Source organism: Nocardioides sp. JS614, from assembly GCF_000015265.1.
Taxonomy (GTDB): Bacteria; Actinomycetota; Actinomycetes; order Propionibacteriales; family Nocardioidaceae; genus Nocardioides.
Genome location: NC_008699.1, coordinates 3,841,279 through 3,897,386 on the forward strand (window position 1 = coordinate 3,841,279; position 56,108 = coordinate 3,897,386).

Sequence of the window (56,108 nt, forward strand, 5' to 3'; positions counted from 1 at the left end):
TACGGCGTGTACCCGTAGCCACGCAGCAGCGAGACCAGCTCGTCCTCGGGGATCCGGGCCAGCACGGTCGGGTTGGCGATCTTGTAGCCATTGAGGTGCAGGATCGGCAGCACCGCGCCGTCACGACGCGGGTCCAGGAACTTGTTGGAGTGCCAGCTGGTCGCGAGCGGGCCGGTCTCGGCCTCGCCGTCCCCGACGACGGCGGCCACCACGAGGTCGGGGTTGTCGAACGCGGCGCCGTACGCGTGCGAGAGCGCGTAGCCGAGCTCGCCGCCCTCGTGGATCGAGCCCGGTGTCTCCGGGGCCACGTGGCTGGGGATGCCACCCGGGAACGAGAACTGCTTGAACAGCCGCTGCATCCCGGCCGCATCCTGGGTGATGTCGGTGTAGACCTCGGAGTAGGTCCCCTCGAGGTAGGACGACGCGACCAGGCCCGGACCACCGTGGCCGGGACCGGTGATGAAGATCATCTGCTGCTGACGGGCCATGATCGCCCGGTTGAGGTGCGCGTACACGAAGTTCAGCCCGGGCGTGGTGCCCCAGTGGCCCAGCAGGCGCGGCTTGACGTGCTCGGCGACCAGGGGCTCGCGCAGCAGCGGGTTGTCCATCAGGTAGATCTGGCCGACGGACAGGTAGTTGGCGGCGCGCCACCAGCGATCGAGGGTGTCCAGGCTTGCGTCCATGTCCTCACCGTTCCCGGGGCGGTCGGCCCGGCGCAAGGGCAATCGGCCCTGTTTCGGCGTGGGTTAGCGTGAGGTTCGACCAAGGAGGACCCATGAGCACTCACAGCGAAGGCGAGTCGGAGATCTACGGCGACTACAGCGTCGACGACGAGGACCAGCCCGGGAACATCGACGACCTCGGTGACGGCGATGTCGAGGACGAGCTCGATCGGGGCTACTCCCCGCCCGAGCGCTACTCCGCCGGCCAGGGCTACGGCAACACGCCCTGGGAGGAGGAGCACCGGGAGACGATCGACCAGCGCGTCGATCAGGAGATCCCCGACGAGGACCCGTACGCCGACGCCGGCGACGACGAGCTCCTGGACGACGGCGAGGTCGGGCGAGCCCGCGCCGGGCGACTGGTCGACCCCGACGAGGGGCTCGGCGAGGACACCGAGAAGGACCTGGTCGGCGAGGACGTCGGCATCGACGGCGCGGCCGCGTCGGCCGAGGAGGCCGCAGTCCACATCGTCGAGGACTTCCCCGAGGAGTAAGGGCCCGCACCGCAGGGTACGAGACGGTCTCACCGAGAGGGAGGAACACTCATGGCATTCCTGCTGTGGATCCTGGCCGTCATCCTCGTGATCGCCGGCATTTTCCAGCTCTTCAAGGGCCAGCTGCTCTGGGGCATCGTGCTGATCATCGTGGGCCTGCTCGTCGGGCCCGGCGGCGTCAGCATCTTCACCTAGCCGGGACGCGCCAGCGGACCGGCTGATGGTGGTCGAGCGAGACGCGCGACCGAGCCTGCGAGGTCGCGACCGGCGTGTCGAGACCCATCCAGCTCAGTGGTCCATCAGCCGCTGCGCCACGACCCGCAGGTCGGCGACGAGACCCTCGTACGCCGACCTGCGGTCGTCGGCCCGCAGCACGGCGGACGGGTGCGTGGTCGCGAGCACCCAGGCGGGCGGCCGCGCCACGGGGAACGAGGCCGGCCAGTCGTGGATCCGGCCCCGTGACTCGCCCACTCGGAAGCCCGCGCCGTACACCGCCTTGCCGGCGGTGCCGCCCAGCAGCACCACGCCCGTGGGCCGTACCAGCCGCAGCTCCGCCTCGAGCCAGGGCCCGCAGGCCGCGACGTGCGCCCGGCTCGGCGACTTGTGGATGCGCTGCTTGCCCCGGGTCCCCGACCAGCGGAAGTGCTTGACCACGTTGGTCGTGTAGACGTCCGCCGGCGCGATGCCGACCTCCGCGAGTGCCTCGTCGAGCACCTTCCCCGCCGGCCCGACGAACGGCTCTCCCACCCGGTCCTCGCGGTCGCCGGGTTGCTCCCCGAGCAGCATCAGGTCGGCGTCGCGCCGCCCGTCGCCCATCACGGCCTGGGTGGCGTCGCGGTAGAGCTCGCAGCCGCGGCACGCCTGCGCGGCCGCGCGCAGGGCCCGCAGGCTGAGGCTCTCGGGGATCCACGCGCCGGCGCCGGGCCGCTCCTCGGGCATGGTCCGCCGGTACCCGGGAACCGGGCCGGCATGACCGACACCCCCCTGCGCGCCCTCGTCCTCGTCTGCACGCTCAAGCCCTCCCCGGCCGAGTCCAGCTCCCAGCTGCTCGGCGCGCAGGTGCTGCGCGAGCTCGAGGAGCACGGCGTGACCGGCGAGGTCGTCCGGGTCGTCGACCACGACGTCCGGTTCGGCGTGAGCGCCGACGAGGGCGACGGCGACGCGTGGCCGGAGATCCGGGCCAAGATGCTGGTCAGTGACATCCTGGTGGTCGCGACCCCGATCTGGATGGGCCAGCCGGCCTCGGTCTGCAAGATGGTCCTCGAGCGGCTCGATGCCGAGCTCAGCGAGACCGACGACGAGGGCCGGATGCTCACCGAGGGCAAGGTCGGCGTCGTGGCGGTGGTCGGCAACGAGGACGGCGCCCACCACGTCGTGGCCGAGGTGCTCCAGGCACTCAACGACACCGGATTCACGATCGCGGCGAGCGCCGGGACCTACTGGGTGGGCGAGGCCATGCAGAGCACCGACTACAACGAGCTCGACCCGACGCCGGAGAAGACGGCCGCGACCACCGAGGCGGCCGCGCGGCACGCCGCCCACCTGGCCCGGCTGCTCAAGGACGCGCCGTACCCGGGCCCGCAGTAGACGAGAACACGTTCTATTTCCTGGCTAGGCTGTGCACGTGCGCTTCTCGTCGGGTCGCTGGCGGCGATCACCACCCGGCTCCGGTTCCCCACGTCCGTCTACGTGCCGGCCATCCGGAGCCCGTACCAGGTCGCCAAGAGTGTCGGGACCGCCGCGGTGCTCTCCGGCAACCGGGTCAGCCTCGGCGTCGGGATCGGCTGGTGCCGCGAGGAGTTCGAGCTGCTCGGCCAGGACTTCACCACCCGGGGCCGGCGTACCGATGAGGCGCTCGCGCTGCTGGCCGCGCTGTGGACGCCGGGCTGGACCGAGTTCGAAGGCGAGTCCTACACCGCGCCGCGGCTGACCATGGAGCCGACGCCGACCGAGCGGATCCCGATCCTGGTCGGGGGCCTGTCCGAGGTCGCGTTCCGGCGCGCGGCCCGCCACGACGGCTGGGTCGGTGACATCTACCCGGTCGACGAGGCGATCGCCCTGGCCGGGCGGCTCGCAGAGGTCCGCCGGGAGGCCGGTGCGGACGACGACTTCACCGTGGTCGCCGCGCTCAGTGACGCGTTCCTGCCCGAGCACTTCGCCCGGGCGGCGGCCGGCGGGATCACGGACTGCTGGACGATGCCGTGGGCCTACTACCACGGACCGGACGCGACCCTGGAGCAGAAGGTCGACGCCCTGGAGCGGTTCGCACGCGAGGTGGTCGTCCCCGTCAACGGCTGAGTCGACGACTGATCTCGCATGGGCCCGCCGAGGGCGGGTACCTCCTCGGGGTCCGATCCATCGGCGATCTCAGGAGGACACCGTGCCCAGCAAGTCGGCGAACGTGAAGAACGAGAAGCAGTACGAGGCCCTCAAGGACAAGGGCATGTCGAAGGAGCGGGCCGCCAAGATCGCCAACGCCAAGGACTCCTCCAAGCACGGCGGCGAGCAGTCCGGCAAGGGCGGCGACAGCTCGCAGGGCGGCACCACCGCCCAGAAGAAGGAGGCCGGGCGCAAGGGCGGCAAGGCGACGGCGAGGAAGAGCTGAGGTGAGGATCGGCTACTTCCTCTCCTGTGAGGAGCACCCGCCCGAGGAGCTGGTCCGCCAGGCGAGGCTGGCCGCGGACGCCGGGTTCGAGGGGCTCTGGATCTCCGACCACTACCACCCGTGGAACCACGAGCAGGGCCAGAGCCCGTTCGTGTGGAGCGTGATCGGGGCGGTCAGCCAGGTCTGCGACCTGCCGATCACCACCGCGGTCACCTGCCCGACGGTGCGGATCCACCCGGCGATCATCGCCCAGGCGGCGGCCACCACCGCCCGGATGTGCCGAGGTGGGTTCCGCCTCGGGGTCGGCTCCGGCGAGGCGCTCAACGAGCACGTCACCGGCAGCCGCTGGCCCACCGCGGACGTCCGGCTCGAGATGCTCGAGGAGGCGGTCGACGTGATCCGCCGGCTGCTCACCGGCGAGCGGGTCACCCAGCACGGCCGGCACTACACGGTCGAGGACGCGCGGATCTTCACCCTGCCCGACCGGCCGGTCGAGATCCCGGTCTCCGGGTTCGGGCCGGAGGCGGTCTCGCTCGCCGCCCGGATCGGCGACGGGTTCGTGACCACGCAGCCGGACGCGGAGTCGCTGGCGTCGTACCGGGAACAGGGCGGCAAGGGCCCGGCGATGGCCGGCGCCAAGGCCTGCTGGGGTCCGGACCGCGAGCAGGCCCAGGCGCTCGCCCACCGGCTCTGGGCGAACGCCGGCGTTCCCGGCGAGCTCGCGCAGGTGCTGCCGAGCCCGGCGCACTTCGAGCAGGCCTCGTCGTTGGTGACCCCGGAGATGGTCGGCGAGACCATGCCCTGCGGGCCGGACGTCGAGGAGCACGTCACCAAGCTGGCGAAGTACGCCGAGGCCGGGTTCGACGAGCTGTACGTCGCGCAGGTGGGCCCGGACCAGGACGACTTCTTCCGCGCCTACGAGGCGGAGGTCCTCCCGGCGCTGCGGCGCTCGGCGATGTAGGCGAGCCGCCGCAGGCTCTCGGAGTTGCGCCACGTCAGCTGCAGGTCGCGAACCGGCTTCGGGATCAGGAGCGCAGGGCCGCTGACGGCGTCCTCCTCGATGCTGACGTCGGTCTCGACGCCGACCGCCTCCAGCCGGATCGTCACCCGGGCGGCACCGGTCGGCCAGGCCCGGGCGTGCAGCACCAGCGTCGAGCCCGGGGTCGACTCCACCACCTCGGTGCTGTCGTCCAGGAGCGCCGGCCAGGTGCCGACCGAGTGGTGCAGCTGCGAGCCGACCACGGGCCAGGCGTCGTCGACCTCGCGCATCCGGGAGGCGCCGACCACCCAGAGCGGGTAGAGCCAGCCGTCGGCCAGCACATCCCAGACCTGCTCGGGAGTGGCCTTCATCCTGCGGGTGTTGATCGCCATGGCAGCGCTGTACCCACTGGCCGGGATCCATTCGAGGAAATGGAAGAACCGCCGGGGTCTCGGGTCCCCGGCGGTTCGTTGAAAACTCTACCCAACCTGAACGGCCGGTGTCAGGAGGGCGAACGACCGAGTCGGTGAGACGTCCGTCACGCCGAGAGCGCCCGACAGGTGGACGCGGTCGGCGGGCCGGTCCGGGCCTGCCTACGCTCACACCGCGCATGTCGAGCGCAACCGCCCCAGGAGGAGAGATGACGTACCGACCCGAGACTCTTGCTGTCCACGCAGGCCAGGAGGAGCACGACCCGGCCACGAACAGCCGGGCCGTGCCGATCTACCAGACCACGTCGTACGTCTTCAACGACACCGAGCACGCGGCGAACCTCTTCAGCCTCGCCGAGCCGGGCAACATCTACACCCGGATCATGAACCCGACCCAGGACGTCTTCGAGCAGCGGATGACCCAGCTCGAGGGTGGCGTCGGGGCACTCGCCGTGGCCAGCGGCTCGACGGCGACGACCTACGCGGTGCTCAACCTGACCTACGCCGGCGACAACATCGTGGCGCTGTCCACGCTGTACGGCGGCACCTACGCGCTCTTCGCCCACACGCTGCCGCAGTTCGGCATCGAGGTGCGCTTCGTCGATCCCGACCGGCCCGAGGACCTCGCGAAGGTCGTCGACGACAAGACTCGCCTGGTCTTCGGCGAGACCGTCGGCAACCCCAGGATCAACGTCGTCGACATCCCGGCCTGGGCCGAGGCCGCCCACGCGCTCGGGCTGCCCCTGATCATCGACAACACCGCGCCCACGCCGTACCTGGTGCGGGCCTTCGACCAGGGCGCCGACGTCGTGGTGCACGCGGCGACGAAGTACATCGGCGGCCACGGCACCTCGATCGGCGGCGTGATCGTCGACTCCGGGAAGTTCGACTGGGCGGCCCACGCCGACCGGTTCCCCGGCCTGACGAAGCCCGACCCGGCCTACCACGGTGCGGTGTGGACCGAAGCGGCCGGCCCGGCGGCGTACATCATCCGGGCCCGCACCGTGCTGCTGCGCAACACCGGCGGGGCGACCACCCCGATGAACTCCTGGCTGTTCCTCCAGGGCCTCGAGACGCTGCACCTGCGCATGGAGCGGCACAGCGAGAACGCGTTGCAGGTCGCGGAGTTCCTGAACGGGCACGAGGGCGTCTCGTGGGTCAACTACCCGGGCCTGGCCGACAGCCCCCACAAGGAGACCTTCGACCGGATCGGCACCGGCAAGGGATACGGCGGCCTGCTGAGCTTCGGCCTGAAGTCCGGACGCGAGGGCGGCAAGCGGTTCATCGAGGCGTTGGGGCTCTTCAGCCACCTCGCCAACATCGGCGACGCGAAGTCCCTGGCGATCCACAACGCCACCACCACGCACAGCCAGCTCACGCCCGACGAGCTCGAGGCGGCGGGCGTCCCCGAGGACATGGTGCGGCTCTCGATCGGCATCGAGAACGTCGAGGACATCATCGCCGACCTGGACCAGGCGCTCGCAGCCAGCAAGTGACCCCATGACCGGCTCGCTCGGCTACGTCGAGACGCAGCGGGTCGTCCTGGCCGGCCCGGACGACCCGCTGCACCTGCGAGGCGGCGGCCGCCTCGATCACGTCGAGGTCGCCTACGAGACCTACGGGTCGCTCTCGCCGGCACGCGACAACGCCGTCTTCATCTGCCACGCCCTCACCGGCGACGCCCACGCCGCCGGGCTGCACGTGGGCTCGAAGAAGCGCGGGTGGTGGGACAACCTGATCGGCCCGGGCAAGCCCGTGGACACCGACCGCTTCTTCGTCATCTCCGCCAACCTGCTGGGCGGCTGCTCGGGCAGCACCGGCCCGCTGTCGACCGACCCGGCCACCGGCGCGCCGTACTGCCTCGACTTCCCGATGCTGCACATGAGCGACCTGGTCGCCGCACACCGGCGACTGGTCGCGCACCTCGGGATCGAGCGGCTGCACGCCGCAGTCGGCGGATCGCTCGGCGGCATGCAGGTCCTGCAATGGGTGATCGACGAACCCGACGCGCTCGAACGAGCGGTCCTCGTGGCCGCGTCCTCCCGGCTGTCACCGGAGAACATCGCGTTCTCCGCGATCGGCCGCGAGGCGATCATGTCCGACCCCGACTTCTGCAACGGACGGTACGTCGAGCAGGGCGTCTTCCCCTGGCGCGGCCAGAAGGTCGCCCGGATGATGGCGCACATCACCTACGTCTCGGCCCAGTCCCTCGAGACGAAGTTCGGCCACCGCCGCAGGTCTCGCGGCGACGCCTGGACGCTCGGCCCGGACTACGAGGTGGAGCACTACCTGCAGCACCAGGGACAGGTGTTCCTGGGCCGGTTCGACGCCCTGTCCTACCTCTACCTGACCCGCCTGCTCGACTACTTCGACCCGTTCGCCGACCCGGGGACGGCCGCTGCGCTGCGCAGCACCGCGACCCGGTTCCAGCTGACCTCGTTCGACTCCGACTGGCGCTTCGACTCCACCCAGTCCGCGCGGATGACCGCGGAGCTGAAGGCCTTGGGGGTGGCGGTGGACTGGGCCGAGCTGGCCTCACCGTTCGGCCACGACTCGTTCCTCCTGCAGCCTCCGGGGTACCACGAGCGGATCGCCGAGTTCCTCGGCTGACCTCGACCGGGCGGTCACTCCCACTCGATGGTGCCCGGGGGCTTGGAGGTGATGTCGACCGTCACCCGGTTGATCTCCCGCACCTCGTTGGTGATCCGGGTCGAGATCCGCTCGAGCACGTCGTACGGCAGCCGCGCCCAGTCGGCGGTCATCGCGTCCTCGGAGGTGACCGGACGGAGCACGACGGGGTGTCCGTAGGTGCGGTGGTCACCCTGGACGCCGACCGAGCGGACGTCGGCGAGGAGCACGACGGGGAACTGCCAGATGTCGCGGTCCAGGCCGGCGCGGGTGAGCTCCTCCCGGGCGATGGCGTCGGCCTCGCGGAGGATGTCGAGCCGCTCGCGGGTGACCTCGCCGATGATCCGGATGCCGAGCCCGGGGCCCGGGAACGGCTGGCGCCACACGATCTCGGCCGGCAGGCCGAGCTGCTCGCCGACCAGCCGGACCTCGTCCTTGAACAGGGTGCGCAGCGGCTCGACCAGCTCGAACTCGAGGTCGTCGGGCAGGCCGCCGACGTTGTGGTGTGACTTGATGTTGGAGGTCCCCGCTCCCCCGCCGGACTCGACCACGTCGGGGTAGAGCGTGCCCTGGACGAGGAACGCGACCTTGCTCCCCCCATCGTCCGGCAGACTCCCGCCGAGGATGTCCGCCTCCGCGGCCTCGAAGACCCGGATGAACTCGCGGCCGATGATCTTGCGCTTCTCCTCGGGGTCGGTGACGCCCGCGAGTGCGTCGAGGAACTGCTTCTCGGCGTCGACGACCTTGAGGTCGACGCCGGTCGCGGCCACGAAGTCGCGCTCGACCTGCTCGGTCTCGCCCTGGCGCATCAGCCCGTGGTCGACGTACACACAGGTGAGCCGGTCGCCGATCGCCCGCTGCACGATCGCGGCCGCGACCGCGGAGTCGACGCCGCCGGACAGCCCGCAGATCGCCTGGCCGCGATCGCCGATCTGCGCGCGGATGGCCTCGATCTGCTCCTCGACGATGTTGACCATGGTCCAGGTCTGGCGGCAGTGGGCGATCTGGACCAGGAAGTGCTCGAGCACCTTCTGGCCGTGCTCGGTGTGCAGCACCTCGGGGTGCCACTGGACGCCGGCCAGGCCGCGGTCGACGTCCTCGAACGCCGCCACCGGCGTCGTGGCCGTCGAGGCCAGCACGTCGAAGCCGGACGGGGCGGCCGCCACCGAGTCGCCGTGCGACATCCACACGGTGTGGTGCGCGGGGATGTCCGCCAGCAGCGTCCCGGGTCGGGCCACGGCGACCGCCGTACGCCCGTACTCCCGGGCGCCGGTGTGGGCCACCTCGCCCCCGAGGCCCTGGGCCATCAGCTGGAAGCCGTAGCACATCCCGAACACCGGGGTGCCGGAGGTGAAGATCGCGGGGTCGATGCTCGGGGCGTCGGGCTCGTAGACCGAGGACGGGCCGCCGGAGAGGATGATCGCCTTCGGCTCGCGGGCCAGGATCTCGGCCACCGGGGTCGTGTGCGGCACGATCTCGGAGTAGACCCGCGCCTCGCGGACCCGCCGGGCGATCAGCTGGGCGTACTGCGCCCCGAAGTCGACCACCAGGACCAGATCGTGCTCCGCGGGCTGCGTCATGCGGCACAGCCTATCGAGGCGAGCAGCCGACCCACCGCCTCGCTTCGGTGGGAGAGATCCAGGCTCGGTGCACGGCTGTCTTCTCAGGCAATCCGGGAACTTCTGGCCCGAAGTTTCGGCCGAACGGTTCCGGTTTCCCCGGTTAGCCGGGGAAACCGCCGGCGGCGTCCGGAAACGCATCAGGGCCCGGCCGGGGAGGGAGGGATGGCCGGGCCCTGACCGTCCACGCGTCTGCTGGACAGAGCCTGGACATGGGACCCGGCGGTGGGAGGGAGCGTATTTGCCGGGTCCGCTGGCTCAACGACCCGTGCTGACCCGGGTCACGGGCCATTCTCAGGAAATTTCTGCAGATTCCCGTCCGGTTCGGATCCACGCTCAGCTGACGCCGACGATCGGCAGCCGCAGCGCCCCGGGCGCGTCGTCGGGGACCACCGGGGCGGCGGGGCGGACCGGCTGGATCCGCTGGTACGCCGCGCCCAGGTCGGGCCGCGGGTCGGCCTCGCCCTTGTTGGGCCAGAACGACATGGCGCGCTCCGCCTGCGCGGTGATCGTCAGCGACGGGTTCACGCCGAGGTTCGCCGAGATCGCCGAGCCGTCGGCGATGTGCAGCCCGGGGTACCCGTAGACCCGCTGGTAGGGGTCCACCACCCCGGTCTCCCGGGAGTCGCCGATCGGGCAGCCGCCCAGGAAGTGGGCGGTCAGCGGCATGTTGAAGGCGTCGCCGACCGCACTGCCGGGGAAGCCGCCGGTGATCCGGGCCATCGCCCGGATCGCCTCGTTGCCGGCCGGGATCCAGGTCGGGTTCGGCTCGCCGTGGCCCTGCTTGGAGGTCAGGTAGCGCTTGCGGGTGCCGGGGATCCGCTTGGTGTAGGTGGTGATCGAGTTGTCCACGCTCTGCATCACCAACGCGATGATCGTGCGCTCGGACCAGTGCTTCATGTCGTAGAGGTTCGGCACCTGCTTGCGCTGGCGCCACACCTCGCGCAGCCAGGTCCGCCAGCGCGGCTCGTCGCCGTCACCGTCGGTGAGCACCGACTGGAGCAACGACATCAGGTTGCTGCCCGGTCCGTAGCGGACCGGCTCGATGTGGGTGTTCGCGTCCGGGTGGAAGCTGCTGGTGATCGCGATGCCCTGGCTGTAGTCGACCGACAGGTCCGGCGCGACCACGCCGCCGATCGACTCGGAGTTGGTCCGGGCCAGCTCACCGAGGCGGTCGGAGAGGCGGGGCAGGTGCCCCTCGTCCTTCATCTTGTGCAGCAGCCGCTGGGTGCCGAGCGCGGACGCGGCGAACACGACCTGCTCGGCGCTCAGCACCCGCCGCACCGAGCGCCGGTCGATCTTCGCCTTCGTGTAGCGGACGTGCACGTCGTACCCGCCGCCCTCGCGCGGGCGGACCCGGGTCACCGTGGTCAGCGGCATCACCTTCGCGCCGTTGCGCTCGGCGAGGTAGAGGTAGTTCTTGACCAGGGTGTTCTTGGCGTTGTGCCGGCAGCCGGTCATGCACGAGCCGCAGGCGATGCAGGTACGCCGGTCCGGCCCGGCGCCGCCGAAGAACGGATCGTCCACGGCCTGGCCCATGCCCGCCCCGGGACCGCCGAAGAACACCCCGACCGGCGTGGGGTGGAAGGTGTCGGCGACGCCCATCTCGGTCGCCACCTTCTCCATGATCTCGTCGGAGGGCGTGCGGAGCGGGTTCTCGACGACGCCCAGCATCCGCTTGGCCTGGTCGTAGTACGGCGCCAGCTCGGCGCGCCAGTCGGTGATGTGGCTCCACTGGGCGTCGGCGTAGAACGCCGGCAGCGGCTCGTAGAGGGTGTTCGCGTAGACCAGCGACCCCCCGCCCACGCCCGCCCCGGAGACGATCAGGCAGTCCTTGAGCGCGTCGATGCGCTGGATGCCGTAGCAGCCGATCTCGGGCCGGAAGAGGTACTTCGAGACCTCGAAGGAGGTCTCGGGCAGGTCCTGGTCCTCGAACCGGGCGCCCGCCTCGATCACGCCGACCCGGTAGCCCTTCTCGGTCAGGCGCAGCGCCGTCACGGACCCGCCGAAGCCGGACCCCACCACCAGCACGTCGTAGTCGAACCTCATGCGCGTCCCACCTTCTTCATCAGGCGCAGGTTGGCGTTCATGACCTTGGCGTACATCTGGTCGGACATGCCGTACTGCGGGGCGAACCGGATCAGCCGCTGGGTCGCGACGGCCTGGGTCTCGGTGAACCGCCGGACGCCCATCGCGCCCTGGCGGCGGCCGGCGCCGGACTCGCGCATGCCGCCCATCGGGGCGTCGATGCTCGCGAAGGTCGCGGCGAAGGCCTCGTTGACGTTGACGGTCCCGCAGCGCAGGTGCCGGGCGATCAGCCGCGCCCGGGCGCCGTCGCGGCTGTAGACCGAGGCGTTCAGGCCGTACTCGCCGTCGTTGGCCCGGGCGACGGCGTCGACCTCGTCGTGGAACCGGTAGAGCGACACGACCGGCCCGAAGGTCTCCTTGCCGAAGCAGGTCATGTCGGGGCTGACCCCCTCGAGGATGGTCGGCTCGAAGAAGTACGGGCCGAGGTCGGGGCGGGCCTTGCCGCCGGCGAGCACCCGGGCGCCCTTGGCGACCGCGTCGTCGACGTGGGCGGTGACCGTGTCGAGCTGGGCCTGGGAGATCAGCGGGCCCATGTCGTTGCCCCAGTCCAGGGTCGCGCCGAGGGTCAGCGCCTCGGTGCGGGCCACGAACCGGTCCACGAACCGGTCGTAGAGCTGGTCGGCGACGAAGATCCGCTCCATCGAGACGCACAACTGGCCGGCGTTGGAGAACGAGGCGCGTACGGCGCCCTCCGCGGCCTTCTCGAGGTCGGCGTCGCGGAGCACGAGGAGCGGGTTCTTGCCGCCGAGCTCGAGCGAGCAGCCGATCAGCCGGTCCGCGCAGCCCTTCGCGATCGACCGGCCGGTGGCGGTCGAGCCGGTGAAGCAGACGTAGTCGGCCCGCTCGACGATCGCGCCGCCGATCTCCGCGCCCGGGCCGGCGACGACCTGCCACAGGTCGCGCGGCAGGCCGGCCTGATCGAGCAGCCGGGCACCGAGCAGCGCGGAGAGCATCGTCTGCGAGTCCGGCTTGGCGACGACCGCGTTGCCGGCCATCAGCGCGGCGATGCCGTCGATCAGCGCCAGGTTGAAGGGGTAGTTCCAGGGCGAGATGATCCCGACGACGCCGACCGGGTTGTGGTTGACCTCGACCCGGGTCAGGCCGGGCACGACCCCGATCTTGCGCTCGGTGCCGAGGTGCCGCTTGGCGGTGCGCGCGTAGTAGCGGGCGGTCAGCGCGACGTGCAGCGGCTCGTCGAAGGCGTGCTTGCGGGCCTTGCCGCTCTCCCAGACGATCAGGTCGATGATCTCGTCCTGGTGGTCGAGCACCAGGTCGTGCAGCCGCAGCAGGATCGCCGAGCGCTCCGCGAGCGGGGTGCGGGCCCAGGCGACCTGCGCCCTTCGGGCCCGCTCGAATGCCGTCGCGACGTCCTCGACGGTGGACTGCGGGACGTGCCCGAGCGGGGCGTCGTTGAGCGGGGACCGGACCTGGACCGAGCGGCCGGCGGTGGCGACCAGGCGCCGGGTGAGCGCGTCGGCGTACTCCGGCTCGAGGGCGTAGGCCGCCGTCGGGTCGTGCTCGGGGTCGAACGGGCCTTCGACGACCGGGCCGCCGGCGGGAGTCGGGCTCTGGGCGCTCATACCGGCGAGGGTATGTGACGCGCGTCTCGGAAACTACCCTTCGGTAGCCTCGTGTGGGTTTTTACACATGGCGTCCGAATGTCAAGACGGTCGGCGGTCGGGTTCAGGGCGTGTAGATCGCCTTCAGCTCGGTGTACTGGGCCAGGCCCTCCGGGCCGAACTCGCGGCCGATCCCGGAGGACTTGTAGCCGCCGAACGGCGCCGCGAAGTCCATCGTGTAGGTGTTCACGCCGTAGGTGCCGGTGCGCACCCGCCGGGCCACGTCGAGGCCGGCCTCGACGTCACCGGTCCACACCGTGCCGGCGAGGCCGTAGTCGGAGTCGTTGGCGATCCGGACCGCGTCGTCCACGTCGTCGAAGGGGATCACCGAGAGCACCGGGCCGAAGATCTCCTCCCGGGCGATCCGCATCCGGTTGTCGACGTCGGCGAACACCGTGGGGCGGACGTACCAGCCCGCGTCCAGCCCGTCAGGGCGGCCGTTGCCGCCGACGACCACGCGCGCGCCCTCCTCCTGACCGAGGGCGATGTACTTCTCGACCCGCTCCTGCTGGCGCTGGGCCACCAGTGGGCCGATCTCGGTGGCCGGGTCCATCGGGTCGCCCACCTGCATCCCGGACACGGTCGCGGCCAGCGCGTCCACCACCTCGTCGTACCGGCTCCGGGAGGCGAGGATCCGGGTCTGCGCGACGCAGGCCTGCCCGGAGTTCATCAGCGCGGTGAACTTCAGGCCCTCCATCGTGGCGGCCAGGTCGGCGTCGTCGAGCACGATCGCCGCGGACTTGCCGCCGAGCTCGAGCGAGACCCGCTTGAGCTGCTCGCCACAGACGGCCGCGATCTTGCGGCCCGCCGCAGTGGAGCCGGTGAAGGCGACCTTGTCGACGCCCGGGTGGGCGACCAGGTGCTCGCCGACCTCGCGGCCCGCGGCCACGATGTTGACGACGCCGGCCGGTACGCCGGCCTCCGCGAGCAGCTCGGCCATCAGGTAGGTGTCCAGCGGGGTCTCGGGCGCCGGCTTGACCACCACCGTGCAGCCGGCGAGCAGCGCCGGGACGACCTTGGACATCGTCGTGAACTGCGGGACGTTCCACGGCGGGATCGCCGCGACCACGCCGACCGGCTCGCGCCGCACGATCACGTCGGCGCCGAGCGCGCCGGGCCGCGCCTCCTCCCACGGGAACGCCCGCGCGACCGCGAGGAACGACTCGATCTGCATCCACGGCGCCGGGGACTGGGCGAGGTTGGCGAACGACGTCGGCGAGCCCATCTCGATCGTGATCAGCTCGGCCATCTCGGCGAGCTTGCCGGCGTAGAGGTTCGAGAACGCCTGGACGACCTCGATCCGCTCCTGTGGGCTCATCCGCGGCCAGGGGCCGTCGTCGAACGCCCGACGCGCCGCCGCGACCGCGGCGTCGATGTCGGCGGCGCTGCCCTCGGGCACGGTCGCGACCACCTGCTCGGTGTGCGGCGAGACGACTTGGAGCGTGGCCGAGGTCGCCGGCGCCGCCCAGCCGCCGTCGATGAAGAACGCGGAGCGGTCGAGGGTCATGGGATCGGTTTCCTCTCGGGTGCGGTCACGGGGCGAGGGCGAAGAAGTCGGCGAAGCCCGACGGGTCGTGCCGGCCGATGCAGAAGTGCTCGAAGAGCCCGAAGCCCTCCTGGCCGTCGGCCCCTCCTTGGCTGCACAGCGCCCGCCCGACGTGGTCCACGCAACCGAACATGAACCGGCCCTGCACGGCCGGGTCGTCCAGCGCGTACGTGACCCGCTCGGCGAAGCCCGCGCCCTTCCAGGTGCCGTGGATCCAGTCCGGGTCGCCGCCGTAGCCGCCGCCGACGTGGAGGGGTACGGCGAGCCGGGACTCGACCTCGAGCACGAGCGGCTTGCCCTCGGGCGTCGTGCAGCGGATCGTCGCGCCGGTCGGCGTACGCGTGCCGGAGGCGTAGTGGACGTCGACCAGCGGCCAGCCGAGCTGCTCGACCCGGCCGTCCTTCCAGACCCGCGTGCAGTCGTTGAGGGTGCGGAACCCGTCGGGGTCCTCCTGGAGGATCAGCACGATCGCGAAGTCCTCGAACTGCAGCGGCACGTAGAGCCACCACATCCCCTCGAACGGCGGGTCGGACGGCGCGCCCGGCGGCTCGGCCTCCCCGACCGGGCGGATCCCCCAGGAGCGGTCCCGGCTGCCGACCCAGGTCGCCGGGTCGACGGTGATCTCCTCGCCGTCGATCGCGATCGTGCCGCGCCAGGTGCCGAGCTGGGCGAACCGCTGGGCGTCGAGGGTGACCCGGCTGCCGGAGCGCAGCACGTGCGGCTGCTCCTGGACCACCGGGCAGGTGCCCTCCCAGGTGAGGTCGAGCGCGATGCCCTCGGTCTCCTCGAGCACGACCCGGACGGTCTGCAGCGGCTCGGGGACCTCGACGCGGTAGCGGCCGACGTGCGGGTTGAGCCGGTCCTGGTCGATCAGGTCGGAGAGGTGCACGGCGGTCTGCTTGCCGTCGCGGGCGACCAGGACGAACGCGTCCTTGGTGCCGAGGTTGGGGTAGTAGCCGAGACCGGTGACCACCATGAGGTCGCCGGTGCGGTCGTGGGCGTTGAAGTACCAGCGGTCGTAGAAGTTGCGGTCGCTGCTGTTGGCCCAGGCCAGGGGCAGCGGCGCCTGGTGGAGCGGGAACTCGTCGAGCGGTCCGATGCCGGTCATGCTCCTGCTTCCTCGAGGAGGCGCTCCATCAGCGGCTTGTGGTGGAACAGCGTCTCGAGGTCGTCCGGGCGCTCGATCTCGCCGAAGTGGATCTGCCGGGCGCCGGTGCGCATGAACACGATGCACCACTGCACCGCGTTGTAGACGTGATACCAGTGCAGGTCGCCGACCTGGACGCCGGTGCGCTCGGCGTACGTCGCCCTGACGTCCTCCTCGCGCAGGAAGTGCGGCATGCCGGGAAGCTCGAGCATCCCGGTGATCGTCTCGAAGACCTGGTGGGCGAAGACCACCCACGACAGGTCGAGCTCGCGCGGGCCGAGCGCGGCCATCTCCCAGTCGAGGACGCCGACCGGCTCGAAGTCGCGGTAGAGCACGTTGCCGATGCGGGAGTCGCCCCAGCACAGCACGGCCTCGTCGGTGTCGGGCAGGTGCGCCTCGAGCCACGCCAGGCCGCGCTCGACCAGCGGGGAGCGGCCGATGTCGGCGACCGCGAACTCGTACCAGGCGCGGGTCCGCGCGAGGTTGCGGGCCAGCGGGGTCTCGCCGGGGTGTGCCGGGTCGAGGAACCCGAACCTCGTGGCGGCGTCGGGGATCGCGTGCAGCCGGGCGATCACGTCGACCGTGGCGTCCTGGAGCCGGCGCTGGTCCGCGTGGGTGGCGTCGTGGAGCCAGTTGTCGCCGAAGTTGTAGGGCAGCACGTCCTGCGGCACCAGCCCGTCGATGCGGTCCATGAGGAAGAACGGGGTGCCGAGCACCTCGCCGGTCGGCTCCATCCAGCGCACCTGTGGCACCGGGACGTCGGTGGTCTCGCCGACGATGCGGATCGCGTCGTACTGGTCCTGGAGCGCGTAGGTCGGGAAGACCGGGAGGTCGTCGAGCGCGGGTGCCACGCGGGCGACGTACTCCCCCAGCCGGCGCTCACCCCCCTCGGTCCAGGCGACGTCGAGGATCAGCGTCTCCGAGGACATCCCGTTGGCGTCCACGCCGCTGTGCAGCGTCACCACCGGGTCGGCCCCGTCGGGCAGCACCGGCGCCAGCCACCCGGCCAGCCGGGCCGGCACGGTGCTCGCCTCCCTGCTCGAGCGCTGCATCCTCAGGTCGGCCGGCGGCGGCGCCTGGGTCACGTTCCCCTCCCAACGGATCGCTGTGACATGGGTCTCAGCATTGGTGGAACGTGTTCTAGTTGTCAACTAGACGATTGCCGTCGCCGTCGACGGTTTCCCCGGTTCACCGGGGAAGTTGGAACTGTTGGCCCGAAGTTTCGGCCCAACAGTTCCGGTTTCCCCGGTGAACCGGGGAAACCGACCGCGGCCAACGCCCCTCACACGATGTCGGGGGCCGACACCCGGGCCTCGTCGGCCTCCTGGTCGGTGAGCTGCAGCTGGCTCTGCCGCTCGGCCTCGACCCGGCGCCGGTAGTGGTCGATCTCGTCGGCGGTGCGGGCGTCGTCCCAGCCGAGCTCACCGGCCATCAGCCGCGCGACCTCGGAGGCCACCCGGACACCGCGGTCGAAGGTCTCGATCGAGATGCGGGTACGGCGGGTCAGCAGGTCGTCGAGGTGCCGGGCACCCTCGTGGGTGACGGCGTAGACGACCTCGGCGGCGAGGTAGTCGTCCGCACCGTCCAGCGGCGCGGCCAGCTCGGGCCGGGTGGCCACCAGGTCGAGCAGGTCGTCGACCAGGCCGCCGTAGCGGCCGAGGAGGTGGTCGATCCGGGCGACGTGCAGCCCCGAACGACGCGAGAGGAGCACCCGCTGGTTGGCGCGGGTCTCCCAGTCGGCGGCGCCGACCAGCGGCACCCTGTCGGTGATCGAGTCGCGGACGGTGAGGTTCGCGGTGGTGCGCAGCGAGTGTGCGGCCGCGTCGACCGCATCCTTGCCCATCACCCGGTAGGTCGTGAGCTTGCCGCCCGCGATCATCACCAGCCCAGGGACCGGGGTGACCACGGTGTGCTCGCGGGAGATCCGCGAGGTCGGCTCCGACTCCCCGGACAGCAGCGGCCGGAGCCCGGCGTACACGCCCTGGACGTCGTCGTGGTCCAGCGGCTCGCGCAGGATCGCGTTGACGTGCTCGAGGACGTAGTCGATGTCGGCCCGCGACGCCGCGGGGTGCGCCTTGTCCAGGTCCCACGGCGTGTCGGTGGTGCCGATGATCCAGTGCCGGCCCCACGGGATCACGAACAGCACGGAGATCGCGGTGCGCACGATGAACCCCGCCTCGGAGCGGATCCGGTCGCGCGGCACGACGAGGTGGATGCCCTTGCTGGCCTGGACGTGCAGCGCGCCGCGGCCGCCGACCATCTCCTGGATCTCGTCGGTCCACACGCCGGCGGCGTTCACCACCACCCGCGCCCGCACCTCGAGCTCCTCCTGGGTCTCCAGGTCGAGGGCGCGTACGCCGACCACCCGCTCGCCCTCGCGGAGGAACCCGGTCACCTTGACCCGAGTGGCCACGTGCGCGCCGTGGGCGGCGGCGGTGCGGGCGAGCGTGACCACCAGCCGGGCGTCGTCGACCTGGCAGTCCCAGTACTGGATCGCACCGGTGATCGTCTCCGCCCGGAAGTCCGGGGCGATCCGCGCCACGTGGCGGCGCAGCAGGTGCTTGTGCCGCGGCAGCCCCATGTCACCCTGGCTCCGCAGCGCGCCGAGGGCCGCCATCCCGTCGTACAGCGTGAGCCCCGCGGCGACGTAGGGGCGCTCCCAGCCGCGATGGGTCAGCGGGTAGAGGAACGGGACCGGCCGGACCAGGTGCGGCGCCAGTCGGGTGAGCAGCAGGCCACGCTCCTGGAGCGCCTCGCGGACCAGGCCGAAGTCGAGCATCTCCAGGTAGCGCAGGCCACCGTGGATCAGCTTGCTGCTGCGGCTGCTGGTGCCGCTGGCCAGGTCGCGCTGCTCGAGCAGCCCGGTGCTCAGGCCGCGGGTCACCGCGTCCAGCGCGGTGCCGGCACCGGTCACGCCGCCGCCGACGACCAGGACGTCCAGCTCGGGCCGGACCCCGGCGGGCTGGCCGCCGGTCGACCGCATGGCGGCGAGCGCTCGGTCGCGGGCCTGCGGGCTGAGGGCGCTGGGCTGGCTCATATGCCCAGTCTCGCAAAGATCGGGATCGGCGATGTCGCCCCGCGGGCCGCCCCGACCCGGTTGAATGGAGGCATGGCCGGTCGACCGGTGCGCCGCGTCGCCATCACTGTCCTGCTGGTCGCGGCGTGCGCGCTCGTCCTCGCCATCGTCGGCGTCGCGTGGCCGACCCGCCTGGCCGAGGAGTCGCCCGCCGCACCGCCGCTCGCCGACACACCGGCGCTGGTCCCGACCGGCCTGCCCGCGGGCGAGGACGCCGCCCCGGTGACCGAGCCGCCCACCGAGCCGCCGCCGCGCACCGCGACGATCCTGCTGGGCGGGGACCTGCTGTGGCACAACACCGTCTGGCACAGCGCGGCGGAGGACCATGCCCGCACCGGCGCCGGCGACCGGTTCGACTTCGATCCGATGTTCGCGATGCTGCGGCCGTACGTCGAGTCCGCCGACCTGGCCGTGTGCCACGAGGAAGTGCCGTTCGCCGCGCCGGGCGGGCCGCTGCACAGCTACCCGGTGTTCGCCGCCCCACACCAGATCGCGGCCTGGATCGGAACCATGGGCTGGGATGCCTGCACCACGGCCTCCAACCACAGCATGGACGCCGGGGTGGACGGGATCGTCCGGACCGCCGACCTGCTCGACCGGGCCGGGGTCGCCCACGTCGGCACGTTCCGCAGCGCCGCGGAGCGCCGCGACCCGGTGGTGCTCACCACCGGCGACGGGGTGCGGGTCGCGATCGTGGCGGCGACGTACGGGCTGAACGGCTACGTGCTCCCCGCGGGGCAGGAGTGGGCCGTCGCTCAGCTCGGCGACGCCGACGACCTGCTCGCCCAGGCGGGCCGGGCGCGCCGGGCCGGTGCGGACGTCGTGGTCGCGCACGTGCACTGGGGCACGGAGTACGACCACCTCCCCGACGCCGCCCAGCTCGCCCTCGCCGAGCAGCTGACCGCGTCCCCCGACATCGACCTGGTCGTCGGCGAGCACGCGCACGTGGTGCAGCCGATCACCCGGGTGAACGGCACCTGGGTCGTCTACGGCATGGGCAACATGGTGGCCCAGAGCGAGCTCGAGCGGCCGGCGGCGTACGAAGGCATCACCGTCCGCGCCGAGGTCACCGAGCGGCCGGACGGGAGCTGGCGGGTCAGCGGCCTGTCCTACCTGCCGACCCAGTGGAACCACTACGTCCCGGGCCAGCCCATCCGGATCCAGCGCGCGACCGGTGCCCACCTCGCGTCGATCCGGTCGGCGGTCGACGGACTCGGCGGCAACGCCGGCCTCCTCGAGCAGTAGCGGCTAGCGACGCACCCGCGGGCCGAGGTCGCCGCGATGGTCGCTGATCATCGTGTGCGTGGCCCGGGTCTGCGCGACGAGCCCGGCGTCGAGGTCGGCGATCGCCAGTCCCTCCTCCTCGGCGAGCCGGGCGATCGGTCGCCCCTCGGGGTCGTAGACCGCCGAGCCGCCGATGAACTCGAACCCGCCGCACCGGCCGGTCAGCCCGGAGAACACGACGTACATGCCGTTCTCGACGGCGCGCGCGGCGTAGTAGAGGTCGCGGCGGTGGGCACCGCCGGGGAAGTACGCCGCCGAGCTCAGGTAGCCGACCGCGCCGTCGCGCGCCGCGGCCTGCGCGTGCTCGGGGAAGCAGCCGTCGTAGCAGATCGACAGGCCCAGCTCGAGGCCGTCGACCTCGATCGAGGTGCCGTGGTCGCCGACGGTGAAGAAGGTCTTCTCGAGCCCGTCCAGGTGCTGCTTGTCGTACGGCGCGTCCGCGCGGCCGTCCGGCCGCACCACGATCTGCGAGAGCCGGCGCTCGGCACCCCGGCGCAGCGCCGTGCCCACGACGACCGTGACCCCGGCGGCGGACTCCGCGCGCAGCGGGTCCAGCCACCCGCCGTCGAGCCCCTCGGCATCCGGCAGCGGGCCGTCGAACGCGGCGACGTCGTACCCGGTCAGGAACGCCTCGGGCAGCACCAGCACCCGGACGTCCTGGGTCGCGGCGAGCCGGGTGAGCCGCGCGGCCGTGCGCACGTTCGCGTCGAGGTCGCCGCTGACCGAGACCGCCTGCCCGGCCGCGACCCTCACGCCGGCCTCACTCGACGACGATCTCGACGCGCTGGAACTCCTTGAGCTCGGTGTAGCCGGTGGTCGCCATCGAGCGGCGCAGCGCGCCCATCAGGTTCATCGTGCCGTCGGCGACCCGGGACGGGCCGAACAGGATCTCCTCGATCGTCCCGACGGTCTCGAACTGCACCCGCTGGCCGCGGGGCAGGTCGTGGTGGTGGGCCTCGGTGCCCCAGTGGAACCCGCGTCCGGGGGCGTCGGTGGCCCGCGCGAACGGTGAGCCGACCATCACGGCGTCGGCGCCGCAGGCGATCGCCTTCGCGACGTCGCCGGACTTGCCGATCGAGCCGTCCGCGATCACGTGGACGTAGCGGCCGCCGGACTCGTCGAGGTAGTCGCGGCGCGCGGCGGCGACGTCGGCGACCGCGGACGCCATCGGCACCGCGACCCCGAGCACGGTCCGGGTCGTGTGCGCGGCTCCTCCGCCGAAGCCGACCAGGACGCCGGCCGCGCCCGTGCGCATCAGGTGCAGCGCGGCCTGGTGGGTCGCGCAGCCGCCGACGACCACCGGCACGTCGAGCTCGTAGATGAACTCCTTGAGGTTCAACGGCTCGGCCTGGGAGGACACGTGCTCCGCGGACACCGTCGTACCCCTGATCACGAACATGTCGACGCCGGCGTCGACGACCGCCTTCGCGAAGTCCTTGGTGCGCCCGGGCGAGAGCGACCCGGCGACGGTGACCCCCGCGTCGCGGATCTCGCGCAGCCGCTCGGTGATCAGCTCGGCCTTGATCGGCTCGGTGTACATCTGCTGGAGCCGGCGGGTGCCCTCGCTGCCCTCGAGCGCGGCGACCTCCTCGAGCAGCGGGTCCGGGTCCTCGTAGCGCGTCCACAGGCCCTCGAGGTTGAGCACGCCGAGCCCACCGAAGCGACCCAGTGCGATCGCCGTCCCGGGCGACATCACCGAGTCCATCGGCGCCGCGAGCACCGGGATGTCGAAGCGGTAGGCGTCGATCTGCCAGGCGGTGCTCACCTCCTCCGGGTCGCGGGTGCGCCGGGACGGCACGATCGCGATGTCGTCGAAGGAGTACGCATGCCGGGCCCGCTTGGCCCGGCCGATCTCGATGTCGGTCACCGATCAACTCTATCGAGACCGGCGGCAACCGGTCGCGGGGCCCAGATCCTCGGATCTGGTAGGTCAACCGTCGCGAGCGGCGACGCGCCGGGCCATCGTCACGGCGGTGACGACCAGGAAGAGGGCCAGTGCCAGGGGAACCGGGCCGACGGCGGCCCACGACCCGAGGAGCGCCAGCGGCGGCCAGACGCCGAGCATCCAGCGCGGCAGGAGCCCGGCCCGCCACGACCCAGCGGCCAGCAGCGCCAGGCCGAGGAACGTGCCGAGCGAGGACAGCACGTACATCGGTCCCCACCGCAGCTCGGCACCGACGAGGGCCGAGGAGAGGCACTGCACGACCAGCTCCGCGGAGCAGACCACGTAGGCCCAGGCGCCGATCGCGCCGAGTCGGCCGTCCCGCCCGCGTTGAAGGCGCTGCACGCCGAGCGTGTACAACAGCAGACCGGAGCCGAACGGGACGGCCGACGCCGTGTACCAGTAGTCGGCGGCGTTCTCGAAGTCGCCCTCGCTCACCGTCGGCCAGAACGTGCCGGCCGCCCAGAAGACGACGAGTCCCGCGACGGCGAACCCGATGCCGATCCGAACCAGGCGCAGCCAGCTGGCCTCGTTCCGCACGGCGGGGTGAACGGCGGTGGCGGTCATGGGAGGGTCCTCTCGTCGAAGGTGTGGCGAGGAGAAGCTAGGCCCGCCGCGGCGCGGCCGTCGTCGGCCTGGACGCCGAGCCGGCGTCCTTCCGGAGGTGTCCTCCTCGAGGAGGACCCGCGCCCGGCCGAGCGTGTCTACGCTGTGCGGTGTGCGAGGCGTGGGCAGGTCCGACGCAGCCATCGCGGCGGGGTTCGTGCTGGCAGCAGCCGCGGAAGCGGTCGCGTTGCACCGGTCCACGCCCGGGCTCCTGGCGTTCGGCACCTGCGGTGCGCTCGTCCTCGCAGTCCTCGGCGTGCGCCGGACGAGGCCGGTCGTCACGCTTTGCGTGCTTGCCGTGTTCGGCGTGATCGGGACGGCGGTCCAGGCCGAGGTGTGGCCCGACGTAGAGGACAGCGGCGGGGTGTGGATCTTCGCGCTGATGCTCGCGTGCTACTCGCTCGGCGCCCACGGGCCGCGGCGGGTGCTCGTCCTGGGCGGGCTGCTGCCGCTCCTGATCGTGGCGGCGGTAGACCTACCCACGATGCAGGGCTGGGCGTTGGTCAACGGAGTCGTGTTCGTGACGGCGTTCGTGGGCATGCTGCCTACGGCCGTCGGCCGGGTGGTGCGCGTCCGGCGCGACCGGCTGGTCTCCCTCGAGGGCCAGCGCGAGCGGATCGTGCAGGAGCAACGCGCCGCGAGCGAATCCGCGGCGCTGGCCGAGCGCCTGCGCGCGACGGAGCGGCTCCGGCCGGCCCTGCTCGACGGCCTCCGCGGACTCGCCAGGAGCGCGGACGACGGGACGGACCCGGCCCGGATCGAGGCGGCCGCCCGCGACCTGCTCACCCGGACCAGGGTGGAGGTCGTCGCGCTGGCCGCTCCCATCGGGACGGTGGAGCCGGCCGACCCGGCGCAGGTCGACCACGTCCGGGCGTTGCGGGCGGCCGCGCAGCGCTGGTCTGTGCTCGGCGCCGGCGCGATCGCGGCCGGCGTGGTGCTGGAGTCGGCGGGGACGCTCGACCTGGCCGCCCCCGGCTGGGCGGTGCTCGCCTCCGGTGCGGCGATCGGCGCACCGCTCGCTCTCGTCTGGTGGCGCCCGCTGCCGGCCGTCGCGACCGCCTGGTGTGCCGCAGCCGTGTTCTCGCACTTGGTCGCGCCGCTCGGCGGCACCCTGAGTGGAGCGGCGCTGACGCTGTCGACGGCCTTCGTGGTCGCCGCCCTCTCGAGCCGGCCAACCGCGCTCGCCGGGCTCGCCACCTGCTGGCTCGGCCAGCGGCTGGTCGGGACCGACGACCCGATCGGCGACGCGGCGATCGTCCTGGCCTGCTGGGTGGGCGGCATGGTGCTGAGCGAGGTCTCGGAGCTGGTGGAGCAGGAACGCGCCAACAACCGGCTACTGGCCGACCAGGAGGGGGTGGCCGCGCAGCGGGCGGTCGTCGAGGAGCGACTCCGGCTCGCTCGGGAGATCCACGACCACATCGGACACAGCCTCACGGTGGCGGCCCTCCAGGCCGGTGCAGCCCGACGACTCGGGACCGCAGACCCGGAGCGGGCCCGGGCCGCCCTCCGGACCGTGGCGGCCGCCGCCCGTGAGGGACTGGTGGTCCTGGACCCGAACACCTCCGCCGACCTCGAGGGACTCCTCGAGCTCACCCGAACGGCCGGCCTGGCCGTCGACGCGGAGCTCGCCGACCTCGCCGGCGTGGGCCCCGGTGCGCGCGGCGTCGTCCACCGGCTCGTCCAAGAGGCACTGACCAACGTCCTCCGGCACGCGCCGGGAGCGCGGGTCGGAGTCGTCGTCCGTCTCGAGCGCGACGGCGTCGTCGTCGCCGTCTCGAACACCGCGCCGTCGGGTCCCGGAAGCGGCCCCGGCACCGGTCGTGGCCTGGACGGCATCCGGGAGCGGGTCGCGTCGCTGGCCGGCGAGGTTCGCTGGGGGCCTCGGCCCGACGGCGGGTTCGAGGTACGTGCGATGCTCCCAGCCGTCACCCGCGAGGGCGTGACACCGTGATCACGGTCGCGATCGCCGACGACCAGCCGCTCGTGCGCAGCGGGCTGCGGATGATCCTCGAGGGCGAGCCGGACATCGAAATCGTCGGCGAGGCGGCCGACGGCGCCGACGCGGTCGCCCTGGTGACGGCCGGAGCCCCCGACGTACTGCTGCTGGACGTGCAGATGCCCGAAGTCGACGGCCTGGCGGCGATGACCGAGATCGAGGCGTCGGAGTCGTCCACCCGCGTGCTGATGCTGACGACGTTCGACCTCGACGAGTACGTCTACCAGGCGATGCGCGCCGGAGCCGCCGGCTTCCTCCTCAAGGACATGGCCGGAGAGGACATCGTGGCCGCCGTGCGGCAGGTGGCCCACGGAGCCGACGCCCTGCTCGCCCCGGCGGTGACCCGCCGCCTCGTCGACCGCTACACCCGCGAGCGACGGCGTCCGCCCGCGCCCGCCCTCGACCAGCTCACTCCGCGCGAGCACGACGTGCTGCGGTTGATCGCGGCTGGTCTGTCCAACGCCGAGATCGCGGCCGAGCTGTTCATCGGGGAGACGACCGTGAAGACCCACGTAGCGCGGGTGCTGATGAAGCTCCGCCTGCGGGACAGGGTGCAGGCGGTCGTCCTGGCCTACGAGTCCGGACTGATGCGGGACTGACCCGGGCCCACGGAGCCCGCGTGGTCCACGCCTGACCGTTCGGAGCCGTCAATGGCCCGATCTGGCCGTTCCCAGGCGCCCTGGCTCGAGAGGAGGATCGGGCGCACCACTCTCGAGGAGGCCCCATGCGCCCGCTCACGCTGCTCGGTGCCGTCGTCGCGACGCTGTTGGCCCTGCTCGTCCCGGTGTCTCCGGCGACCGCGGCCACGACGTACACCTGGACCGGTGCCGAGAGCAACGCCTGGGGGAACAAGAAGAACTGGAACCCCGAGGGCGTGCCGCAGAACGGCGACTCGGTCCAGCTCGGCCCCGGCCCACGGCCCACGATCACCGACGTCCCCGACGTCCAGCTCGCGATGCTCACGGTCAACGGCTCGACCGACGGACTGGTGTCGATGTCCGGGCCGGGCCAGGTGATCACCGGGAGCCTGCAGTGGAACGGTGGCGACATCAACGTCGACCTGATGGTCTCCGCGCCACCGCTGGACCCGACCCCGTCGTTCATCATGATGGGCCAGACCCCGATGCACTTCGGGAACGGCGACAGCAATCTCGCCGACCACCAGACGCTGACGATCAACAGCACGCTGTCGCTGATGACCGGCCTCGCGGCCACGGACGACGCGTGGCTGACGTTCATGTTCGACAGCAGCATGCGGATCGCCAGCACCGGCAAGCTGCTGGTCGACCCGGCGGCCCGGGTGCTGGGCAGCCGGTGCTGCAGCGGCAGCACCTCGACGGTCATCGTCGACGGCACGCTCGAGGTGTTCTCGGCGATCGGCGCGACGGGCTACACGGCCCGGTTCGACGAGCTCGGCTTCGACCTCGCCGGCGACCTGGTCGTCCCGAAGGGCAACACCCTCGAGATCACCGGCGGCCCGATCCGGGTCGGCGGCCACGCCGTCAACGGCACCGTGGGCGATGCCTCGATCAAGGGTGGCGGGATCGTCGACATCAACGAGACCGACGGTGACGCCTGGGACGAGGCGCATCCGCTGCTGCCCGACGGGACCATGAAGTTCATCGAGGACGGCGAGAAGCTGACGCTGGCCGACGACACCGCGCTCCGCCTCGGGCCCTACAGCGAGGTCTCCGGGGTCGGCAGCATCGAGGGCAAGGGATCCGTCACGCTCGCCGGTACGACGGTGCGCGGCCGGCTGACCATCGCCGACGGCGTGCCCGCGACCACCGAGGCAGGTACCCAGACCACCGTCGCGGTCTGGGACCGCGACCTGCCCGGGCAGACCGGATGGCTCACTCCAGCCGGCGGGCTGAAGGTGGCGCCGACGTCGTCGGTCCGCGTGCTGGGTGGCGGCGGCCGGCTGATCGTGCCCAAGGACGCCACGCTCGAGGTCCCGGCCGGCGCGACCATCGATGCCGGCGGCTGCTGCTCCGACACCGGCCGGGTCACGCTCCAGAAGGGCTCGACCATGAAGATCGGCGCCGGCGAGGGCGACCCGGCGATGCTGACCTGGATCGAGCTCGGCGGCCAGGGCACCGTCGAGCACGCCGGGTCGTCCACGTGGGACCTGGCGGGCACCACGTTCACCAGCGGTGCCCGGATCACCGGCGAGGGCACCATCACCGGCGACCTGCCGGCCGGCCCGGCCGACATCCGGCCCTCCGGGATCCTCACGGTCGACGGCGACCTCACCACCAACCAGGCCGGCGTCTACCGGCCGCTGATGGCGACCCTGCGCAGCGAGCCGAAGGCGGCCGGGCGGCTGGTCGTCACCGGCACCGCGGCGCTGTCGGGGCGGCTCCAGCCGATCGGCGACACGACGTACGCCGTGGGCCGCCGGATCGTCGTCCTCGAGGCCGGCAGCATCACCGGCGGCTACCAGTGCGCGGTCGCCGGCGGGATGCTGCTCGACCCTGCCGCCACGAACATCGGCCTGCGGGCGATCGAGGCCCGGGTGTCGGACTGCCTGAAGCCGGCGCCCGCGTCGGTGCTCTCCGCGGCGTTCAGCGGCAGCCGGCGGATCGACCTCGGGCTCCCCGACTCCGCCCAGTCGGTCCTGCTCGACGTGACGGTCTCGGGCGCGACGCGCGGCACCACGCTGAAGCTGTCGGCCGGTCGGGGCACGGTGTCGCTGCAGGTGCCGAGGCGGCGGACGGTCACGCGGTGGCTCGAGGTGCCGGTCGCGGCCCACACCCGATTGACGGTCCAGCTCGCCAAGCGAGCCCGGGTGAAGATCAACCAGGTGGGCTACGCGTTCTAGCGATCCTTGGTCGCTAGCGGCCGGAGTAGTTGGGGGCCTCGACGGTCATCTGGACGTCGTGGGGGTGGCTCTCCTTGAGCGAGGCCGAGGTGATCCGCACGAAGCGGCCCTTCGCCTGGAGCTCGGGGATCGTCGCCGCGCCGATGTAGAACATCGACTGGTTCAGGCCGCCGATCAGCTGGTGGGCGACCGCGGCCAGCGGGCCCCGGTAGGCGACCTGGCCCTCGATCCCCTCGGGCACGATCTTGTCGTCGCTGGTCACCTCGGCCTGGAAGTACCGGTCCTTGGAGTAGGACTTCTTGCCGCGGCTGGACATCGCCGCCAACGAGCCCATCCCGCGGTAGGACTTGTACTGCTTGCCGTTGACGAAGATCAGCTCGCCGGGCGACTCCTCGCAGCCGGCCAGCAGCGAGCCGATCATCACGGTCTCGGCGCCGGCAACGATCGCCTTGGCGATGTCGCCCGACTGCTGCAGCCCGCCGTCGGCGATCACCGGCACGCCGACCGGCTGGCAGGCCAGCGACGCCTCGTACACGGCAGTGATCTGGGGTACGCCGCAGCCGGTGACGACCCGGGTCGTGCAGATCGAGCCGGGCCCGAACCCGACCTTCACGGCGTCGGCGCCGGCATCGACGAAGGCCTGCGCGCCGTCGCGGGTGGCGACGTTGCCGCCGATCACCTGGACGTGGCGGGTGGCCGGGTCGGCCTTGAGGCGGCGCACCATGTCGAGCAGCAGCGTGACGTGACCGTGGGCGGTGTCGGCGACCAGCACGTCCACACCGGCCTCCACGAGCGTGGTCGCGCGCTGCCAGGCGTCACCGAAGTAGCCGATCGCGGCCCCCACCATCAGTCGCCCCGCGCCGTCCTTGGAGGCATGCGGGAACTGCTCGGACTTCACGAAGTCCTTGACGGTGATCAGGCCGGCCAGCCGGCCCTGCGCGTCGACCAGCGGCAGCCGCTCGCGCTTGTGCTGGCGCAGCAGCAGGGTGGCGTCCTCGCGGGAGATGTCGGGGGGCGCGGTGATCAGCGGCATCGGCGTCATCACCTCGTCGACCTTGGTGGTGGCCCACTCCGCGACGGGGGTGAACCGCAGGTCGCGGTTGGTGATGATGCCGAGCAGGCGGTTGTCGGCGTCGACGACCGGGAAGCCGGAGATGCGGTACTCCCCGGCGAGCTGGTCGAGCTGCTCGAGGGTCGCGTCCGGCCCGATCGTCACCGGGTTGGAGATGATGCCGGTCTGGGTCCGCTTGACCAGGTCGACCTGGTAGGCCTGGTCCTCGATCGACAGGTTGCGGTGCAGCACGCCCAGGCCGCCCTGGCGCGCCATCGCGATCGCCATCCGCGACTCGGTCACGGTGTCCATCGCGGCGCTCACGAGCGGGACCTTCAACGAGATCTCGCGGGTCAGCCGCGAGGTCATGTCGATGTCCGCGGGCGCGAGGTCGGAGTGACCCGGCAGCAGCAGGACGTCGTCGTAGGTCAGGCCGAGGGCGGCGAACTTCTCAGGCAGCTCCACTCCGACAGCCTACCTGCGCCCGGAACGGGCCCGGCACCACGGCTCAGGGGAGAGACGGTCGTTCCTGGGACGGCCGGGGCCGTGGAACCGGCGCAGGGTCGGCGCGTCCTGCCCGCCGAAATGCGCGAGTCGGCGCCAGTTGCACGAACTGGCGCCGACTCGGCGTGAAGCGGGGTGGGTCAGTGGCCGTGGCCGTGCCCGTGGCCGTGACCGGCTGCCGCGGGCTCCTCCTCCTCGGGCTTGTCGACGACCAGGGTCTCGGTCGTGAGCAGCATGCCCGCGATCGAGGTGGCGTTGACCAGCGCGGAGCGGGTGACCTTCACCGGGTCCAGGACGCCCTGGGCGACCAGGTCGCCGTACTCCTCGGTGGCGGCGTTGAAGCCGTTGCCGAGGCCGAGCTCGCGGACCTTGGTGGTGACGACGTAGCCGTTGACCCCGCCGTTCTCGGCGATCCAGCGCAGCGGCTCGTCGGCGGCCTTGCGGACCACGCGGACGCCGAGCGCCTCGTCGCCGGTGAGGCCGAGGTCGTCGGAGAGCACCGAGACCGCGTGGACGAGGGCGGAGCCGCCGCCGGCGACGATGCCCTCCTCGATCGCGGCGCGCGTCGCGGAGACGGCGTCCTCGATGCGGTGCTTCTTCTCCTTCAGCTCCACCTCGGTGGCGGCGCCGACCTTGATCACGCACACGCCGCCGGCCAGCTTCGCGAGCCGCTCCTGGAGCTTCTCGCGGTCCCAGTCGGAGTCGGTGTTCTCCACCTCGGCCTTGATCTGGTTGACCCGGCCCTCGACGTCCTTGGGGTCGCCGGCGCCGTCCACGATCGTGGTGTCGTCCTTGGTGACGACGACGCGGCGGGCCTGGCCGAGCACCTCGAGGCCGACCTGGTCGAGCTTGAGTCCGACCTCGGGGGCGACGACCTGACCGCCGGTCAGGGTCGCGATGTCCTGCATCATCGCCTTGCGACGGTCACCGAACGCCGGGCTCTTCACCGCGACCGCGTTGAAGGTGCCGCGGATCTTGTTCACGACCAGGGTGGAGAGCGCCTCGCCCTCCACGTCCTCGGCCAGGATGAACAGCGGCTTGCCGGACTGGATCACCTTCTCCAGCAGCGGCAGCAGCTCGGCGACCGCGGAGATCTTGCCCTGGTGCAGCAGGATGTAGGGGTCCTCGAGGACGGCCTCCATCCGCTCCGGGTCGGTGACGAAGTACTGGCTGATGTAGCCCTTGTCGAACTGCATGCCCTCGGTGAACTCGAGCTCGGTGCCCATGGTGTTGGACTCCTCGACCGTGATCACGCCGTCCTTGCCGACCTTGTCGAAGGCCTCGGCGAGCAGGTCGCCGATCACGCTGTCACGGCTCGAGATCGTGGCGACCGACGCCATGTCCTCGCGCGACTCGACCTCGCGGGCCGCCTCCTTGAGGGCGTCGCCCACGGCCTCGGCAGCGGCGTCCATGCCGCGCTTGAGTCCCATCGGGTTCGCGCCGGCGGTGACCGCGCGCAGGCCCTCGTGGACCATCGCCTGGGCCAGCACCGTCGCGGTCGTCGTACCGTCGCCCGCGATGTCGTTGGTCTTGGTGGCGACCTCCTTGGTGAGCTGCGCACCGAGGTTCTCGAACGGGTCGTCCAGCTCGACCTCACGCGCGACGGTCACGCCGTCGTTGGTGATGGTCGGGGCGCCCCACTTCTTGTCCAGGACGACGTAGCGGCCCTTCGGGCCGAGCGTGACCTTGACGGCGTTGGCGAGCGCGTCGACGCCGCGCTCCAGGGCGCGCCGGGCGTGCTCGTCGAACTCCAGGATCTTGGGCATTTCTCTCCTCTATCGAAGACCGGGTCTAACGAAGACCGGGTCGTGTGCCTGAGAGCGCGCCATGGCGCGTCGTCAGGCACACGACCCGGAAGGACTTCAGGAAACGACAGCCAGGACGTCGCGCGCGGAGAGGATGAGGTACTCCTCGCCGGCGTACTTGACCTCGGTGCCGCCGTACTTGCTGTAGATGACCTTGTCGCCGACGGTGACGTCGAGCGGGACGCGGTTGCCGTTGTCGTCGATGCGACCCGGGCCGATCGCGAGGACCTCGCCCTCCTGGGGCTTCTCCTTGGCGGTGTCCGGGATGACCAGGCCCGAGGCCGTGGTCTGCTCGGCGTCGAGCGGCTTGACGACGATCCGGTCCTCGAGGGGCTTGATGTTGACCGACACTCCTGATCAACCTCCACTTTCTGGTACTTCGAGTTTGGTGGGTGGTGCACGTCTGTGCCTGCCCGTCCGGTACGCCGTCGCGGGGGTCGCACCGGGAAGACAAGCGCTGGCACACTCCGGTGGAGAGTGCCAACTGAGAAACTAGCACTCTCGCCAACTGAGTGCCAGAGCGGAGCCGGGGTGACAGGATCCGGGGGTGGACCTGGAGGCGTTCGGCTGGCTGCTCACCGCCGACGGCGCCCGGCTCCTGGAGGCCGCCGCAGCGGTCGTCGAGGCCGGCGAGGACCCGCTGGCGGCGCAGACCCGGTTGCGCCGAGGCGCCGAACCCGCCCAGGTCGCGGCCGCGCTCACCCAGGCCACCCTGCGGGTGCGCGCGCGGGAGAAGTTCGGCGAGCTCGCGGACCGGATGTACTTCACCCCCGACGGCCTGGAGCAGGCCACCCGCCACCGGGTCGCCACGCACCGGGCGAGCCGGCTGGTCGCCGCGTCCGCCGCGACCCTGGTCGACCTGGGCTGCGGCATCGGCGGCGACCTGCTCGCCGCGGCCCGCGCCGGGCTGACCGCGGCCGGCGTCGACCTCGACCCCGTGCGGGTGGCCGTGGCCCGGGCCAACCTCGATGCGCTGGGGCTGCCGGGAGCGGTGCAGCTCGCCGACGCGACCACGCTGGACACCAGTCCCTTCGACGTGGCGTTCGCCGACCCGGCTCGGCGTACCGCCCGGGGACGGACGTTCGACGTCGACGGCTGGACGCCGCCGTGGCCGTTCGTGGAGCGGCTGCTGGCCCGCGACTCCTGCGTCAAGGTCGCGCCGGGCATCCCGCACGAGCTCGTCCCCGAGGGGGTCGAGGCCGAGTGGGTCAGCGACCACGGCGAGGTCAAGGAGGCGGCGCTCTGGTCGGGCCGGCTCGCCACCACCGCACGGCGCGCGACCGTGATCGGCGAGGGCGGGCTGGCGACGCTGACCGACGAGGACGACCCCGGCGCGCCGGTCGGGCCCGTCGGCGCCTTCCTCTACGAGCCGGACGGCGCGGTGATCCGCGCCGGGCTGGTCACCGCCGTCGCCGCCGGGGTCGGCGGCCGGCTGGTCGACGAGCACATCGCGTACGTCGCCTCCGACGCGTCGTACCGCACCCCGTTCGCCCGCGGGTACCAGGTGCTCGAGGAGCTGCCGTACCGCGAGAAGGCGCTGCGGGCCGCCCTGCGCGAGCGGCGGATCGGCCGGCTGACGATCAAGAAGCGTGGCGTCGACGTGGTCCCCGACCAGCTGCGCAAGCGGCTGGACCTCGCCGGCGACGAGGAGGGCACGATCGTGCTCACCCGGGTCGCAGGCCACGGCACCGCACTGCTGGTGCAGCCCTTCTGAGGTTGCCGGCCGGCAGCCAACGCGCCGACCGCAACCCCACCGTCGGACCATCAGGCCCAAGAACGATCCCGCGCCCCGCGCGGCGACGAAGTCGACGCGCGAGGCGCGGGCATCGTCTCCCGGGAGTCGAAGGGGACTCCCGGGAGACGACGTTCAGTGAGCGGTCAGACCGCGGATGTCAGGCCGTGGCGGCCCGGGCACCCACCGGAGCGGTCTTCTCGACCCGCTTGGCGTGCCAGATGCCGAGGGCGAAGAGCGCCAGCAGGAGGCCCGCGCCGATGAAGGAGAAGACCGCGGCGATGCCGGCAATGGTGCCCATGGTGGCGAACGCGTAGCCGTAGAGGAGCAGGCCGCGCAGGGTGTTGCCGTCGAGCATGGTCTGCTTCAGACCGGCCCACGCGGCGGCCTCGTCCTGCTCAGCCTGGGTGGGGTTCGGGTTCTCGGCCAGCGCCGCACCGAGCTCGCGGGCCTTGCCGCTGACCTCGGAGTAGGACATGACCTCGCCGCCCAGACCCTCAGAAGCGGCGTTCATGTGGGCCAGGATGTAGTGGTCCGCGAAGGCCTGGGCCTCGGGGCCGCTGTCCAGCGGGCTGCCGGCGTACTGCTTGAGCACGTCCGCGTCGGCCTTGGGCAGGCTGGCGAGGGCCTCGCCCTCCGGCATGACGATGTCCTGCAGGGCGAACTGGTCCTTGACCTGGTCGCCGATGAAGGTGTTCGCCCAGGTGAGCAGGCCACCTGCGACGAGAAGGACGACGGCGAGGGCCAGACCCGTCCACGAGATGAGCTTGTCGAATGCAGATCGCATCGTGGTGACTCCTAGTTCGGGGCGGTGTCTCCGCCACATCTGCTTTGGTGACCCCACCGTATGAACTTGAACCCTCCACCAATCAGGGCCGGAGTCCTCGCATCGGAGGGCACAACGGTCCCGATCTGAAGGGACTTTCGGCGCCCCGGGCGCTGGGACCCGTCCCGGTCCGGGTCAGGACCCGAGTCCCACCCGTTCGGCGCCGATCGTGGTGTCCGCGCCGTGACCGGTGTGGACGACCGTGTCGTCGGGCAGCGCGAACAGCGTCGTCCGGATCGACTCCACGATCAGGTCGGCGTCGGAGAACGACCGTCCAGTGGCCCCGGGACCACCCTGGAACAGGGTGTCCCCGGTGAAGACGCAGCCCAGGTCCGAGGCGTACAGGCAGACCGCGCCCGGCGCGTGCCCGGGGGTGTGCAGCACCCGCAGGCTGGTGCCACCGACCTCGATCTCCAGGCCGTCCTCGAGGTCGAGGTCCCAGAGGTAGCGGGTGTGCGTGAGCTCCCACAGCGGGCGGTCGGCCGGGTGCAGCATGATCGGCGCCACGACCTCCTCCCGCAGCGCCGGAGCGACCCGGACGTGGTCGTCATGCGCGTGCGTGCACACGATCGCCTTCACCTTCCGGTCCCCCACGACGGCCAGGATGTCGGCGACGTCGTGCGGCGCGTCGATCACGACGCACTCGGCGTCGTCGCCCACGACCCAGATGTTGTTCTCGACCTCGAACGTCTCCCCGTCGAGGCTGAACGTTCCGGAGGACACCGCGTGGTCGACCCGCGCCGGGCCCGGCCCGGCCATCAGAGGATCACCACCGAGCGCAACACGCCGCCCTCGTGCATCCGCTCGAACGCCGCCTCGACGTCGCCGATGCCGATCTCCTCGCTGACGAAGGCGTCCAGGTCCAGCCGGCCCTGCTGGTAGAGGTCGACGAGCATCGGGAAGTCGCGGCTGGGCAGGCAGTCGCCGTACCAGCTCGACTTCAGCGACCCGCCCCGGCCGAAGACGTCGATGAGCGGGAGGTCCGGGACCTTCATCTCGGGCGTCGGTACGCCGACCAGCACCACCGTGCCGGCCAGGTCGCGGGCGTAGAACGCCTGCTTCCAGGTCTCCGGGCGGCCGACGGCCTCGATGACGACGTCCGCGCCGAAGCCGCCGGTGAGCTCCTGGATCGCCGCGACCGGGTCGGTCCGGCTGGAGTCGACGACGTGGGTGGCGCCCATCCGGCGCGCGGCCTCCAGCTTCTGGGCGTCGATGTCGACCGCGATGATCGGCGAGGCCCCGGCGAGCGCCGAGCCGGCGATCGCGGCCACGCCGACGCCGCCGCAGCCGATGACCGCGACGGACTTCCCGCGGGTGACCGCGCCGGTGTTGATCGCGGCTCCGATCCCCGCCATCACCCCGCAGCCGAGCAGCCCGACGGCGGCCGGCCGGGCCGACGGGTCGACCTTCGTGCACTGGCCGGCCGCGACCAGGGTCTTCTCGGCGAACGCGCCGATCCCGAGGGCCGGCGCGAGCTCGGTGCCGGCGTCGGGACCCTCGGCGAGGGTCATCCGCTGGGTGGCGTTGTGGGTCGCGAAGCAGTACCACGGCTCGCCGCGCTCGCAGGCCCGGCACTCGCCGCACACGGCCCGCCAGTTCAGGATCACGAAGTCGCCCGGGGCGATGGCCGTCACGTCCGGGCCGACCGCCTCGACGACGCCGGCGGCCTCGTGACCGAGGAGGAACGGGAAGTCGTCGTTGATGCCGCCCTCGCGGTAGTGCAGGTCGGTGTGGCAGACCCCGCAGGCCTGCACCTGGACGAGTGCCTCGCCCGGGCCCGGGTCGGGCACGTTGATGGTGGTCACCTCGACGGGTTGCCCCTTGCCGCGGGCGATCACGGCCTTGACCTGCTGCATGCTGCTCCCTCTCCGCGGACGGCGTGTGAGGGACCATGCAACCGCATCCGGGCCGGTGCGCGCAGGGCCGGGCGCACCGATGTGCTGCTACTCCTGGTCGGTCGGGCTCTCGGTCGGGCGCTCGGTGCGCCCGCCCATGCCGGCCTGCCGGATCAGCCCGGACACCAGCTCCTGGGCCTCGCTGATCGTCGCGTTGAGGGTCCGCAGACCGGTGTCGACGTCGCCGGCCTCCAGCGACCACTTCGCCGCCGCCATGCCCTGGACGAGCGAGTCGTTGATCTCGATGGCGTCGCGGTGCAGGAGTGCCGCCGTCTCCAGGCGCCGGCGCTCGGCCTCGTTGCGGCGCAGCCGGTCGCTGGCGTCGCCGAGCAGTACGCCGAGCAGCAGGATCGGCAGGATTCGCGAGGCCCAGCCGGCCGGGTCCAGGTGCACGCCGCGCGCGACGGCCCAGACGACGATGAGCAGCACCGCGAGCACCCCGGCGGCCGCCCCCTTCCGCAGGCCGAACGCGAACGCGACCAGCGCCACGGGGAAGACGTAGAGCATCGAGTAGGCGTCCTCGACGGTCCCGCCGGAGAGGCGCAGCAGGAAGACGCCGACGAACATGGCCGCCACCGCGGCCCAGGTCAGTGGCGGCCGCCTCCGGAACCAGGCTTCGGTGGCGGTGCCGGTGCTCGGGCCAGGAAGCGTCATGGCTCCCAGGATGCCGCGCCGCCGCCGTCCGGCGTTGGATCGGGTACTCATCGGCCCTCCAGCCAGGCCACCGCCTGCCCGGCCGTCCAGCCGCCCGGATGGCGCTCGAGCAGGCGGCGCGGGCCGCTGAGGTCGCTCCCGAGCGTGATCAGGCCCGGCTCCCGGTAGCCGTCCGGGCGGGTCTGTCCCAGGCCGACGTCGGCGGTCAGCGCGTTGCACAGGCACCTGCGGCCGACCGTGTCGGCGAGGTCGCCGCCCTTGCGCTGGTAGACCGCCACCGGCTCGCCCGGGCACCGGTACCCGATCCGGCCCGCCGCGGTGAGGTACGGCGTGCGCAGGTAGCCCAGGTCGCACAGCCGCTCGCGGTCCTCGTACACCTCGGACTCGGAGAGCGTGCCCTCGATCCGGGCGACCTTGAACGGGAAGCCGGTCGGCGAGGAGCGCACGTCGGTCCGTACCCGCAGCGTCCCGGCGCCGAGCTGGGCGCCGACCTGCTCACGCAGCTCGGGGCGCAGTCCCGACTCTGCGGCGAGCGCGAACAGCGTCCCGACCTGGATGCCGGCAGCCCCGGCGGCGCGGGCCGACTGCAGGCCCTCGGGCGTCCCGTGCCCGCCCGCCAGCCAGAACGGCAGGCCGAGGGCCGCGACCTTGGCGAGGTCGACCGCGTCGCGGTCGCCGTACACGGGCTCCCCGTCGTCGTCGACCACGAGCGTCCCGCGTGGCGGCGCGTTGTGGCCGCCCGCGACCGGACCCTCGATCACGAACCCGTCGGGCCGGGTCGCGTCGTCGCGGGCAAGGTAGGCGGCCAGGACGGTCGCGGACACGATGGCCAGGAACCGCGGCCGGCGCAGCGGCGGCAGGTGCCGACCGAGCAGGCCCCGCGGGTCGACCTCGATCCGCGACCGCTCGGGTGCGCCGTGCACGTCGACGCCGATCCCCCCGACGTCGCCGCGCGCGAGGTCGGTGAGCAGCTGCGGGATCTCCCGGGGCACCCCGGCCCCCATCAGGACGACGTCCACCCCGGCGAGCATCGCGCCGAGCGCGGCCGCGGGCGTGGCCAGCTGGATCTTCTCGAGGAAGTTGATGCCGACGGTCCCCTCGTGGCCCTGCTTGGCCAGCCACACCTCGGCGAAGTTGCCGAGGACGGCCAGCTCCTGGGCGTGCCGGCTGGGCCGCAGCGACGGCTTCGGCGTCGGCCGGTACGGGCGGCCCGGCGTCCGGCCCTCGGGGAGGTGGTAGCGGTCGAGCGCCCGGGCGACCATCGCCTGGTCGGGGAACGCGGCCAGGGCGCGCCGGGCGTGCCCGTCCGGGTCGCCGTCCTGCAGCCGGCGGGCGAGCGTCGCGTCGAGCGCCGTACCGGAGACCACGCCGAGGTGGCCGGCCAGGGCCACGGACCGGGCGAGCTGCCAGGACGAGACGCCGACCCCCATCCCACCTTGGATGATGGACGGTGTCGTACCGGGCACGGGCTCTCCTCACGTCGGACGGCTGCGGGACACAGACCGCTCCGCAGGTTCGCAGGCGCGCCCGGGCCGCGCCCAGGGCCGAAGGACCCTCAGTCGTCGCCGGTTCGGGAAGAATTGCAACCCTTCCGCCCACGATCGCGTCTTGGGGGTGTGTTGACGGAGGAACGAGGAGCCACGATGACGGAGCGGGACGCCGACTTCACGGCGTACCTCCAGGCCCGCCTGGGGCGCCTGCTCCGGATCGCGTACCTGCTCACCGGGGACCAGCACCAGGCCGAGGACCTGCTGCAGACCTCGCTGGCCAAGCTCTACCTGTCGTGGGACAGGGTCCGCGACCGCGGCTCGGTGGACGCCTACGTCCGCCGGATCATGGTCAACGAGAACAACTCGCTGTGGCGTCGCGGCTGGAAGCGGCGCGAGGCGCCGACCGACGTGGTGCCCGAGGGCAGTCCCGTCCACGACGCGTACGACGAGGGTCTCGGCGCGGCGGTGTGGGCGGTCGTCCAGACGCTGCCCCGCAAGGCCCGGGCCGTGGTCGTGCTGCGCTACTACGAGCAGCTGTCCGAGGCCGAGACCGCCGACGTGCTCGGCATCTCCGTCGGCACCGTGAAGTCACAGACCAGCCGGGCGCTCGCCGCGCTGCGCGAGCGAACGCCCGCCGACCTGAGCCCGACGCACCGGGAGGAGGAGCGATGACCGAGGAGATCTTCGTCCGCGAGCTGGAGCGCCGCGCCGAGCGTGAGTACGGCGGGGTCCACGGCGCGCCGCTCACCTTCGACGACGTCCGGGGCAAGGCGCACAGCATCCGCCGGCGCCGCCGGACCGCCGCGGCCGGTGCCGTGGCCGCCGCGGTCGCCGTCGCGATCCTGGTCCCGACCGTGCTGACCGGAGGCACGCCGCGGTCCGAGCACCCCGTGCCCGCGCCGGCACCGGACGTGCCCGGCGCGTCGGTGCTGCACGACGGCGTGGTCACCCGCCCCGACGGCAGCACCGTGCCGGTGGACGTGTCCAACGAGAACGTCACCAGCTTCGGGGTGCTGACCGACGGGCGGGTGGTCGTCGCCCTCCAGAGGCCGTACGCAGTCCGGGTCTTCGCGCCCGACGGCAGCCTGCAGGCGACGTACCCGGTCCAGGCGAACGTGGTCAGGATGAGCGCCGACGACAGTGTCGCGGCGTGGGTCGACGAGGACTACCGGACCGCGGTGCTGCGCAGCGGCGCCGCCGAGCCGGCCACGATGGACGGGCCGCCCTCGCCCGGTGGGGAGTCCCCGGGGAGCATCGACGCGGTGCTCGACGCCGAGCACCTGCTCGTGGGGGACTTCAGCACGACGACCGGGATGCTGACCCCCGAGGGCGTCACCGACCTGGCGACCACCCAGCCGCTGCGCGTGAGCGACGTCAGCCCGGACGGCGAGCTGTGGGCGGTGCAGTACGCCGACGACGCCGACCCCCAGTTCGGTTGCGCGGGGCTCTATGACCCGGAGGCGGGGGCGATGGCGGCGCGCAGCTGCGAGGTCGCGAACCTGAGGTTCGCCCCCGACGGGGAGCACCTGCTGAGCCTGAAGGGTGACAACAACATGTTCGGTGAGGGCACGGTCCTCGACCTGGACCTCCGACCGGTCGGCAGCTTCGCCTCCGAGGGCAAGGGCGACGTGATCAGCCGGGCGGCCTGGGCCGATGCGACGCACGTGCTCGTCAGCGGCACGAACTGGACGACCAGCACCTGGTCGGTGACCAGGGTCGGGCTCGCGTGGGACGACCCGCAGGTCGTCGTACCCGAGGGCCCCGGCGGCAACCCGGAGGAGGTCGCGGAGTACCTCCTCTCGGAGTGAAAGAGGTCTACTTAAGTCGGAGGCGGGCCGGCCGTTCCCCTCGCTAGGGTGGTGCAACGTGTTCGCCGCTCTTGGTCGCCTCGTCTCCCGTCGTCCCTGGCTCGTCATCGCCGCGTGGGTGGTGCTCGCCGTCGCCGTCATCTCGCTGGCGCCGGCCCTCGAGACCACCCAGCAGGAGGAGGAGTTCCTCCCCGACCACTACGAGTCGGTCCAGGCCTTCAAGATCCAGGACGAGGAGTTCCCGGGCGCCACGACGCCGGCCGCCCTGATCGTCTTCGAGCGCACGGACGGCGCGGCGCTGACCGAGGACGACCAGGCCGAGGTCGGCCGGATCGCCGAGGAGCTCGGGCCGGAGCTCGGCGAGAAGACGTTCGTCCAGCAGGTCGTCACCGCCGGCCCGGACGGCAAGCCCAACGTCTCCGAGGACGGCCAGGTGCAGATCGGCATCATCGGCCTCGCCGACGGATCGACCGGATTCGACCAGCAGGCCTTCGACGACGCCAAGGGCCTGCGCACGGACCTGACCGACCTGACCGAGGGCACCGATCTGCGCGCGCAGACGACCGGCTCGGTGCCGCAGGGCCTGGACTCCCAGGAGTCCGGTGACCGGGCCCTCGCGATCGTCGCTATCGCGACGGTCGTGCTGATCGTCGTCCTCCTTGCCCTGATCTTCCGCAGCGTGATCATCTGCCTGATGCCGGTGGTCGTGGTGACCGTCGTGTCGATGGTCGCGACCGGCCTGATCGGGTGGGCCAACGAGATCTTCGACCTCAAGGCAGACTCGTCGATCCAGACGATCCTCGTCGTGGTGCTCTACGGCATCGGCACCGACTACATCCTGTTCTTCCTGTTCCGCTACCGCGAGCGGCTGCGCCAGGGCGAGGACACCCGGGCCTCGGTGGTGCACGCGCTCGAGCGCGCCGGAGAGGCGATCGCCTCTGCCGGCGGCGCGGTCATCGTGGCCTTCCTCGCGCTGCTGTTGAGCTCGCTGGGCATCTTCCAGGCCATCGGCCCGGCGCTCGCGATCGCGGTGGCGGTCACGCTGCTGGCGGCGCTCACGCTCGTGCCCGCGGTCGTGACCGTGCTCGGCCGGGCGCTGTTCTGGCCCTCGAAGAAGTGGCGCGAGGAGCCGAAGAGCGCCCGCTTCGCGCGGATCGGTGACTCGCTCGGCCACCGCCCCGGCACCTTCGCGGGAGTCGCGGGAGCCGCGCTCGCCGTACTCGCCGTGTTCGCGTTCAGCTTCAACCCGTCCTTCGACTTCAACTCCAGCCTCCCCGACGACGTCGAGTCGACGAAGGGCCTCGAGACGTTCCAGGAGCACTTCGCCGCCGGCGCCAGCGAGCCGGTGCCGGTGATCCTCCGGGCCGACGACGGCGCGCTCGACGAAGGCGGTCTGGAGGCGTTCGGGGCCGCACTCGGGAAGGCCGAGGGCGTGGCGCAGGTCTACCCCGCCCAGCTGTCCGAGGACGGCACGGCCGCCCAGTTCAGCGTCGTGCTCGACAGCGACCCGGCCTCAGACCAGGCCCTCGACGACGTCAAGGGACCGGTCCGCGATGCCGCCCACGAGGCGGCACCCGACGGCACCGAGGCGTTCGTGGGCGGTACGCCGGGCATCTTCGCCGACCTGCAGTCGGCGATGATCCGCGACTACAAGGTCGTGTTCCCGGTCGCCGCGCTCGTGATCATGCTGATCCTCGCGCTGCTGCTGCGCAGCCTGGTCGCACCGTGGTACCTGATGGCGGCGGTGGGCCTGAGCTTCGCCGCCACCCTGGGTGCGACCGTCATCGCGTTCCAGGGCATCGGTGGTGACGACGGGCTGATCTTCATGCTGCCGATCTACATCTACCTGTTCGTCACGGCCCTGGGCACCGACTACAACATCTTGATGATCGCCCGGTTGCGCGAGGAGGCCCGGGAGGGCCGGAGCCCACGCGCCGCGGCCGCCGAGGCGCTCAAGCACGCCGGCCCGACGATCGCGGCGGCCGGCGTGATCCTGGCCGGCACGTTCGCCTCGCTGATGCTCAGCGGCAACAGCCTGATGATGTCGATGGGCTTCGCGCTGTCCTTCGGCATCTTCATCGCGGCGTTCGTGATGGCGATGTTCTTCACTCCCGCACTCACCGCGCTGATCGGGCACGCCGCCTGGTGGCCGGGCCACGGGGACCGGGAGGAGCCCCATGAGCTGTCCGAGGTCCCCGCCGCCGCGGATACTCCCTGACGGTTGTGGGGCTCGGGAGCGTTCCCACACCGCGCAAACGTCAGGGACTACCGCAGCGGAGTGGTCCTCAGACGAGAACCTCGGTCACGGGGAGCGAGGAGTCGGCGGGGAGGTCCAGGGGGGACGGGGTGCGGCCGCGGGCGACCATCTCGGCGCCCAGAGCGGCGACCATGGCGCCGTTGTCGGTGCACAGGCCGGGACGGGGCACCCGGACCCGGATCCCCCGCGCCGCGGCGCGCTCCTCCGCCAGCACGCGCAGCCGGGAGTTCGCGGCGACCCCACCGCCGATGAGGAGGTCCTCGATGCCCGCACTGGACGCCGCGTCGATCGCCTTGCGGGTCAGCACGTCGCAGACCGCCTCCTGGAAGCTCGCCGCCACGTCGGCCACCGGCACCGGCTCGCCGGACCGCTCCCGTGCCTCGACCCACCGCGCGACCGCGGTCTTGAGGCCCGAGAACGAGAAGTCGAAGCGGTGCCGCTCGAGGTCGCGGCGGCTGGTCAGGCCGCGCGGGAAGTCGACGTACACGGTGCTGCCCTCGCGGGCCGCACGGTCGATGTAGGGGCCACCGGGGAACGGCAGGCCGAGCAGCCGGGCCACCTTGTCGAAGGCCTCGCCGGCGGCGTCGTCGATGGTCGCCCCCATCGGGTCCACCCCGGAGGTGACGTCCTCGACCCGCAGCAGGCTGGAGTGGCCGCCGCTGACCAGCAGCGCGAGGCAGGGCTCGGGCAGCGGGCCGTGCTCGAGCTGGTCGACGGCAACGTGCGCCGCGAGGTGGTTCACGCCGTAGATCGGCTTGCCGAGGCCGACCGCGAGCGCCTTCGCGGCGGCTACCCCCACCATCAACGCCCCGGCCAACCCCGGTCCGCTGGTGACCGCGATCGCGTCGACGTCGTACAGGCGGATGCCGGCCGTCTCGCAGGCCCGTTCGATGGTCGGCACCATCGCCTCGAGGTGGGCGCGACTCGCGACCTCGGGCACCACCCCGCCGAAGCGGGCGTGCTCGTCGACGCTGCTCGCCACCGCGTCCGCGAGCAGGGTGTGCCCACGGACGATGCCGACACCGGTCTCGTCGCACGAGGTCTCGATGCCGAGGACCAGGGGTTCGCTGCTCACCGCTCCATTGTGCCGACCGGGGCACGCCGGCGATCGGCCACCCTCTTACGGGTGTGTCCCACTTCTCGGACCCCTCCAGCCGTGGAAGTCCCTACGCGCTCTCATGCCGAGATTCGTGCGGCCACGACTGGTCAAGTGGAGGCCAGCTCGCTCTTGATGGTCTTCATGGCGAAGCGCGATTGGAGGCGTCCCATCCCCGGCAGCGCCATCAACTCTTCAGTCATGAAGACCTCGTAGGCATGCAGGTCGGCTACCGCCACCAGCGCGAGGTAGTCGGGCTGCCCGAACATGCGGCGTGCCTCGATTACTTCGTCGAAGGCGATCAGGCCGGACTCGAAGTCCTTGACCGTGGCCTTGGCCTGGTTGGCCAGTTCGAACTCGACATGGACCTCGAACGCTCGGCCGACCGCAGCCGGGTTGATCCTGGCGTGGTAGCCGAGGATGACCCCTTCGGCCTCCAGGCGGCGGACCCGGCGCAGACACGGGGACGGCGTAAGTCCTACTAGGTCGGCAAGTTCCGTGTTTGTGAGGTGAGCGTCCCGACGCAGGTGCTCGATGATTGCGCGATCTGTACGGTCCATAGCGGAATAGTGCGCCGGCGAGGCGAACGACTGCAATGTTCGCAATCGGTCGTCACGGCTTTCGCCCTAGCGTTGCTGCTGCACCACCCGGAACGATGGAGAGATCCGTGGAAGTGTCAGCGCTAGCGGCGTTCATCGGCGTCGCGACGACCCTCGTCATCGTGCCCGGTCCGGACTGGGCCGTCGTCCTCGGCGCCGGACCGCGTCGGTCACTCGTGTTACCCACCGTCAGCGGGCTGGCGATCGGGTACATCGTCATCACTGCAGTCGTGGTCGCCGGCATGGCACCCCTAGTCGCAGCCGAGCCCGCAGCCCTCACCGCCCTGTCTGTTGTCGGTGGCGTCTACCTGCTCTACGTCGGCGTCGGCATCGTGCGGTCGCCGAACCGGGGTGTCGTACCAACAGCCACGTCATCGAGCCGTGACGCGGTACATGCCCTGGGTCGTGGCGTCGGAGTCAGCGCCCTGAACCCCAAGTCCCTCCTGTTCTTCCTGGCGTTCCTGCCCCAGTTCGCGCGCACCAGCGCTCCATGGCCCTTCGCGGTCCAACTCGCAGTCCTCGGCCTCACCTGGGTCGCCATCGCCGCAACCTTCTACTTCGCCCTCGGATTCGCCGTCCAGACCGCCCTGACACGAAGACCACGCGTGACCTCCAGACTCGCCTGGATCTCAGGGGCAGCCATGCTTCTCGCCGGCTCCGCACTCCTCGCCGAACAGGTCATCCGCGCCGTGCACTGACCCTGACCAAGTCCAGGGCCCGCAATGTTCTCGACCGCACTCATCTGCCGCCGAGCGCGCTCAATGCCAGCGCACCAGAGTTGCTGCGATTTCGTCGAGAGGCGCTTCTCTGCGCGCCACGGACATCACGAGCTCAAAGGCAGGATCATCGGGCGCACCGAGGTCGACGCCGTTGAGGCCGTAGAAGACGACAACGGCCAGCCAACCCAGTCGCTTGTTTCCATCGACGAGCGCATGGTTGCCAACGAGTGAGTCGAGCAGCGCTGCTGCCTTGCGGTCCACGTCCTGGTAGGCCTCGTGTCCGTACAGGACAGCCCCCGGCCGATGAGCTGCCGAGTCCAGCAGACCCACGTCGCGCACCGGTCCGACCCCGAGGTCCGCCACGAGGGACAGGAGATCCTCGACCGTGAGCAGAACCGTCAACGGCCGAGCCGGTCCAGTACGTCTGCATAGCGCTCACGAGCCCGGGCAGACAGGTCGGCCACCTTGGCCTGGTGCGCATGGCGAGAGGCCGCCTCACGGATCGCGCGCAGGGTCGCCTCGTGTCGACTCACCCCCTCAGCCTCCGCCAGCGCGGCCAGGAGACGCTCGTCCTCTGAACTCAATCGCAAAGTCATGGCCATCCCGCGATGATACCAAAGTGGTATCGCGCGGATCTGCCGCATTCCGTGCGAGGTCACGCTGCGGCACGGAGTGTGCGCCTGCCACCTGAGCACGCGAGAGGTGAGTACGGCGACCTGATCGGCGGCTCGTCCGACCGGGCCGTGAAGCTCCCCGACCCGACGTACTACCTGCCGTAGGAGCTACCTGCCGTAGGAGCTACCTGCCGTAGGAGCACGCCGGGCCGAGGCCCAGGCGCAGGACGACAGCGGTGGCGCCGTCGCGGTAGTAGCGGCGGCGCCGGTCGACCTCGACGAAGCCCCGGGCGGCGTAGAAGGCCAGCGCGCCCGCGTTGTCCTCGCGCACCTCCAGCAGCAGCCGGTCGGCGCCGCCCGCCCGGGCGGCCGCGACCGCCGCGTCGAGGAGCTCGGTCGCCACACCGGTACGCCGATGGGCGGGATCGACCGCGATCCGCTGGAGCTCGGCGATGTCAGCGACCACGCTGGTGGCCGCGTGCCCCACGACCTGCGGCCCGGCATCGCCGTCCACCTCGGCGACCAGGTAGGCGACGGTCGGCAGGTTGCCGGCGACACCCTCCTGGACGAGCGCGGGCGACCAGGCGTCGGCGCCGAGGTTGTCCCGCTCGAGGGCGGCGATCGCCGCGGCGTCCTCGGCGGTCGCCGGGCGGACGGTCACGACACGCGCTTCGGCGCGTGCGGGGTCGCCGCGTCGGGACGCCGCAGGTACAGCGGCTCGGGGTCGCACAGCTCGGCGCGCTCGTCGGTCACGACCCGCGCCAGCCAGCCGGCGCTCGGCGCCGTCGGCCCGGTCCGGCGGGGGAACACTTCGGGGTAGAGCACGGCCCCCTCCCCCACGACCGGGTCGTCGGTCGCCAGGTCGGCGGGCCTGCCGACGACCGGCCCGTCCAGCCGCAACCCCTCCGCGTCGTACCGGGCGAGATAGACCTCCTTGCGGCGTGCGTCCGTCGCGACCACGAAGTCGGCCGTGACCGCGCCGGTATCGACCGCCTCGACGGCGAGGACGTCGAGCGAGCAGACGCCGTACACCGGGATGTCGAGGACGAAGCCGAGGGTCCGCGCCGTCACGAGCCCCACACGCAGGCCCGTGAACGGGCCGGGCCCGACGCCCGCGGCGATGGCCGTGAGGTCCTGTCGGACGACACCCGCATCTGACATGGCCCGCTCGATGAGCGGCGCCAGCTGCTCGGCGTGCTTCATCGACCGTTCGGCCACCAGCTCGACGACGACGTCGGTGCCGTCGTGGAGCGCCACGGTCACGAGCGGGGTGGCGGAGTCGAGGGCGAGGAGCACGGCTTGAGGCTAACGCGTGGGCGATTCCTTCCCCTCCTGTGGATCTGGTGTGACCCGGACGTGGAAATGGCCGCCCTAGTGTTCGTGGTGTCGGGGGGACACCCACCGGCACCGGGGCCCAGGATCTGGGGGGGAGACAGGGCCACCGGTCGCGACAGATGACCGACCGAGCGGGACGTGGGGATCCGCCCGGCGCTGGGGGGAGCGCCACCGGTCGGTCCGAGAGGCCCGCTCCGCGCGCTTGGATCACTCCAGGAAGGCGGGGCGGGCCTTTCCCTCGTCGCGCGGCGGGTGCGGACGCCGGGTCACGCCTCGGGGGCGTCCTGCCCGCGTTCGCCCGCGGACGGGAAGCCGTGGTCGACGCCCCAGGCGACGGCCTGGGCGCGGCTGGTGACCTCGAGCTTGCGGTAGACCGACCTGATCAGGCTCTTGACGGTGTTGATGCTGAGGTAGAGCTCGGCCGCCAGCTCCTCGTTGGAGCAGCCGGCGACGATCAGCCCGAGGACGTCCTGCTCGCGCGGAGTCAGGTTGACGTCACGCCCCAGCTGGCGGCGCCGGTCGGCCTGGTTGTCCAGGTCCGCCTGGGAGCCGTCCTGCAGGTGCCCAGCGGCGAAGGCCTCGATCGCGGCCACGAGCTCCTCCGCGTGCAGGCCCACGGAGATCGACGCGACCGCGCCGAGGTCCAGGGCCCGCGCGGTCAGTCCCGGCTGGAGGACCCTGGAGAGGGCGAGCACCCGGTCCGGGTGCTCCTTGACCAACCGCTCGAAGTCGTCCTGCTCGCCGACGTAGAGGCCGAACACGTCGTACACCACCACGGTGTCGGCATCCGCGTCCGCTGCGTCGACGACGACGACCCGGTCCGGGAACCGGGCGAGCAGATGCTCGACCCCGGCTGCGATCACGGGCTGCTCGGACAGGACCATCACCGACACCACCCGGTTGCGCGCGGACATCGGATCCCTTCTCCTCTCTCGACTGATCTGACGTCGAGATTCCCCTTCGGATCCGCGTTCAAACCGGCTCAGGAGTCGATCCGGTTGCCCTCCTCGTCCCAGTGCGCGGCGACCTTCTTGCTCGGCTGCACCCGCGGCGGCTCGCCCGGCATCTTGGGGTAGTCCGGCGGGAAGCTCAGCTCGCCGCCGGGCAGGTCCTCCCAGAGCCGCAGCAGCGGGTCCAGGGAGTACGCCGTGTCGTCGATGCTCGCCCACGGATCGCCGTCGGCCACCCGATCCGGGACCGTGAACAGGTTGTAGTCACGGGGGTCGCCGATGCCGGCCAGCTCGTCCCAGGTGACCGGGGTGGAGACGGGTGCGCCGGGCAGCGGACGCAGGGAGTACGCCGAGGCGATGGTGCGGTCGCGGTTGTTCTGGTTGAAGTCGACGAAGATCCGCTCACCGCGCTCCTCCTTCCACCACTCCACCGTCACGCCCTCGTCGCGGCGCGCCAGCTCGCGGCCGAAGCCGATCGCGGCGTGCCGGACGTCGGTGAACTCCCAGCGCGGCTCGATCCGCACGTAGATGTGCACCCCGCGGTTGCCCGACGTCTTCGGGTAGCCCACCAGGCCGAGCTCCTCGAGGAGCTCCCGCGCCACCCCCGCCACCCGGACCGCGTCGGCGAACGAGGTGCCGGGCTGGGGATCGAGGTCGATGCGCAGCTCGTCGGGGCGGTCCACGTCGGCCCGGCGGACCGGCCAGGGGTGGAAGACCAGCGTGCCCATGTGCGCGCACCACACCGGGACGGCGATCTCCGTGGGGCAGATCTCCTCCGCCGTACGCCCTGACGGGAAGGTGACCTGGACCGTGTCGACGTAGTCGGGTGCACCCTTCGGCACCCGCTTCTGGTAGAACGCGTCGGCGTCCTTGTCCTGCGGTCCGGTCGCCAGCCGCATCCCCTCACGCACCCCCGAGGTCCAGCGCTCCAGGGCCGTGGGCCGGTCGCGCAGCGCGCGCATCAGCCCGTCCTCGACGCTCGCGAAGTACTCGGCCACCATCAGCTTGGTCACCTCGGGCGTCCGCTCGGTCGCCTCGTAGATGACCCGGTCGGGGCTGGACACGCGGACGGCGCGCCCGCCCGCCCGGACCTCGGCCGCGCTCACCTTCGCCATGGAGGGAGGCTATCCGGGTCCGGACTCCTCAGGTCCGGTCGAAATCGACCGATCGTCAGGTCATCGGTCGCACGGACCAAGTTTGATCCGGACACCGGGGGATCATGCGACCACCGCAGAGCCCCGTTGCCGCGCGCTCGTGCCCACCTCCCGGGGTGGGTTCGAGAAGGCGGCAGCGGGGCTCTTGCCTTGGTGCTCAGAGCAGCGAGTTGGGCTGGAAGGTGGGGCGGCGGTCGAGGTCCTCCCGGGCCGCGCGCACGAACTCGAAGCCGGCGGTGAGCGTGACCTGCCAGGTCGGGTCGGTGTCCGGCGTACGGCGCAGGTCCTCCGCGCAGCCGACGTGCATCGGCGGGAGGTGGAAGGCGTTGCGGGCGACCTCCTCGGGCGTGCCGAGGAACGCGACCGGCCGGCCCAGCGACTCGGTGCAGACGCCGCAGATCCGGCTCAGCGCACACCGGGTCACCCACCGGGTCGAGCCCAGCGCCGGCACCGGGGCCATCACGAGGCGCTCCGCATCCAGCCCCCGAGCTCCCGGCGTCGGGGCGGCCGCTCGGCGTCGGAGCGGCGCTTGCGGTCCCGCTCCGGGCTCGGCGGCTCCGCCACCGGGGGAGGCTGGTTGCCCGAGGTCATCGAGTTCGGCAGCGAGAGCTTGATGATCGTGCGCAGCGCCTGGCCGTACTGCCGGTGCAGCGGCCCGGTGGTGTAGGGCAGGTCGTACTTGTCGCACAGCTCGCGCACCCGCACCGCGATCTCGGCGTACCGGTTGCTCGGCAGGTCCGGGAACAGGTGATGCTCGATCTGGAAGCCGAGGTTGCCGCTCATGACGTGCAGCAGCGGGCTGCCGTTGAAGTTGGCCGCGCCCAGGATCTGGCGCAGGTACCACTCCGAGCGGGTCTCGTCCTCGATCTCCTCCTCGGTGAAGTGCAGCGCCCCGTCGGGGAAGTGTCCGCAGAAGATGATCCCGTAGGACCACAGGTTGCGGATCACGTTGGCGGTGAGGTTGGCGGTCAGCGTGGTCTTCCAGTTGCGACCGGACAGCGCCGGGTAGACGACGTAGTCCTTGAGGATCTGGTTGCGGCCCTTGCGGAAGATCTGCTTGAGCTGCCGCTTCATCTCCTTCGGGTCCTTCTCGCCCTTGCGGATCCGCTCGATGTCCAGGTCGTGCAGGGCCACCCCCCACTCGAACAGGGTCGCGAGCAGGGCGTTGTAGACGGGTTGTCCGAGGTTCGCCGGGTGCCACTTCTGCTCGCGCGCCATCCGGAGGATGCCGTAGCCGATGTCGTTGTCGTAGCCGAGCACGTTGGTGAACTGGTGGTGGACGTAGTTGTGGCTGTGCTTCCACTGCTCGGCCGGCTGCGCGGTGTCCCACTCCCAGTTGGAGGAGTGGATCTCGGGGTCGTTCATCCAGTCCCACTGTCCGTGCATGACGTTGTGGCCGATCTCCATGTTCTCGAGGATCTTCGCCACCGCGAGCAGCCCGACGCCCGCGGCCCAAGCGGGCTTGCGGTTGCTGGCGAACAGCGCCACCCGGCCGGCCGCGGCCAGCCCCCGCTGGATCGTGATGATCCGGTTGATGTACGCCGCGTCCGCGGCGCCGCGCGAGTCCTCGATCTCGGCCCGGATCGCGTCGAGCTCGCGGCCGATCTGCTCCACCTCCGCCTCGGTGAGGTGGGTGTACTCCTTGACGTCCGAGATGGCCATGTGATCCTCCAGGGATGCAGTCGGTCAGATGTCGAGGGTGCAGTCGCCGACGGCGGCGGTGACGCAGGTCTGCACGCGCTCGTTCGGTTGGGAGAACTCCTCGCCGTTGCGCAGGTCGCGCACCTTGCCGGAGACGAGGGTCAGGGTGCAGGTGTGGCAGATGCCCATCCGGCAGCCGAACGGCATGCCGACGCCGGCCTCCTCCCCCGCCTCGAGGATGGTGGTGGCGCCGTCGGCCTCGACGGACCTGCCAGAGTTGCGGAAGGTGATGGTGCCGCCCTCGCCGCCCTCACCGCCGAGCTCGAGCGAGAACCGCTCGAGGTGCAGCCGGTCCTCCAGACCGGCCGCCTTGAAGTGCTCGGCGATCGCGTCGAGCATCGGCCCCGGCCCGCAGGCCCAGGCCTCCCGCTCGCGCCAGTCGGGGCAGATGCCGTCCAGGCCCCGGTCCGGGTGGGCGAGGTCGAGCATCCCGTCGAGGTCGGTGTGCAGCCGGTGCACCGCCAACGACTCGTGCCGGGCCTCCAGCTCGTCGAGCTCGGCCCGGAAGATCATCCGGTCCGGCGTCGGCGAGGAGTAGTGCATGACGACGTCGGGCAGCGCCCTGCCGTTCTTCCGGGCCCGCCGGTCCATCGTGCGCAGCATCGCCATCACCGGCGTGACGCCACTGCCGCCGACGAGGAACAGCATCCTCGGCGGAGGCGGGTCCGGCAGCACGAAGTCGCCCTCGGGGTGGGCGAGCCGGACGATGGTCCCGGGGGCCAGCCCGTTGACCAGGTGCGCCGAGAGCTTCCCCTCGGGCATCGCGCGGACCGTGATCGAGATGGTCCGCCCGCGGCGCAGCGGCGGCGAGCTCACGGAGTACGACCGCCACTGGAAGCGGCCGTCGACCTGCACGCCGATCCCGACGTACTGGCCCGGGCGGTGGTCGAAGTGCCATCCCCAGCCGGGCCGGATCACGAGCGTGGCCGCGTCGTCGGTCTCGGGGATCACCTCCTCCACCCGGCCGCGGAGCTCGCGCTCGCTCCACAGCGGGTTGAGCAGCCGCAGGTAGTCGTCGGGGTGGAGGGGCGTGGTGAGCTTGTCGCCCGCTCCGCGCAGGCGACCCCACGGGATCGTCGTCGGTCCGGCCATGCGATTCAGTGAACAATTGTTCTCCGAATCAGTCAACGCCCCTAGGGGTGACCTGGCTCTCGCTCCCCGCCGCGACCGCCGGCTTGCGGACAGCACTACCGTGGGGGCATGGCGTACAACGTGGAGAAGACCGACGAGCAGTGGCGCGAGGAGCTCTCGCCGGACGAGTACGCCGTGCTGCGCGAGGCCGCCACCGAGCGGGCCTTCACCGGCGAGTACAACGAGACCGAGACCACCGGGGTCTACCGCTGCAAGGCCTGCCAGGCCAAGCTCTTCGAGTCCGACACCAAGTTCCACTCCGGCTGCGGCTGGCCGTCGTTCTACCAGCCGATCAGCGACACGATCGAGTACCTCGAGGACACTTCGCACGGCATGAAGCGGGTCGAGGTCCGCTGCTCCAACTGCGGCTCCCACCTCGGGCACGTCTTCCCCGACGGCTACGGCACCCCCACCGGCGACCGCTACTGCATCAACTCGATCAGCCTCACGCTGGAGCCCAACGACTCCTGACCCAGCTCCGCCGAGACCGGGCCGGCGGCGATGGGTCGTGTGCCTCAGCACGCGCCATGGCGCGTGCTGAGGCACACGACCCGCACTGCCTGAGCGGCTAGGAGTCGATCAGGGCGGGCCGCACGATGACCACGTCCGTGCCGTAGGTGGCGTCGGCCCAGGCCTGCAGCGAGCCGTCGTCGTAGACCACGTCGACGAGCACCTGCCCGGCGTCGGCGTACGCCCCCTGGGCGCCGGGCAGGTCGCCGACCTCCCCGGCGATGTCCTCCAGCTCGGCCTGGGTGTGCTCGACGGCGGGCGCCGGGAGCGGCACCTCCTCGATCGGCATCGCGTCGTAGAGCGCGGCCGGAACCGCGTCCTGGTAGCCGAAGGTGCTGCCGTCCCACGTACCGGTGACCACGAACTGGCCCCACCGGACCTGCTGCTGGCGCTCGAACACGCCGTGGTGGTCGGCCCAGTCCCAGCCCTCGATCGGCGGGCCGCCGCACTGCGGGGGCCAGGACTCGGCGACCGCGCCGAGGCACAGCTCGGGGCTGCCCTTGTCCATCACGGTGACCAGGCCACTGGTGTGCACGGTCCCCCGGGCGGCCGGGATCTCGGTGGGCATCCGGGCCGGCCGGGAGCTGCCCGGGTCGCTGCTGCCCGGGTCGGTGGCCGTCGTGTCCCCCTCGTCGCCGCACGCCGCCAAGAGCGGCGCGGCGAGCAGCAGGGCGACCGCGGCGAGCAGGGTCCTCATGGCGGTACGACGCGACCGGACCCGGGCCGGTTCCCTGGTCTGGTCCGGCCCGGATCCGGCTCCGTCGCCCGGCTCAGGGCAGCCGGTGGACCAGCTCGGTGATCGGGGTCCGGGCGCCGGTGTAGAACGGCACCTCCTCGCGGACGTGGCGGCGGGCGGTGGCCGCGCGCAGGTGCCGCATCAGGTCCACGATCCGGTGCAGCTCGTCGGCCTCGAAGGCCAGCATCCACTCGTAGTCGCCGAGCGCGAAGCTGGAGACGGTGTTGGCGCGCACGTCGGGGTAGTCGCGGGCCATCTTGCCGTGCTCGGCGAGCATGTGGCGGCGCTCGGAGTCCTCGAGGAGGTACCACTCGTAGGAGCGCACGAACGGGTACACGCAGACGTGCTTCCGGGGCGGCTCCTCGTCGTCGAGGAAGGCCGGCACGTGGCTCTTGTTGAACTCCGCCGGACGGTGCAGCGCCAGCTGCGACCACACCGGCTCCAGCCGACGCCCGAGCGCGGTGTGGCGGAGCCGTTGGTAGGCGTCCTGCAGCGCCTCGGAGGTCTCGGCGTGCCACCAGATCATCAGCTCGGCGTCGGCGCGCAGGCCGGCGACGTCGTACACGCCGCGCACCACCACGTCCGCCGCCTCGAGCTCGGCGAAGAGCTGCTCGACCTCGGCGCCCTCCGCGGCCCGGTCCGCACCGGAGTCCGGCGGGCCGAGCGGGTCGGCGACCCGGAACACCGACCACATCGTGTAGCGGATGGAGTCGTTGATCTCGCGTGCCCTCTTCGCCTTGGCGCTCATGGGGCCCATTGTCCCCCGCGCTCGATCGCGGCCGTAGCCGGCCTCCCGCGCGTTGATGATCGCCTCTGCCCGGCCGGCGGCGTGCAGCCGCTACACGTCGCGCTCACCGGCCCGCCGCACGCCTCACGGGCGCAGGGCGAGCACCTCCGCGGCGGCGCGACGGGCGGAGCCGATCACGGCCGGGATCCCCACGCCGTCGTACGCCGCCCCGCAGACGGCGAGACCCGGCACCGCGGCGACCGCGGCCCGGATCCGGGACACCCGGTCGAGGTGGCCGACGGCGTACTGCGGCAGGCCACCGCCCCAACGCTGCACGTGGGTGTCGGCCGGCGCGGCGAGCGGCCCGACGGCCTCGGCGAGGTCGGCGAGCGACCAGGCCACGAGCTCCTCGTCGGTCGCCTGCAGCGCCGTCTCCTCGCGGTGCCGACCGAGCGAGGTGCGCAGCAGGAGCAGCCCGTCGCCTGCGGCACGGACCCAGCCCCACTTCGCGAACGAGAAGGTCGCGGCCTTGACGCGGCGGCCGTCCACGGGCGGGACGAGGAAGCCCGAGGAGTCCGTCGCCGCGAGGGCGGGTACGTCGCTGCCGCGGAACGCGAACGTCACCACGACCATCGACGCCGACTCGACGGCCGCCAGCTCGGTGGCGGCGGCCGGCGCCACGTCGGCGAGCAGCCGGGCGGCCGGTGCGGCGGGCAGGGCCAGGACGACCGCGTCGGCCTCGACCAGCTCGGGGGCGGTGGTCGGGCCGACGGTGAGGGCGAAGCCGGTGGGGGTGCGGGCGAGCCCGCGGACCGTGGCGCCGGTGCGGACGACGGCACCCGCGGCCGGCAGCCCGTCGGCGAGCGCCTCGGGCAGCCGGCCCATCCCACCCGGGATCCCGGCGAACACCGGCCGGTCGTAGGTCGTCGGGATCGCGGCGGCCTGCTCGAGGACCGAGCCGCGGGACGCGTAGTCGAGCAGCTGCGGCACCGACGCGCGCGCCGAGATCAGCCGCGCGTGCCCGGCGTACACCCCGCCGAGCAGCGGCTCGACCAGTCGGTCGGTGACCTCGGGCCCGAACCGGCGGTCGACCAGGTCGCCGACCGAGACGTCGCCGTCGGGCGGTTCGAACCGTTCCGGCCACAGCGTCGGCTCGGCACGCACCCGGGCCAGGCCCTCGGCCGAGAGCACACCCGACTGCTCCAGCTGGGGCAGGTCCAGCGGGATGCCCATCAGCGAGCGCGGCAGCGGCCGCAGCTCCCCGCGGGTCCAGATCCGGGACGAGGCGACGGTCGGATGCTCGAGAGGCAGCCCGAGGCGGGCCGCCAGGCCGACACCCTCGGGGCGGCGGTTCAACATGGCCTCGGCGCCGACGTCGACCGTGACGCCGGCGACCTGGTCACGGCGGAGCTTGCCGCCGGCCCGGGGCGAGGACTCCAGTACGACCACGTCCTGCCCGGCGTCGGCGAGGTCGCGTGCCGCGGTCAGGCCGGCGATCCCGGCGCCGATGACGACGACCCTGCTCACGCCGCGATCCTCCCAGAGGGCGGACCGGAACCGATCCGCCGGGTCGGCCGTCCCAGCCGGTATGAGGCTCACCCCGGTCCGCACCCTGGTCCCCGCTCTCGTCGTCCTGGCGGTCGTCCTCACCGGCTGCTCCGGCGGCGCCGATGACGTCGCCGACTCCGCCGCCAACTCCGCGGGTGGCGACGGCAGCAGCTCGGTGGCCGGCGGGCAGCCGACGGCCGAGCAGCAGGACCCGGACGCCCAGCGCGGCGCGGCCTACACCGCCGCCGATGCTCCGGCCGACTCGGTGCTCTCGGTCGTGACCAAGCCCGGTCCGGTCGAGCCCCAGCAGGCGCTGATCAAGAAGGGCAACGTGTCGCTGCGCGCCGACGACGTCGGCAAGGCCCAGTTCGAGGTCCAGCGGGTCGTGGACAAGCACGGCGGCAAGGTGCCCGAGGAGAAGACCACGACCGACGAGGACGGCCGCCCGGCGTACACCCGGATGGTGCTCCGGATCCCTGCCGCGGCCTTCGACGACGCGCTGGCCGAGCTCAAGGATCTCGAGGGCGCCGAGCTCGAGGCGGCGAACACCAGCACGGACGACGTCACCACGAAGCTGATCGACACCCAGACCCGGGTCGAGGCCCAGCGGCGCAGCATCGCGCGGATCACGACCCTGTTCGACCGGGCCCAGAGCATCCGCGACATCATGGCGATCGAGGCCCAGCTGTCGCAGCGCCAGGCCGACCTGGAGTCCCTGGAGCGGCAGCTGGCCTACCTGCGCGGCCAGGCCTCGTTCTCGACGATCGTCGTCAGCATCGACCAGATCCCGGCGAAGAAGGCCACCCCGAAGAAGGAGGACGACACCGGCTTCGTCGCTGGTCTCTCCGCCGGCTGGGGCGGCCTGAAGACCTTCGCCGTCGCGCTGGCCACCATCCTCGGAGCGGTGCTCCCCTGGCTGGCCGTCCTCGTCGTCCTCGGCGTCCCCACCCTGCTGCTCACCCGCGCCGCCCGGCGCCGCCGCCCGCACCCCGAGCCGGAGCCCACCGAGATCTGAGCGATAGTCCCTGACGTTTGTGTGGTCTGGGAGCGCGCCCACGCCACGCAACCGTCAGGGAGTATCGCGCGGAGGGCTCAGCGGGGGTAGGTCTGGACGAACTCGGTGAGCCGCTTGAGCTGGTCGGGGTCGGTGGAGGGGATGACGCCGTGGCCGAGGTTGAAGATGTGACCGCGCGCGGCCCGGCCGGCCTCGACGATCTCGGCGGCGCGGGCGGTCATCACCTCGGTCGGGGCGAAGACCAGCGTGGGGTCGAGGTTGCCCTGCACCCCACGGTCGCCGACCAGCGCGATCGCGTGCGCGAGCGGGGTGCGCCAGTCGACGCCGACCACGTCGGCACCCGCCTCGCCCATCAGGCCGAGCAGGTTCGCCGTACCGACGCCGAAGTGGATACGCGGCACCCCGAGCGCGCCGGCGCGCTCGAGCACGCGCGCGGAGTGCGGCATCACGAACGCCCGGTAGTCGGCCGGGGTCAGCGCGCCGGCCCAGGAGTCGAAGAGCTGGACGGCGGAGGCGCCGGCGGCGACCTGGACCTCGAGGTAGGAGGCGGAGATGCCGGCGATCTTGCGCAGCAGCGCGTCCCACACGTCGGGGGCGCCGAACATCATCGCCTTGGTCCGCGCGTGCTCCTTGGAGGGCCCGCCCTCG

At 72.0% G+C, this 56,108-nt stretch carries 55 protein-coding genes (2 of these 55 only partly in view); 19 read left to right on the forward strand and 36 right to left on the reverse strand.

Translation table 11 applies throughout. The features are described 5' to 3' along the window. Positions 1-683: the beginning of a phosphoketolase family protein gene (locus tag NOCA_RS19810; RefSeq protein WP_011757051.1), read on the reverse strand. 1,714 nt of this gene lie to the left of the window's left edge; the window shows 683 of its 2,397 coding nt (coding positions 1-683); its start codon is at positions 681-683; the stop codon falls past the left edge of the window. Between the two features lie 92 nt (positions 684-775). Between NOCA_RS19810 and NOCA_RS19815 the strand changes: the two genes are divergently transcribed. Together NOCA_RS19815 and NOCA_RS27850 are read left to right on the forward strand one after the other, a co-directional pair. Next, positions 776-1,216, forward strand: coding sequence for a DUF5709 domain-containing protein (locus NOCA_RS19815; RefSeq protein ID WP_011757052.1), 441 nt, complete (start codon positions 776-778; stop codon positions 1,214-1,216). Positions 1,217-1,267: 51 nt separating this feature from the next. Beyond that, a complete protein-coding gene (locus tag NOCA_RS27850) occupies positions 1,268-1,411 on the forward strand; it encodes a GPGG-motif small membrane protein (protein ID WP_011757053.1) in 144 nt (47 codons plus the stop codon). Positions 1,412-1,504: 93 nt separating this feature from the next. Here NOCA_RS27850 and NOCA_RS19820 read toward each other — a convergent pair whose 3' ends face one another. Continuing rightward, the gene (locus tag NOCA_RS19820) at positions 1,505-2,155 is read right to left on the reverse strand and encodes a UdgX family uracil-DNA binding protein (protein ID WP_011757054.1); all 651 of its coding nucleotides are present in this window, start codon (positions 2,153-2,155) and stop codon (positions 1,505-1,507) included. Positions 2,156-2,185: 30 nt separating this feature from the next. Between NOCA_RS19820 and NOCA_RS19825 the strand changes: the two genes are divergently transcribed. The 4 genes from NOCA_RS19825 to NOCA_RS19840 all read left to right on the forward strand — a co-directional run bounded on the left by NOCA_RS19825 (position 2,186) and on the right by NOCA_RS19840 (position 4,782). Further along, positions 2,186-2,803 carry a flavodoxin family protein gene (locus tag NOCA_RS19825; protein ID WP_011757055.1) on the forward strand — a complete coding sequence of 206 codons (618 nt, stop codon included), beginning with the start codon at positions 2,186-2,188 and terminating at the stop codon, positions 2,801-2,803. A gap of 15 nt (positions 2,804-2,818) precedes the next feature. Next, positions 2,819-3,514: an LLM class flavin-dependent oxidoreductase gene (locus NOCA_RS19830; protein ID WP_140403884.1), complete on the forward strand. Its 696-nt coding sequence runs from the start codon at positions 2,819-2,821 to the stop codon at positions 3,512-3,514. Positions 3,515-3,596: 82 nt separating this feature from the next. Next, complete coding sequence (locus NOCA_RS19835; RefSeq protein ID WP_011757057.1) at positions 3,597-3,821, forward strand: DUF7218 family protein; 225 nt, start codon at positions 3,597-3,599, stop codon at positions 3,819-3,821. A gap of 1 nt (position 3,822) precedes the next feature. Next, positions 3,823-4,782, forward strand: coding sequence for a TIGR03557 family F420-dependent LLM class oxidoreductase (locus NOCA_RS19840; protein ID WP_011757058.1), 960 nt, complete (start codon positions 3,823-3,825; stop codon positions 4,780-4,782). Here the strand turns inward: NOCA_RS19840 and NOCA_RS19845 are convergent. After that, a complete protein-coding gene (locus tag NOCA_RS19845) occupies positions 4,737-5,192 on the reverse strand; it encodes an SRPBCC family protein (RefSeq protein WP_011757059.1) in 456 nt (151 codons plus the stop codon). The two genes, NOCA_RS19840 and NOCA_RS19845, sit on opposite strands and share 46 nt — an antisense overlap. Before the next feature lie 248 nt (positions 5,193-5,440). On the opposite strand from NOCA_RS19845, the gene NOCA_RS19850 reads away from it, so the two are divergent. Both NOCA_RS19850 and metX read left to right on the forward strand, forming a co-directional pair. Beyond that, a complete protein-coding gene (locus tag NOCA_RS19850) occupies positions 5,441-6,727 on the forward strand; it encodes an O-acetylhomoserine aminocarboxypropyltransferase/cysteine synthase family protein (protein ID WP_011757060.1) in 1,287 nt (428 codons plus the stop codon). 4 nt (positions 6,728-6,731) lie between these two features. Then, positions 6,732-7,841, forward strand: a complete 1,110-nt coding sequence (gene metX, locus NOCA_RS19855; RefSeq protein WP_011757061.1) for a homoserine O-acetyltransferase MetX — start codon at positions 6,732-6,734, stop codon at positions 7,839-7,841. Positions 7,842-7,855: 14 nt separating this feature from the next. Here metX and guaA read toward each other — a convergent pair whose 3' ends face one another. The 7 genes from guaA to NOCA_RS19890 all read right to left on the reverse strand — a co-directional run bounded on the left by guaA (position 7,856) and on the right by NOCA_RS19890 (position 18,915). Beyond that, complete coding sequence (gene guaA, locus NOCA_RS19860; protein WP_011757062.1) at positions 7,856-9,439, reverse strand: glutamine-hydrolyzing GMP synthase; 1,584 nt, start codon at positions 9,437-9,439, stop codon at positions 7,856-7,858. A gap of 375 nt (positions 9,440-9,814) precedes the next feature. Next, the gene (locus NOCA_RS19865; RefSeq protein WP_011757063.1) at positions 9,815-11,527 is read right to left on the reverse strand and encodes a GMC oxidoreductase; all 1,713 of its coding nucleotides are present in this window, start codon (positions 11,525-11,527) and stop codon (positions 9,815-9,817) included. Beyond that, positions 11,524-13,146 carry a succinic semialdehyde dehydrogenase gene (locus NOCA_RS19870; RefSeq protein WP_011757064.1) on the reverse strand — a complete coding sequence of 541 codons (1,623 nt, stop codon included), beginning with the start codon at positions 13,144-13,146 and terminating at the stop codon, positions 11,524-11,526. Before NOCA_RS19870 ends, NOCA_RS19865 begins: the two co-directional genes overlap by 4 nt. 103 nt (positions 13,147-13,249) lie before the next feature. Next, entirely contained in the window at positions 13,250-14,692 is a 1,443-nt protein-coding gene (locus NOCA_RS19875) for an aldehyde dehydrogenase (protein WP_011757065.1), read from the reverse strand. A 25-nt stretch (positions 14,693-14,717) separates the two neighbouring features. Next, positions 14,718-15,839 (reverse strand): hypothetical protein, encoded by a 1,122-nt coding sequence (locus NOCA_RS19880; protein ID WP_011757066.1) that lies wholly within the window; start codon positions 15,837-15,839, stop codon positions 14,718-14,720. Then, positions 15,836-16,963, reverse strand: coding sequence for a phosphotransferase family protein (locus tag NOCA_RS19885; protein ID WP_011757067.1), 1,128 nt, complete (start codon positions 16,961-16,963; stop codon positions 15,836-15,838). The genes NOCA_RS19880 and NOCA_RS19885 overlap by 4 nt, the downstream gene beginning before the upstream one ends. Positions 16,964-17,160: 197 nt before the next feature. After that, complete coding sequence (locus NOCA_RS19890; protein WP_011757068.1) at positions 17,161-18,915, reverse strand: glycerol-3-phosphate dehydrogenase/oxidase; 1,755 nt, start codon at positions 18,913-18,915, stop codon at positions 17,161-17,163. 72 nt (positions 18,916-18,987) lie between these two features. Between NOCA_RS19890 and NOCA_RS19895 the strand changes: the two genes are divergently transcribed. Next, entirely contained in the window at positions 18,988-20,199 is a 1,212-nt protein-coding gene (locus tag NOCA_RS19895) for a CapA family protein (protein WP_011757069.1), read from the forward strand. Between the two features lie 3 nt (positions 20,200-20,202). Here the strand turns inward: NOCA_RS19895 and NOCA_RS19900 are convergent, their stop codons facing one another. The 3 genes from NOCA_RS19900 to NOCA_RS19910 all read right to left on the reverse strand — a co-directional run bounded on the left by NOCA_RS19900 (position 20,203) and on the right by NOCA_RS19910 (position 22,747). Continuing rightward, positions 20,203-20,991: a carbon-nitrogen hydrolase family protein gene (locus tag NOCA_RS19900; protein ID WP_011757070.1), complete on the reverse strand. Its 789-nt coding sequence runs from the start codon at positions 20,989-20,991 to the stop codon at positions 20,203-20,205. Between the two features lie 7 nt (positions 20,992-20,998). After that, the gene (locus NOCA_RS19905; RefSeq protein WP_011757071.1) at positions 20,999-22,105 is read right to left on the reverse strand and encodes a GuaB3 family IMP dehydrogenase-related protein; all 1,107 of its coding nucleotides are present in this window, start codon (positions 22,103-22,105) and stop codon (positions 20,999-21,001) included. Positions 22,106-22,168: 63 nt separating this feature from the next. Next, positions 22,169-22,747, reverse strand: coding sequence for a hypothetical protein (locus NOCA_RS19910; protein WP_011757072.1), 579 nt, complete (start codon positions 22,745-22,747; stop codon positions 22,169-22,171). 151 nt (positions 22,748-22,898) lie between these two features. Here NOCA_RS19910 and NOCA_RS26060 point away from each other — a divergent pair, with 151 nt between their 5' ends. The 3 genes from NOCA_RS26060 to NOCA_RS19925 all read left to right on the forward strand — a co-directional run bounded on the left by NOCA_RS26060 (position 22,899) and on the right by NOCA_RS19925 (position 27,603). Next, a complete protein-coding gene (locus NOCA_RS26060) occupies positions 22,899-24,737 on the forward strand; it encodes a sensor histidine kinase (RefSeq protein ID WP_140403885.1) in 1,839 nt (612 codons plus the stop codon). Next, positions 24,734-25,381 (forward strand): response regulator, encoded by a 648-nt coding sequence (locus NOCA_RS19920; RefSeq protein ID WP_011757074.1) that lies wholly within the window; start codon positions 24,734-24,736, stop codon positions 25,379-25,381. The genes NOCA_RS26060 and NOCA_RS19920 overlap by 4 nt, the downstream gene beginning before the upstream one ends. Positions 25,382-25,506: 125 nt before the next feature. After that, a complete protein-coding gene (locus NOCA_RS19925) occupies positions 25,507-27,603 on the forward strand; it encodes a hypothetical protein (RefSeq protein WP_011757075.1) in 2,097 nt (698 codons plus the stop codon). Between the two features lie 13 nt (positions 27,604-27,616). On the opposite strand, the gene guaB is transcribed toward NOCA_RS19925, so the two are convergent. The 3 genes from guaB to groES form a co-directional block, all read right to left on the reverse strand. Beyond that, positions 27,617-29,119, reverse strand: a complete 1,503-nt coding sequence (gene guaB / locus NOCA_RS19930) for an IMP dehydrogenase (protein WP_011757076.1) — start codon at positions 29,117-29,119, stop codon at positions 27,617-27,619. Between the two features lie 179 nt (positions 29,120-29,298). Next, positions 29,299-30,924 carry a chaperonin GroEL gene (groL, locus tag NOCA_RS19935; protein ID WP_011757077.1) on the reverse strand — a complete coding sequence of 542 codons (1,626 nt, stop codon included), beginning with the start codon at positions 30,922-30,924 and terminating at the stop codon, positions 29,299-29,301. 96 nt (positions 30,925-31,020) lie between these two features. Next, the gene (gene groES, locus NOCA_RS19940; protein WP_011757078.1) at positions 31,021-31,314 is read right to left on the reverse strand and encodes a co-chaperone GroES; all 294 of its coding nucleotides are present in this window, start codon (positions 31,312-31,314) and stop codon (positions 31,021-31,023) included. 196 nt (positions 31,315-31,510) lie between these two features. On the opposite strand from groES, the gene NOCA_RS19945 reads away from it, so the two are divergent. Beyond that, entirely contained in the window at positions 31,511-32,677 is a 1,167-nt protein-coding gene (locus NOCA_RS19945) for a class I SAM-dependent methyltransferase (RefSeq protein WP_011757079.1), read from the forward strand. A 178-nt stretch (positions 32,678-32,855) separates the two neighbouring features. Here the strand turns inward: NOCA_RS19945 and NOCA_RS19950 are convergent, their stop codons facing one another. The 5 genes from NOCA_RS19950 to NOCA_RS19970 all read right to left on the reverse strand — a co-directional run bounded on the left by NOCA_RS19950 (position 32,856) and on the right by NOCA_RS19970 (position 37,536). Next, entirely contained in the window at positions 32,856-33,482 is a 627-nt protein-coding gene (locus NOCA_RS19950; protein WP_011757080.1) for a hypothetical protein, read from the reverse strand. Between the two features lie 174 nt (positions 33,483-33,656). Beyond that, positions 33,657-34,280, reverse strand: a complete 624-nt coding sequence (locus NOCA_RS19955; protein ID WP_011757081.1) for an MBL fold metallo-hydrolase — start codon at positions 34,278-34,280, stop codon at positions 33,657-33,659. Continuing rightward, positions 34,280-35,377 carry an S-(hydroxymethyl)mycothiol dehydrogenase gene (locus NOCA_RS19960; protein ID WP_011757082.1) on the reverse strand — a complete coding sequence of 366 codons (1,098 nt, stop codon included), beginning with the start codon at positions 35,375-35,377 and terminating at the stop codon, positions 34,280-34,282. Before NOCA_RS19960 ends, NOCA_RS19955 begins: the two co-directional genes overlap by 1 nt. 87 nt (positions 35,378-35,464) lie before the next feature. Further along, complete coding sequence (locus tag NOCA_RS19965; protein ID WP_087530582.1) at positions 35,465-36,070, reverse strand: DUF4118 domain-containing protein; 606 nt, start codon at positions 36,068-36,070, stop codon at positions 35,465-35,467. 47 nt (positions 36,071-36,117) lie between these two features. Beyond that, the gene (locus tag NOCA_RS19970; protein ID WP_011757084.1) at positions 36,118-37,536 is read right to left on the reverse strand and encodes a nitronate monooxygenase; all 1,419 of its coding nucleotides are present in this window, start codon (positions 37,534-37,536) and stop codon (positions 36,118-36,120) included. 177 nt (positions 37,537-37,713) lie between these two features. Between NOCA_RS19970 and NOCA_RS19975 the strand changes: the two genes are divergently transcribed. Genes NOCA_RS19975 through NOCA_RS19985 form a run of 3 tightly spaced genes read left to right on the forward strand, consistent with a single transcriptional unit; the run spans position 37,714 to position 41,586 of the window. Beyond that, the gene (locus NOCA_RS19975) at positions 37,714-38,232 is read left to right on the forward strand and encodes a SigE family RNA polymerase sigma factor (protein WP_011757085.1); all 519 of its coding nucleotides are present in this window, start codon (positions 37,714-37,716) and stop codon (positions 38,230-38,232) included. Then, the gene (locus tag NOCA_RS19980; RefSeq protein WP_011757086.1) at positions 38,229-39,368 is read left to right on the forward strand and encodes a hypothetical protein; all 1,140 of its coding nucleotides are present in this window, start codon (positions 38,229-38,231) and stop codon (positions 39,366-39,368) included. The genes NOCA_RS19975 and NOCA_RS19980 overlap by 4 nt, the downstream gene beginning before the upstream one ends. A gap of 58 nt (positions 39,369-39,426) precedes the next feature. Further along, positions 39,427-41,586, forward strand: coding sequence for an MMPL family transporter (locus tag NOCA_RS19985; protein ID WP_011757087.1), 2,160 nt, complete (start codon positions 39,427-39,429; stop codon positions 41,584-41,586). Positions 41,587-41,653: 67 nt separating this feature from the next. Here NOCA_RS19985 and tsaD read toward each other — a convergent pair whose 3' ends face one another. Then, positions 41,654-42,700, reverse strand: a complete 1,047-nt coding sequence (gene tsaD, locus NOCA_RS19990; RefSeq protein WP_011757088.1) for a tRNA (adenosine(37)-N6)-threonylcarbamoyltransferase complex transferase subunit TsaD — start codon at positions 42,698-42,700, stop codon at positions 41,654-41,656. Positions 42,701-42,831: 131 nt separating this feature from the next. Further along, the gene (locus tag NOCA_RS19995; RefSeq protein WP_011757089.1) at positions 42,832-43,281 is read right to left on the reverse strand and encodes an Lrp/AsnC family transcriptional regulator; all 450 of its coding nucleotides are present in this window, start codon (positions 43,279-43,281) and stop codon (positions 42,832-42,834) included. A gap of 107 nt (positions 43,282-43,388) precedes the next feature. Here NOCA_RS19995 and NOCA_RS20000 point away from each other — a divergent pair, with 107 nt between their 5' ends. After that, positions 43,389-44,018 carry a LysE family translocator gene (locus NOCA_RS20000; protein ID WP_140403886.1) on the forward strand — a complete coding sequence of 210 codons (630 nt, stop codon included), beginning with the start codon at positions 43,389-43,391 and terminating at the stop codon, positions 44,016-44,018. Positions 44,019-44,078: 60 nt separating this feature from the next. On the opposite strand, the gene NOCA_RS20005 is transcribed toward NOCA_RS20000, so the two are convergent. The 9 genes from NOCA_RS20005 to NOCA_RS20040 form a co-directional block, all read right to left on the reverse strand. Next, entirely contained in the window at positions 44,079-44,441 is a 363-nt protein-coding gene (locus NOCA_RS20005; protein WP_011757091.1) for a type II toxin-antitoxin system death-on-curing family toxin, read from the reverse strand. Then, positions 44,438-44,641: a ribbon-helix-helix protein, CopG family gene (locus NOCA_RS26680; RefSeq protein WP_083768211.1), complete on the reverse strand. Its 204-nt coding sequence runs from the start codon at positions 44,639-44,641 to the stop codon at positions 44,438-44,440. Before NOCA_RS26680 ends, NOCA_RS20005 begins: the two co-directional genes overlap by 4 nt. A 196-nt stretch (positions 44,642-44,837) precedes the next feature. Further along, positions 44,838-45,314 carry a GNAT family N-acetyltransferase gene (locus tag NOCA_RS20010; RefSeq protein WP_011757093.1) on the reverse strand — a complete coding sequence of 159 codons (477 nt, stop codon included), beginning with the start codon at positions 45,312-45,314 and terminating at the stop codon, positions 44,838-44,840. Next, the gene (gene tsaB, locus NOCA_RS20015) at positions 45,311-45,949 is read right to left on the reverse strand and encodes a tRNA (adenosine(37)-N6)-threonylcarbamoyltransferase complex dimerization subunit type 1 TsaB (RefSeq protein WP_011757094.1); all 639 of its coding nucleotides are present in this window, start codon (positions 45,947-45,949) and stop codon (positions 45,311-45,313) included. Before tsaB ends, NOCA_RS20010 begins: the two co-directional genes overlap by 4 nt. 305 nt (positions 45,950-46,254) lie before the next feature. Continuing rightward, entirely contained in the window at positions 46,255-46,902 is a 648-nt protein-coding gene (locus NOCA_RS20020; RefSeq protein WP_011757095.1) for a helix-turn-helix transcriptional regulator, read from the reverse strand. Positions 46,903-46,970: 68 nt separating this feature from the next. After that, positions 46,971-48,053, reverse strand: coding sequence for a DNA polymerase domain-containing protein (locus NOCA_RS20025; protein ID WP_011757096.1), 1,083 nt, complete (start codon positions 48,051-48,053; stop codon positions 46,971-46,973). A 196-nt stretch (positions 48,054-48,249) separates the two neighbouring features. Further along, complete coding sequence (locus tag NOCA_RS20030) at positions 48,250-48,555, reverse strand: hypothetical protein (RefSeq protein ID WP_140403887.1); 306 nt, start codon at positions 48,553-48,555, stop codon at positions 48,250-48,252. Continuing rightward, the gene (locus NOCA_RS20035) at positions 48,552-49,754 is read right to left on the reverse strand and encodes a fatty acid desaturase family protein (protein ID WP_011757098.1); all 1,203 of its coding nucleotides are present in this window, start codon (positions 49,752-49,754) and stop codon (positions 48,552-48,554) included. Before NOCA_RS20035 ends, NOCA_RS20030 begins: the two co-directional genes overlap by 4 nt. A 24-nt stretch (positions 49,755-49,778) precedes the next feature. After that, a complete protein-coding gene (locus NOCA_RS20040; RefSeq protein ID WP_011757099.1) occupies positions 49,779-50,885 on the reverse strand; it encodes a ferredoxin reductase in 1,107 nt (368 codons plus the stop codon). 108 nt (positions 50,886-50,993) lie between these two features. Between NOCA_RS20040 and msrB the strand changes: the two genes are divergently transcribed. Next, entirely contained in the window at positions 50,994-51,395 is a 402-nt protein-coding gene (msrB, locus tag NOCA_RS20045) for a peptide-methionine (R)-S-oxide reductase MsrB (RefSeq protein ID WP_011757100.1), read from the forward strand. Positions 51,396-51,492: 97 nt separating this feature from the next. Here the strand turns inward: msrB and NOCA_RS27645 are convergent, their stop codons facing one another. The 3 genes from NOCA_RS27645 to hemG all read right to left on the reverse strand — a co-directional run bounded on the left by NOCA_RS27645 (position 51,493) and on the right by hemG (position 54,424). Next, positions 51,493-52,131, reverse strand: a complete 639-nt coding sequence (locus tag NOCA_RS27645; protein WP_011757101.1) for a hypothetical protein — start codon at positions 52,129-52,131, stop codon at positions 51,493-51,495. A gap of 73 nt (positions 52,132-52,204) precedes the next feature. Further along, a complete protein-coding gene (hemQ, locus tag NOCA_RS20055; protein WP_011757102.1) occupies positions 52,205-52,927 on the reverse strand; it encodes a hydrogen peroxide-dependent heme synthase in 723 nt (240 codons plus the stop codon). A gap of 114 nt (positions 52,928-53,041) precedes the next feature. After that, the gene (gene hemG, locus NOCA_RS20060) at positions 53,042-54,424 is read right to left on the reverse strand and encodes a protoporphyrinogen oxidase (protein ID WP_011757103.1); all 1,383 of its coding nucleotides are present in this window, start codon (positions 54,422-54,424) and stop codon (positions 53,042-53,044) included. A 61-nt stretch (positions 54,425-54,485) separates the two neighbouring features. Between hemG and NOCA_RS20065 the strand changes: the two genes are divergently transcribed. Beyond that, positions 54,486-55,460 (forward strand): DUF4349 domain-containing protein, encoded by a 975-nt coding sequence (locus tag NOCA_RS20065; protein WP_011757104.1) that lies wholly within the window; start codon positions 54,486-54,488, stop codon positions 55,458-55,460. A gap of 77 nt (positions 55,461-55,537) precedes the next feature. Here NOCA_RS20065 and hemE read toward each other — a convergent pair whose 3' ends face one another. Further along, a protein-coding gene (gene hemE, locus NOCA_RS20070; RefSeq protein ID WP_011757105.1) for a uroporphyrinogen decarboxylase crosses the window boundary here: on the reverse strand, positions 55,538-56,108 show its 3' portion. The gene runs 467 nt beyond the window's last position; 571 of the gene's 1,038 nt are visible here — the last part of the coding sequence; its start codon lies beyond the right edge, outside the window; the stop codon is at positions 55,538-55,540.

Excerpts from the sequence above, each read along its gene's own strand:
- NOCA_RS19815 (WP_011757052.1), top strand. The coding sequence starts at position 776 with ATGAGCACTCACAGCGAAGGCGAGTCGGAGATCTACGGCGACTACAGC.
- NOCA_RS27850 (WP_011757053.1), top strand. The coding sequence starts at position 1,268 with ATGGCATTCCTGCTGTGGATCCTGGCCGTCATCCTCGTGATCGCCGGC.
- NOCA_RS19820 (WP_011757054.1), bottom strand. The coding sequence starts at position 2,155 with ATGCCCGAGGAGCGGCCCGGCGCCGGCGCGTGGATCCCCGAGAGCCTC.
- NOCA_RS19825 (WP_011757055.1), top strand. The coding sequence starts at position 2,186 with ATGACCGACACCCCCCTGCGCGCCCTCGTCCTCGTCTGCACGCTCAAG.
- NOCA_RS19845 (WP_011757059.1), bottom strand. The coding sequence starts at position 5,192 with ATGGCGATCAACACCCGCAGGATGAAGGCCACTCCCGAGCAGGTCTGG.
- NOCA_RS19850 (WP_011757060.1), top strand. The coding sequence starts at position 5,441 with ATGACGTACCGACCCGAGACTCTTGCTGTCCACGCAGGCCAGGAGGAG.
- metX (WP_011757061.1), top strand. The coding sequence starts at position 6,732 with ATGACCGGCTCGCTCGGCTACGTCGAGACGCAGCGGGTCGTCCTGGCC.
- guaA (WP_011757062.1), bottom strand. The coding sequence starts at position 9,439 with ATGACGCAGCCCGCGGAGCACGATCTGGTCCTGGTGGTCGACTTCGGG.
- NOCA_RS19865 (WP_011757063.1), bottom strand. The coding sequence starts at position 11,527 with ATGAGGTTCGACTACGACGTGCTGGTGGTGGGGTCCGGCTTCGGCGGG.
- NOCA_RS19870 (WP_011757064.1), bottom strand. The coding sequence starts at position 13,146 with ATGAGCGCCCAGAGCCCGACTCCCGCCGGCGGCCCGGTCGTCGAAGGC.
- NOCA_RS19875 (WP_011757065.1), bottom strand. The coding sequence starts at position 14,692 with ATGACCCTCGACCGCTCCGCGTTCTTCATCGACGGCGGCTGGGCGGCG.
- NOCA_RS19880 (WP_011757066.1), bottom strand. The coding sequence starts at position 15,839 with ATGACCGGCATCGGACCGCTCGACGAGTTCCCGCTCCACCAGGCGCCG.
- NOCA_RS19890 (WP_011757068.1), bottom strand. The coding sequence starts at position 18,915 with ATGAGCCAGCCCAGCGCCCTCAGCCCGCAGGCCCGCGACCGAGCGCTC.
- NOCA_RS19895 (WP_011757069.1), top strand. The coding sequence starts at position 18,988 with ATGGCCGGTCGACCGGTGCGCCGCGTCGCCATCACTGTCCTGCTGGTC.
- NOCA_RS19910 (WP_011757072.1), bottom strand. The coding sequence starts at position 22,747 with ATGACCGCCACCGCCGTTCACCCCGCCGTGCGGAACGAGGCCAGCTGG.
- NOCA_RS19925 (WP_011757075.1), top strand. The coding sequence starts at position 25,507 with ATGCGCCCGCTCACGCTGCTCGGTGCCGTCGTCGCGACGCTGTTGGCC.
- groL (WP_011757077.1), bottom strand. The coding sequence starts at position 30,924 with ATGCCCAAGATCCTGGAGTTCGACGAGCACGCCCGGCGCGCCCTGGAG.
- NOCA_RS19950 (WP_011757080.1), bottom strand. The coding sequence starts at position 33,482 with ATGCGATCTGCATTCGACAAGCTCATCTCGTGGACGGGTCTGGCCCTC.
- NOCA_RS19955 (WP_011757081.1), bottom strand. The coding sequence starts at position 34,280 with ATGGCCGGGCCGGGCCCGGCGCGGGTCGACCACGCGGTGTCCTCCGGA.
- NOCA_RS19960 (WP_011757082.1), bottom strand. The coding sequence starts at position 35,377 with ATGCAGCAGGTCAAGGCCGTGATCGCCCGCGGCAAGGGGCAACCCGTC.
- NOCA_RS19965 (WP_087530582.1), bottom strand. The coding sequence starts at position 36,070 with ATGACGCTTCCTGGCCCGAGCACCGGCACCGCCACCGAAGCCTGGTTC.
- NOCA_RS19975 (WP_011757085.1), top strand. The coding sequence starts at position 37,714 with ATGACGGAGCGGGACGCCGACTTCACGGCGTACCTCCAGGCCCGCCTG.
- NOCA_RS19980 (WP_011757086.1), top strand. The coding sequence starts at position 38,229 with ATGACCGAGGAGATCTTCGTCCGCGAGCTGGAGCGCCGCGCCGAGCGT.
- NOCA_RS19995 (WP_011757089.1), bottom strand. The coding sequence starts at position 43,281 with ATGGACCGTACAGATCGCGCAATCATCGAGCACCTGCGTCGGGACGCT.
- NOCA_RS26680 (WP_083768211.1), bottom strand. The coding sequence starts at position 44,641 with ATGGCCATGACTTTGCGATTGAGTTCAGAGGACGAGCGTCTCCTGGCC.
- NOCA_RS20020 (WP_011757095.1), bottom strand. The coding sequence starts at position 46,902 with ATGTCCGCGCGCAACCGGGTGGTGTCGGTGATGGTCCTGTCCGAGCAG.
- NOCA_RS20025 (WP_011757096.1), bottom strand. The coding sequence starts at position 48,053 with ATGGCGAAGGTGAGCGCGGCCGAGGTCCGGGCGGGCGGGCGCGCCGTC.
- NOCA_RS20035 (WP_011757098.1), bottom strand. The coding sequence starts at position 49,754 with ATGGCCATCTCGGACGTCAAGGAGTACACCCACCTCACCGAGGCGGAG.
- NOCA_RS20040 (WP_011757099.1), bottom strand. The coding sequence starts at position 50,885 with ATGGCCGGACCGACGACGATCCCGTGGGGTCGCCTGCGCGGAGCGGGC.
- msrB (WP_011757100.1), top strand. The coding sequence starts at position 50,994 with ATGGCGTACAACGTGGAGAAGACCGACGAGCAGTGGCGCGAGGAGCTC.
- NOCA_RS27645 (WP_011757101.1), bottom strand. The coding sequence starts at position 52,131 with ATGAGGACCCTGCTCGCCGCGGTCGCCCTGCTGCTCGCCGCGCCGCTC.
- hemQ (WP_011757102.1), bottom strand. The coding sequence starts at position 52,927 with ATGGGCCCCATGAGCGCCAAGGCGAAGAGGGCACGCGAGATCAACGAC.
- NOCA_RS20065 (WP_011757104.1), top strand. The coding sequence starts at position 54,486 with ATGAGGCTCACCCCGGTCCGCACCCTGGTCCCCGCTCTCGTCGTCCTG.